We start from the raw sequence: 57,671 nt of genomic DNA on the forward strand, positions 1-57,671 counted from the left end.
CATTTTTCCGTACCGGTCCGTTTACATATTCGGGGGTTCTGGGGTTCTGGGTTCCGGCATTCGGTTATTTCACTTGGATGTCGCTCAATTACTGGTTCACCGTCCGGGCCATCCGGCGCCAGTCAGAGTCCGCGCGCCTTTCAACAACCGCGCGCCTTGCAGCCTAGTGGAGGCGCCTGGGCAGGGGCTTACGAGGCGGTTGGCGCCAGTGCGAGCGAACCCGCGTTGGGAAGCGGCACCACGAGCTTGCAGGCGACACCCTTGGGCGAAAAGGCCACCCTGGCTGTCGCGCCGAGCTGATAGGGCAGACTGCGTTCGATCAGGTCGAGCCCAAATCCTCGGCATACCGGTCTGTCGGAATCCGGCATCGCAAGTCCGCTTTCGCACCACTCGAGCGACAGGGACGGGCTCTCTTCGGTTTCGATAGACCACCGGATCGCGAGGCGCCCCGAGGGCGTGGCGAATGCGCCGTGCTTCAGCGCGTTCGTGGTCAGTTCGTGCACGCCCAGAGCCAGCGCCTGAAGCGAGCCATCTGGCAGTTCGGCTGGCGGTCCTTCGAGGATGACGCGCGGCTCGTTCGGCTCGATTCCATGCGCCGCGAGTTCCGCGAGCAATAATTCGCGGATCCCGATCGCCGACCCCCGCGAGAGAAAGCTCTGGACGCGCGACAGCGCCCCCAGCCGGCTGTTGAAGCGTTCGGAGAAGTCGTCGAGCGAAGCACTGCGTTCCAGCGTCTGTGCCGCGAGCGCCCGAACGACGCCGAGCAGGTTGCGCGTCCGGTGCTGGAGTTCGGCGATCAGCAGGTCCTGCTGGCCCTGCGCGCGCTTGAGATCGTCGATGTCGGTCGCCGCGCCGAACCAGGCGACAGCCGCGCCATCGCCGTCGAGCAGCGGCTGAATACGCATCAGAAACCAGCGGTAGACGCCATCCTTACGACGGACGCGGCATTCGTGGGATATGGGCCGTGCGCTCCGGAAAGACGCTTCGAAAGTGATCCGGACTTCTGCGGCGTCATCGGGGTGCAGTTCGCCCCACCCGCCATCCGGCAGCGTCTCCAACGGTTGACCGACAAATTCCGTCCAGTATTGATTGGACCATGTCGGGGTTCCATCCGGTTCGGCGCGCCAGAGCAGGTCGGGCACGAGATTGGCCACCGCCTCGAAATGCGCTTGGCTCGCCCGCAGCGTCTCTTCCATCCGCTTGCGCTCGGAAATGTCCTGATAATAGACGGAGAGCCCGCCATCGTCGCGCGGATAGATCCGCGCCGACACCCATCGTCCTGCTGTTTCGCTGAAATATTCCAGATTCCGTTGTTGTCGATCTTTCATCGCCTGTCGGAACCAGGCAAATTGGGGGCCGAAACGGGCTTTGTTTTTTTCCGGGACAAGGTCGCCCAGCCGCCGTCCCACCATGGCGCCGCCTAGGTTCAGAAGCGCGGCAGCGCGGGCATTGGCGTAGGTGATCCGCCACTCGGCGTCGACGGAGTAGAAGGCATCGCCAATGCTTTCGAGGACCGCGGCCCGCTCGGCCTCTGCGGCGGCCAGTGCCGCCTCGGCTTGCTTGCGCTCGGAGATATCGCGACCGACGCCATAGACCAGCTCGTCGTCGGGAAAATAGACGGTGTGCCACTCGGTCCAGAAATGGCTGCCGTCCTTGCGGAGCATCCGATGTTCTAACCGGACGTTCGTCTGGCCCGGCGCTCGCGGCACCGACAACGCCGCCGCCCCGTCGCGGTCATCCGGATGAACCAGTTCGAGAAACGGCCGGGACAACAGTTCGGCCTCGCTCCAGCCCAAGGCGCGGCTGGCCGCCGGATTGACGTGCGTGAGCACTCCGTCGCGCAAATTGGCGGCCATGAGCATATCTGGGCAGAGCGCGAAAAAACGAGCAAAATTGGGCATCTTGAATGCGCTTTTTCTCAATGGAGCGACAGCTGTTTACCAGTTGCGTTTGGCTGCCGCCACAGTGAAAGGGCCAGGCTGTTCCGCCGGATATCTGCCACTCCCTTTTCGGCGAGGGGGCAATGATCTCATCCGACACCCGCCGCCCCGCCCCAAAGGGCGCCAACATCGCGATCGGCCGCCAATGTTGCGGCGGCGGAACTTGGGCTGGGAAAAGCGGGTTCATGTCTCGCGTGGTGCCGCGACCGACTCTCGCTCGACCTAGACTAGAGCAGCCGAACCGATGGCATCGGGTCGGACTCTGCTCCAGCATCACGCCATCGAAGATCCCGAGTCTCGCACATCGTTCAGCGCGTAACGCGCGGATCGATTCCGTACAGGGCGGGCACGCCGAGATGCTCCCGCAGCGTGGCTCCTTCATATTCCCGGTGGAACAGCCCGCGATCCTGGAGGATCGGCACGACGCCGTCGACGAATGCATCGATCCCGTCGTCGTACACGTCCGGCGATATCCAGAAGCCGTCGGCCGCGCCCGCTTCGAACCACTGCTGCATGTGATCGGCGGCCTCGACGGCAGGCCCGGCAATCACCGGATGATAGTCGATCACGCCATGGGCGAGCACGTCGCGCAGCGACCATCCCTGGCGGGCGATGGTCAGCGCATGCGGCGAGCGTGGATCGCCCGGCGATGGCCGCGCTGAAGCCAGTTGCGCCGAGGACAGCGGCTCATCAAGCTGCGCGGCGTCGAGGCGGAGGCCGAGCATCTGCCCGAGATACCGGACGCGCTGCGGGAATGTGCGCCCGCTCAGCATGATCCGGCGATCGAGGCCCGCGCGGCGATCGGCCGCAATCGTGGTCATTAGGCCGGGGAAGAATTTCACCTCGTCAGGATCGCGCCCGGCTCGCTGGGCTGCGTCGCGGAGTGCCGTACGGTGCGCGCGCGCATCCTCGATCGTATATGTCGCGCCGATCACGCCGCTGGCATAGCGCCCGGCCACCTCGAGCCCATTGCCGCCGCCTCCAGCCTGGAAGATCACTGGCTGGCCCTGCTCCGATGGCGGAAGCGGCAAGGGGCCACTGGAGCCGACGTACCGGCCCTGCAGGTTGATCGGCCGGATTTTTGACGCGTCCGCGAAGCGTCCGGACGCCTGATCATGTATCCACGCGCCTTGTTCCCAGCTTCCCCACAATGCCTGCACGACCTGGACGGATTCGTGCAGCCGTTCATATTTCTCGGTACGGGGCGGCACCTGGCGGCCATAGTTGGCGGCAACGGCCGGATCGCTGGTCGGCACCGCGTTCCATCCCACCCGGCCGTGGCTCATGATATCGAGGGCCTTGAACTGGCGGGCGAGGTTGTACGGCTCGTTGAACGTCGTGGAACCGGTGGCGACCATCCCGATCCGATCGGTCTCGCGCGCGACAGCAGCGAGCGTCAACATCGGATCGATGGTGATCATCGGAGCCTCCGTTTCGACATCGCCAGTCAGCACCGGAAAGTCCGGCACGAACAGGAACTGGAACTTGCCCCGCTCGGCAGCCTGGGCATAGCGCACCTGCTCGTCGAAGCTGGTATAGGCTGTCGGCTGAACGCCCGGCATCCGCCATGCACCCGGCTGTGCGCCGTAGCCGTTTCCGAAAAGCATGCCGATAATCATCTGTCTGGTCATCGTGTGTTCGCTTCGCCGCCCCGTGATGCGACCCGGTCGGGCAGCGCAGCCACTTTATATATGGAGACCCTCTCCGTTTCGATGGCAGAATACGGAGAGCCTCTCCGCTATTCAAGGTTCAAGGTCCGCCATGCCTCGACCGTCCACCGTTCGCGAGCCGCGCAGGGATGCCCCGCAATTTCAGGCGGCCCATCTTAGAAATTGCGCACGGCCCAGCCATGCGGCATTCAACCGCAATGTTTGAACAGACCTTCAAGAACCTCGACGATATTCTCCGCAAGGAAGCCGGTTGCGCGTCCGAACTGGATTACACTGAACAGACCAGCTGGCTGCTGTTCCTGAAATATCTGGACGATCTGGAGACCGCCCGCGCCACCGAGGCGGAACTGCGTGGCCTGGCCTATACGCCGATCATCGATGCGGCGCATCGCTGGGGCCGCTGGGCCGCGCCCAAGGATGGGGCGGGCAAGCTGGATCACAATCGCACGCTGACCGGGCCGGATCTGATCGATTATGTGAACCGTGAGCTGTTCCCCTATCTGTCCGGGTTCAAGGAACGTGCGACCAGCCCGGCTACGATCGAATATAAGATCGGCGAGATTTTCGGCGAGATCACGAATAAGTTCCGCTCCGGCTACTCACTGCGCGATGCAATCGACGCGGTTGATGCGCTGTCCTTCGGCAACCAGGTGCAGAAGCACGAACTGTCCGAACTATACGAAGCCAAGATCAAGAACATGGGCAATGCCGGGCGCAATGGTGGGGAATATTACACCCCGCGCCCGCTGATCCGCGCGATGATCGCCGTGGTGAAGCCCCGCATCGGCGAGAAGATTTACGATGGCGCGGCAGGATCGTGCGGCTTTCTGTGCGAGGCCTATGACTATCTGCTTCCGCAGGCGAAGACGGTGGACGATCGCCGCACGCTTCAGGAACGCAGCTTCTATGGCAAGGAGAAGAAGTCTCTCGCCTATGTGATCGGCACGATGAACATGATCCTGCATGGGATCGATGCACCCAATATCGTGCATACCAACACGCTGGCCGAACCGGTGCTGGATATCCAGGAGAAGGACCGGTTCGACGTGGTGCTGGCGAATCCGCCGTTCGGGGGGAAGGAGCGCCCGGAAATCCAGCAGAATTTCCCGATCAAGACCGGCGAGACCGCCTATCTGTTCTTGCAACATGTCATCAAGTCGCTGCGCGCGGGTGGCGCGGCGGCGGTGGTGATCAAGAACACCTTCCTGTCTAACACCGACAACGCCAGCGTGGCGCTGCGCCGCGAACTGCTGGAAAGCTGTAACCTTCACACCGTGCTGGATATGCCCAGCGGCACCTTCCAGGGCGCGGGCGTGAAAACGGTGGTGTTGTTTTTCGAAAAGGGCGAGCCGACAAGCAAGGTCTGGTATTACCGGCTCGATCCGGGCCGCACCATGGGGAAGACGAGCGCGCTGAACGATGCCGACATGGCCGATTTCATCGAGAGGCAGGCCAGCTTCACCACCGGCCCGAACAGTTGGAGCGTGGCGGCGGAAGCCATCGATCCGACCACCTGTGACCTGACCCTGCGCAACCCCAACGCGCGCGAAGCTGAGCCGCTGCGTAGCCCGCAAGAAATTCTGGAGGAGATTGCCGCGCTGGATGCCGAGAGTGCGGAAATTTTGGCGCGGGTGAGGGAATTGCTGTGAACATATGGCCGATCAAAGAGCTCGGCAAGGTTTGCGAGTTCAAGCCATCTAAGCGCCAAGTGCGCGCGCTCCTTCCGGCCGAGACCTCCGTATCGTTCATGCCGATGAACGAACTCGGCATACACCAGATGTACCCTGAACCTGCCGACGTTCGACCACTCTCAGAGGTTGCTGGCAGCTACACGTACTTTGCCGACGGGGACGTTCTGCTAGCAAAGATCACGCCGTGCTTCGAAAACGGCAAGCTGGGAGTGGCGCGGGGTCTGAGTAATAGGATCGGCTTCGGTTCGAGTGAGTTCCACGTGCTCAGACCAGGTCCCGAAGTTCTGGCCGAGTACGTCTATTATTTTCTAGAGCGAGATGAGATTCGAGAGCGCGGCTCCAAGGCGATGACGGGTGCCGTCGGGCACAGGCGGGTTCCAGAGGAGTTTCTCGAGGGGCTGAAGATTCCTGTCCCACCCCTCGAAGAGCAGCGGCGGATTGTGGCGGTGCTGGATGAGGCCTTCGCCGCCATCGCCACCGCAACCGCCAACGCCGAAACGAACCTAGCTAATGCGCGGGATTTGTTTGCCAGCGAGCTTGAGAGTTTACTTGAAACGGGCGGCGACGATTGGACCGAACGTCCGATTGGAGAAGTCTGTAAATTTATTGGCGGTTCGCAACCACCGAAGGCTGTATTTTCGGCTGAAGCTGCTGACGACAGAATCCGCCTTATTCAAATTCGAGACTATAAATCAGATCGTTATAAGGTGTTCATTCCGAGAAAACTTGCGAAACGCTTCTGCTCACCTGATGATGTGATGATTGGCCGTTACGGCCCCCCCCTTTTCCAGATTCTAAGAGGGATTGAAGGCGCGTATAATGTAGCGCTGATGAAAGCGAGCCCGAACGCTGATCTGATTTCGAAAGATTTTTTGTATTTTTTCATGCGCAACAAGCGTCTTCTAAATTACATCATCGCTGCCTCATCTCGCGCGGCTGGCCAAATTGGTCTGACAAAAGAGACGCTTGAGCCCTATCCTATTCGCTATCCAAAATTGACCTCCCAAGCGAAAATCGTTGATCAACTGAGCGAGCTGGAAGCGCGGGCTGCTGTGCTGATGCGTGTTCAGCGCCGAAAACTTGAAGCATTGACAGCTCTCAAACAATCCCTCCTGCACCGCGCCTTCACCGACGCACTGACCGCCACTGCGCCGGAAGCCATCGCCGCATGAACGAAGCAGAAACCCGCGCCGAACTGAGCGACTCCGTACAGGCTACCGTTCGTAGCGGCCTCCCCGCGCGAGACGTGGCGCTGGTGGACGAACTCCGATCGGCAGGCGCTGAAACCAGTTGCGTGGAATTCAAACGCAATAACGATGACCCCGAAATGATTGGAAAGCTGGTTTCGGCGCTTTCCAATACGGCACGCATCGAGGACCGGCCACTGGCCCACATCATCTGGGGGGTGGATGACAGCAGCCATGAGGTGGTCGGCACCACGTTCGATTTCCGTTCAAAAAAGGTCGGCAATCAGGAGTTCGAATTCTGGCTCGCCGGGCTGGTCCGTCCGAGCCCTGCCATTTCATTCCGGTTTGTCGATCACCCCTCTGGCAGGGTCGTCCTCTGTGAGATTCCCGCCGCGAACAGCGCGCCGGTGGAATTCAAGGGAACAGCCTATGTCCGGATCGGCAGCGCGACCCCGAGGCTTTCGGATCACACCGACCGCTATCAGAAGCTGATCCATAATCTGCGGCCCTTTGTCTGGGAAAAGGGCATTGCCAGAGCCTATATCGACGCGGACCAGGTCCTGAAGCTGCTCGACTATCCCAAATATTTCTCGCTGACGGACCAGCCCCTGCCCGACGGAAAGGCGGCGATCCTTGAACGGTTGGAGGCCGACCATCTGGTCGCGAAAGATGTCGGCGGCGGCTGGAACATCACCAATCTGGGCGCAATCCTGTTTGCCAATGATATCAATCAGTTCGACGTCAGTCTCGCCAGGAAAGCGGTCCGCTTCGTCGCTTATGCCGGCAAGGGCAAGGCCGACACAGTAACCCATCGTCATGATGGCCGGAGAGGTTATGCTTCCGGTTTCGAGGGGCTTGTCGGCTTCATCAACGGGCTTTTGCCGGCGAATGAATATATCGGCGCGGCCTTGCGCGAAAAACGGCCGCTCTTCCCGGAGATCGCCATCCGCGAGTTGGTGGCCAACGCGCTGATCCACCAGGATATGACGATTTCCGGCGCGGGACCACAGGTTGAATTGTTCGCGGATCGCATCGAGATCACCAATCCTGGCCGATCGCTTCTGCCGCCGGATCGCATGATCGACTTGCCGCCAAGGTCCCGAAACGAAATGCTGGCCTCGCTGATGCGGCGCATGGGCATTTGCGAGGAACAGGGCAGCGGGCTGGACAAGGTCGTGACGAGTATTGAGGTCTATCAGCTACCGCCACTCAAGCTGCAGTCTGAAGCAGAATCAACGCAGGCCATATTGTATGGGCCGCGAAGCTTCGCCGAGATGAGCCGTTCGGAACGCGTGCAGGCCTGCTACCAGCACGCCGTGCTTAAATGGCTGCATGGCGAGAAGATGCGCAATGTGACGCTCTGCGAGCGCTTGGGGATCGACAAGCGGAACGCGGCGCAGGTGAGCCAAGTCCTCAACGCGGCGATGAAAGAGCGTTTGATCAAGGTTGCCGATCCAGAACATCCGAAGTCGGGATATTGGCCGTGGTGGGGTTGATGCCAACTCTTGATCCACTCTTGATCGAAAGGGGAATTGCAGGAGGCCTTTGGCACCAGCATGCCCGGAAATCCGGGGATTATGGGCTGCCATTGCCTGATCGGGCTCTTGATCCAGTCTTGTTTCCGCAAAATCAAAAATGAACGAAGCCGAGACCCGCGCCGAAATGATCGATCCCGCGCTGTACGCGGCGGGGTGGGGTGTGGTGGACGGCAGCCGCACGCGGCGTGAGGTGATCGCGCCGGGTCGGATCATGGGGAAGGCCAAGCGCGCCACACCGCTCAGCTGCGATTATGTGCTGGTCTATCGCAACACCCGGCTGGCGACGATCGAGGCCAAGGCGGCGACCAAAAGCTATACCGAGGGCGTGGGGCAGGCGAAGGACTATGCCGCCCGCCTGCTCACCCGCTTCGCCTTCGCCACCAACGGCAAGCAGATTTACCGGATCGACATGGAAAGCGGGGCCGAGGCGCTGGTCGATGCGTTCCCCACGCCGCAGGAATTGTGGGACGCGACCTTTGCCACCGCCAATGCTTGGCGAGATCGCTTTGCCGCCGTGCCCTATGAAATCGGCGGTGGCCGGTTCGAACCGCGATATTATCAGCACAACGCCATCGAGCGTGTACTGGAGGCGATGGCCGCGAAGAAATCCCGCATCTTGCTCACCCTCGCCACCGGCACGGGCAAGACCGCCGTGGCCTTCCAGATCGCATGGAAACTGTTTCACGCCCGCTGGAACCTGACCAACTGGAACAGCGAGGAAGCGCCCGCCCGGCACCCGCGCATCCTGTTCCTGGCCGATCGCAACATCCTGGCCGATCAGGCCTATAACAGCTTTTCCGCCTTCGATGATGGGGCGCTGGCGCGGATCAAGCCGGGCGAGATCAGGAAGAAAGGCGCGGTGCCCAAGAACGCCAGCGTGTTCTTCACCATCTTCCAGACATTCACCAGCGGCACCGATGCCAACGGCGATCCCGCTCCCTATTTCGGCGACTATCCGCCCGATTTCTTCGACTGCATCGTGATCGACGAATGCCACCGGGGCGGCGCCAAGGATGAAAGCGAATGGCGCGCGATCCTCGAATATTTCGCGCCAGCCGTGCAGATCGGCCTGACCGCCACGCCCAAGCGCAAGAACAATGTCGATACCTATGCCTATTTCGGCGAGCCAGTTTACACCTACTCGCTCAAAGAGGGAATCAACGACGGCTATCTTACCCCGTTCAAGGTGCGCCAGATCGGCACCACCATCGACGATTATGTCTTCACGCCTGATGATCAGGTGATCGAAGGCGCGGTGGAAGACGGCAAGCGCTACACCGAAAGCGATTTCAACCGCACCATCGAAATCCGCGAGCGCGAGGCATATCGGGTGCGCACCTTCATGGGCATGATCGACCAGCGCGAAAAGACCTTGGTGTTCTGCGCGACGCAGGAACATGCCGGGATCGTGCGCGACCTGATCAACCAGGTGAAGACCAGCACCAATCCGAACTATTGCGTCCGCGTGACCGCGCAGGATGGCGCGATCGGGGACCAATGGCTGCGGACCTTCCAGGATAACGACAAGACCATCCCCACGATCCTGACCACCTCGCAGAAGCTGTCGACCGGCGTCGACGCGCGGAACGTTCGCAACATCGTGCTGATGCGGCCGGTCAATTCGATGATCGAGTTCAAGCAGATCATCGGGCGCGGGACGCGACTCTTCGACGGCAAGGACTATTTCACGATCCTCGATTTCGTGAAGGCCTATGAGCATTTCAACGACCCCGAGTGGGACGGCGAGCCGATCGAGCCGCCGACACCCGGCATACCACGGCCGAAGGGCGAACCCCTCCCGCCGGACGACCCGTCGCTTCCGCCCGACGATGGCGACGAACCAAAGGCGAAGCTGCGTATCAAGCTGGCTGACGGCAAGGAGCGCACCTTTCAGCATATCAGCGCGACCACCTTCTGGAGCGTGGACGGCAAGCCGGTATCGGCGCAGCAATTTATAGAAGCGCTCTTCGGCCAGCTGCCTGAACTGTTCAGAGACGAAGACGAATTGCGCAAGATCTGGAGCCAACCCGATACGCGCAAGACGCTGATCGCCGGACTGGCCGAGCGCGGCTTTGCGGGTGAGCAACTGGAGGCCATCCGTCGCGCCACGGATTCCCAGGAGAGCGACCTGTTCGATGTGCTGGCCTATATCGCCTACCTGCGCCCGCCGCTAAAACGGGCTGAAAGAGCTGAAGCGCGGCGGGGATCGATCCTGTCACAATATAACGCCCAGCAGCACGATTTCATCGACTTCGTATTAGGGCAATATGTGCAGGTCGGGGAAAGTGAACTGGATGGCGATAAGCTGCCCGAATTGCTGCAACTGAAATATGGATCGGCGGCCGATGCGGTTCGGGTCCTAGGTAGCGTCGGTGATATTCGAGCGACCTTTCGCGGCTTCCAGCAGGGACTCTACGACAAGCCGGATTGAAGGTGCGCTAGGGGCAGCGCGTTTGGCCAGCGGTCAAACCTGTTCAGCCGTACGCCGCCGCCGTTCCCCTTCTGCCATGCTCCAGATGAGCGCTAATGCCGGCCCCCGAAAAACCCAGCCGCAACTCAGGATCGCGATATGTTCTTGACCTGTAGGACTTCGCCGGCTTGCTGGGCGCCGCCCGCCATGCCGCGCTTGTGCGCGTGCCGCGGCTCGGGCTGTTTCTCATCCTGAACAAAAGCACCGGCTGCCCATCCGAACAGGCCGCCGGACAAGAAATTTAAAAAAACGCACGAATAACCCCATGCACCCGGGAAATCGGGGTGGCGGCGGCGATATTCGAGCGATCCTCCGTGGCTCCAGCAGCGTGCTGATCATCGGTTTCTGAACGGGTTCGCGGCGATGGCCAGCCGCCCCATCTTGTTGAACCCACAATGATACACTAGCTATCTATTTCGCAAAGGTCGCGCATGGCTTTGCTCGCAGCATCCACGCCGCTTACGGAGCCGTCAGTCGCGCCGTCCGGTTCGGCGCGGCGACCGGAGGAGGGGTGATGCGTCCAAGGGAGGATATACCCGTGCCCAGCGCCGGACGGTTGGAAGACGAGAAATCCGCCGTCTCCGCTGCTGCCGGCGGCAGCGACATGCTTGCCGCGCCGGCGAGGCCGGGTTCGGCCTACTCGGAAACCCTGCTCCAGGATCTCCGCGCTGACCGTGTCGGTCCCCAGATCCTGCGCGTCGGCGAAGGCGTGCGGCTCACCGTCGGCACGATCGGCAAGCCCGTTTTTTACAGCGTGATAAGCGGCTCTCTCAGGATCGCCATGGACGGTGAAGACAGGGTTGAGCTACGGGCCGGCGAGAACGCCCTGCTTTTTTATGGCGATGGCCACAGCCTCGGCTCCGGCCCTCGGGAGCTGCGGCTGGAGCCGCCGCGCATCGGCCCTGGTGCGCAGGTGGAGCATGTGTCGGTAGGGGGCAGTCGTGAGCAATGCGTTGTGCTGCAATGCACCGTGGAGCTCATGTATCTGGGCAAGACCTCCTATGCGATCCGCGCGCTTCCGAAGCTGATTCTTCAGCGCAAGCGGCGGCGCTCCGGCGACATTTTGGACACGTCTCCTTTTCGGTACCTGCCGCGGCAAGTGCTGGAGGGCGTGGAGGGACCCGGCGGCCTCGCCTTTGCGACGGCATTCACCAATCTCCAGCTATGCCACATCTTCACCCGGGTTTCGTTGTCGCTGTGGAGCGAAGGGGAGCGCGACGCGCGCGATCCGAATATACGGCGTGTCGCCGCCGTGATCCGGGAAATCCGGGCGCACCCCGACCGGCCATGGACGGTAGCATCGATGGCGCGGCATTGCGGGCTGTCGCGGTCGGCGCTCGCGGCCGCCTTTACCGCGTCCACCGGCGAAGCGCCGATCGCCTATCTCACCCGGGAACGCATGGAGCGCGCCGCCAAGCTCCTGCTCCACAGGACGCTCAGCATGCATGAGATCGGCCAGCGCGTGGGCTACACCATAGAGAGTTCGTTCGCGCGGGCGTTCCGGCGGCATTGGGGCGTCGCGCCGCGCCGCTATGAAGGCGAGGCGATGGGCACGGGACGCGGCTGAACGCCACCGTCCCGTGCCGCACCTCAAGCGGCTTCGGTCTCCACCGCCCGGAGCAGGCCGCGGGCCTCCATGTCGTCGAGATATTTGTGAATATAGGCTTCGGTCAGATGCGGGATCGCCCGCGCCGGTGAAAGGCTGGCGATGGCGGCCACGAAGTCATCGCTCTTCAGCGGGCTCGGTGCGGCCGAATGTGGGTGGGCGAAGTGCTCCAGTATGTTCAGCGAACTGACCTGGCGCTCGGCTTCGGGAAGATTGCGGAGCTTGCTCTCGAAGCGCTGCATCCAGTCATCATGATCATCGACTCTCGCTACCGGATATCCCTTGGACGCGATCCAGTCGACGAACGAGTCCAGCGAGGCGCCGTCATCGTGGTGGTTGACCATGTTGAAGCTGTGGAAGCCCGAATAGGGCCGTGACCCGATCTGCTGCATTGCCGATGCAATGAAGTCGACGGGCATCCCATCATAATGGGCGTGGGGAGGCCTGCCCGATCCGTCTCGTTCGTAAAAGGTGGTCGGCGCGACGCCGGTCTTGACCACCGAATAGAGAAGGCGGGTCATCATGTCGGTATCGTTATATTGCCCGGCATAGATCGAGTGCGGCATGATCATGTTGGGACGGAACACGGTCACTGGGAGGCCGAACAGCGCATGCGCCTCGCGCAGGAGCACCTCGCCGGCCCATTTGCTGGCACCATAACCGAAGGCATAGCCTTCGATCACTTCGATGGGCCCCGACGCGTCGCGTACGTCCGTGGCTTCGGGAGCGGTCGTCAGCTGGGGCAGCAGGAAGGGAACGCCGACCGTCGATACGAAGTCGAACCGCTTCTGCCGCTCGGTCAGCGCCAGCCGGATGAGTTCGGCGGTGCCGACGACATTGGGTTCGAAGAGGCTCCGGTAGGACAGCCGGTGGTTCACGAACGCGGCCGGATGGACGATATGGTCCACTTCGGACGCCAGCCGGTCGAAAGTCGCCTTGTCGAGGCCAAGGCCCGGTTCGGCGAGATCCCCGCACACCGTCTCGAGATGCTCGGCGGCCAGCAGCCGGAAGCGTTCCAGCAGCCGCGGGTCGCCCTTGTCGAAGGCAGCGGCGATCCGCTGATAGGCGGCTTCGGTGTCGGCGCCACGCCCGATGCATATCACCTTGCCGCCGTGTCTTGCGGCATGCTCCAGCCATTCGAGACACAGGAACCGCCCGAGGAAGCCGTTGGCGCCCGTAACCAGGACCGTGCGTGCGAGCTCGGCGGGGGGGCGGGCCGTCGAAGCCGCGGTCAGCGTCGCTTCGTCGAGGAACTTGTAGAGCGCAAGATCGGACGCGCGGAGCTGCTTGGGATCGGTATGAACCTGGGCGAAATCGACGCCCTTGCCGCTCATCGCGCGCTCGATGTGCTCCGCCAGCCAGGCCGCGCTCGCCGCCGGATGCAGGATATTGCTCACCGGGATCGTTACGCCGAACATCTCCTCGAGCAGCAGCGAAAGGCCCACGGCGCCGAGCGAGTCACCGCCGAGGTCGCCATAGCTGCGATTTTCCTGGGGATCGAGCTCGGGCAGGCCGAGATTGGCGACGAACGCGCCAGCCACGCGCTCGACCATCGAACCGGTGCCATCCTGGCGCAGGCGCGCAAGTTCGGTCTGCTGCTGGCGATCCATCGCTTCGTACATCGCCTCCAGCCTGTCGGCATAGGTGCGCTTCAGGTTCGGCCGGAGCGGCTTGCGCGCACTCGACAGCAGCCCGTTCTCCAACGAAAATGGTTCCCTCTCGATCAGAACGTCGCGCGGTATTTCGAAGTTCTTCAGCTGCGCCTTGCGCGCGGCTTCCTTCATCTCCTGGAGAACCAGCGTGCGGAGTTCCGCGTCGGAGGGTTCATGGCCGATCTGCGCGGTCGCGAGAGCAATGTCGGGTACCACGACGGCAAGCAGATAGGACCGATAGGCACTGCCATAGAGGAAAATCTGGCTGATCAGCGCGCTGTTGCCGAGATAGGTGGTCTCGAGCGGACCGACCGCGACGAACTCCGCCTGGCTGAGCTTGATGACGTTGTTGCGGCGATCGACCCAGGCGATCTCGTCCGGTCCCCGCTGCTCCATGATGTCGCCGGTCTTCAGAAATCCGTCTTCGGAAAAGACCGCGGCGGTCGCCTCGGGCCGTTTGAAATAGCCCTGGAACATCTTCGTCGTCTTCACGTAGAGCTCGCCGCGCGGGAATGGGCGATCCGTGGTGTAATATCCCAGCTCGGGAACATCGACGAGCTTGAACTCCGTGATCATTCCTTTGGTCAGCTTGTTATGAAACGTCATGGCGGACGCGCCCGCTTCGGTGCAGCCATATCCATCGACCAGCGGGATATTGAAGCACTCGACAATGAATCTGCGCACTTCCGGTGCAGTCGGCGAGCTGCCGACCCCACCGCCACACAGCCTGTCGCCCAAGTAGTTGGCGCGCATCTGCGCCCTCACCGCGGCGTCCGCCACATCGGCAGGCTCGCCTGCGGCAATGCGACGCTGCACCTCCGACTGGTAATGCTGGTAGATGAGCTCGCATACACGCGGGATGAAGAGAATGAGCGTCGGCCGGGTGAGGCGGAAATCCTCGAACAGGGTCGACATGTCGCTCTTCACGGTGAAGTTCACGGTGCCGCCCTGCGCGAGCGTCGAATGGACCGTGTTCCGGCCCATGAAATGATTGAGCGGCGCGTAAGCGAGACATACCGAAGGAGCGAATACGGAGACGGTCTCGTTCCAGAACTGGCTGCTGATCGCGTCATGGATGATCGCGCCCTTGGGCGCTCCGGTGCTTCCGGACGTGTACATGATCATCGATACATGATCCGGGCCGGCTGTCGGCTCCGGCAGCGGCTCCCAGCGATGAGCTCGGCCATAGCCAACGGCATCTTCGAAGGTGATGAGCGCGACGCGCCCTCCGGCTTCCGCCAATCTGGCACGGGCGGCCGTCAGCGCTTCCCGCTCGTCATCGACCCGCTCGTCATAGTCGAGCAGGATCATGCTCCGGACGCTCGCCTGTTCCAGTGCGTAACCCGTCGCGAGCTCTAGATTGTCGATCGTCGCGGCGATCGTGACAGGCGCGGTATCGGAAAGGATCTCCCGCATGTCCACGGCCTGCAGATTGGCTTGCAAGGGCACCGAGACGCCCAGCGCATAATTCAGCGCGAGATCGACCGTAGCCATCTGAGCGCCGGTGAACGCGATGAAGACGACCCGTTCCCCGGGCGCGACGCGATGCTCGGGATGATGGTGCCAGAAGCTGGCGATCGCCTCCAGGCGGCTTTCCAGTTCCTTGTAGGTGATGGTCGCGAAGCTGGGCATGTAGCGGCGAACGTTCCGACCTGTGCTGTCGGACACCACCTCATGACGCCGTGTGCCCATCGCCTCGCGATCCGCATAGCCAGTCACGACTCTCCGGATGAGCTCGCGATAGGAAATGCCAGGTTCCTTTATCGATCGCGTTACCGCCTCGTCAGGCACCCGCGCCGCGATCTCGGGATCGTTCTTCACCAGCTGGCGTAGCCGTTCCGCTCCCGCTTCCATGAAGGGCTGCTGGTCGAATCCTTTAGTCATCTCTTGATCCTAACTGCGATCGACTTGCTTCATGGCGTGACGATCTTGTTCGCGATGATTCTTGTCTACAGGTAGGATCATATCTTCTGGGAGTGGGCAGGCCCAGCCTCGGCGGCATCATCTTTGCGACAATCCGTCTTCGACACTAGGCTGAAACTCCGGCCCGATGTCTGGGAGCGGGAGCCGCCGCGATGCCGAAGCGACGCGGCGGCTCCAGCATACTCACTGGCCGAAGGCGACCGTTGCACGGAGCATGATTTCGCGCCCGCGGCTGACATGGGCACCGGTATCGCCGAGCACTCCGCCGGTCGGCGCTGCCCCAGGTGTGGAACCGGTGAATGGCAGATCGGTGGCACGCACGAAGTAGTATTTGTCGGTAAGGTTGCGGCCGATCAAAGCGAGTTCGAAGCGATCGTCGCTGGTCGAAACCCGCACCGATGCATCGAACAGCTCGTAACCCTTCTGGCGAGCGCCTGGCGAACTGATTGAATCGCCGAAGTAACCGTCCGAATGGCTCCCGTTGCCGCTAAGCCCAAGCTTGAGCGTGTTGGAAAGCGGAGTCTCGAAGTTGAAGCCGAGGTTGCCGGTCCACTTAGGTGCGCGGACCAGTTCGGTGCCGCTCAGATCCTGCAGCAGGGCAATCTGTCCGGTGACCCGGTTCAGCTGATTGAAGCAGGTGAGGGAGGATTGGCCACGATAGCAGCTCGCCTGATAGTCGGTATATTTTCCATCATTATAGTTGACCGCACCATTGATGGTGAGACCGGCAACAGGCGTCCGATAATTGAAGTCCGCCTCGACACCGCGGGTCCGTACCGAGCCCGCATTGCGGAGTTCCTGTTGCGTGCCCTGGACCGTCACCGACACCTGAAGGCCGCTCGTCTTATAGTTGTAGGCCGCGAGGTTGAGCCGCAGGGTGTTGTCGAACAGCGCGGTCTTGAGGCCTGCTTCGAAGCCACGGATCAGCTGCTGGTCATAGGATGGATTCTGCAGCGTCGTGTAGCGACCATTGGCGTCTGGAGTCGAGCTGACCAGGACCGGTGCGACCGAGTTGTATCCGCCGGACAGGAAGCCTTCCTTGTACGATCCGTACAGGGTGAAGCGCGACGTCGGACGGAACGAGATGGTGAACTCGGGTGACAGATTATTGAAGTTGATGTCCCGATCGACCCCGTTGATCTGGCGCAGCGTGCGGGGGTCGAGCGCGGTGGCGGTCGAGAACACCGGCAGTTTCTTGCGTTCGTAAGAATAGCGCCCACCGCCCGACAGTTCCAACGTCGGCAGCAGCAGGATCTGCGCCTGCGCATAGATGGACATGGCGGTTCCGTTCTGGACCAACCGATAATTGTTCACGAAGGTCGGGGTAAATGCATTGCGGTAGGTGACGGAGCCATTTTCACCATGCGTGTCCTGGTATAGGCCGCCAAGCAGAAAGTTGACCGGGCCGTCGAAGCTGGTGCTCAGCCGCATCTCCTCGGTAATCTCGCGGAGATCGAGGAAGTTATAGGCGGGAAGCAGCTGCTTCGGCAGAGCGCCCGTTTCAAGATAGTTGGAGGTAAAGTTGCCGAGATTACGCAGCCGAAGCTTGTACAGGCCCGTGATGGACGTGAGCTTGAATGCGTCGCTGATCTTATAGTTGAGTTCCAGCCCGCCGAGTTGCTGCGTCTGGTGCAATCTGGTTTGCCCATTGCCGAAACGCGGATCGGCCGCCGCAAAATTAGGCCCCACATCGCCGGTCTGGACGTGGTCGTCGGCGGTACAATCCTCGAGCGGCCCGTTGCCCTGCGAGACACCCCTCGGGCAATTCACGACCTGCACGTTGGCGGTCGAGCCGTTGGAGCGGACGTCCGCATAGGTGTATTTAAGCTTGGCGTCGAACGCGTCGCTGGGTTCCCACTTCAGCGTGCCGCGCGCGGCATATTCCCGTTGATCCGGAGAGCGCTTATTGTGTCCGAAGATACCCGCGCCCGTCTGGGGAGCCGTGTTCTTTGCCCAGCCCTGCATGGTGTCGTAGAAGCCAGCCACGCGCAGCCCGAGCGTTTCGGTCAGCGGCGTGGAGACATAGCCTTCGGTCCGCCACTCGCGCGCGTTGATCTCATAGCCGGAAGACAGCTTCGCCTCGAGCTGTGCCGTGGGATCACCCGTGCGGACAGAGATGATTCCTGCCGGGCTGTTCTTGCCGAAGAACAGTGCCTGCGGGCCCTTCAGGACCTCGACCTGCGCGATGTCGATCTCACTAAGGCGGCGGATCGAGGCGCGCGCCACCTGGACGCCATCGATGCTGAACGAAACCGCCTGGTCGCCCAAGGGGTTGGAGTCTGCCCCGGCCAGGCCGCGAATGGCGATGATGCCACCCTGCACGGTGCCGCCGCCTTCGCCGACGAGCAGTGAGGGGACCGCGCGGGCAAGTGCATCGAAATTGCTGATCCCGCGCCGCGAAATCTCCTCTCTGCCCAATGCGCTGATCGTCACAGGCGTCGCGATCGAAGATTCGTTGCGGAGGCGGGCGGTGACGATGATGTCGCCCATTTCATCCGACGCTGCTCTTGCTGATGACGCCGGAGCCGTCATTGGCTCGCCGGTCGCTTGCGCCATCACCGGCGATTGGCCGATCAATATGGTGGCGCTGGCGCAAAGAAGCCTGATCCGTGTCGATTTCTTCATTTCACTCTCCCAAGGTACGTTTTTATATTTGGATACGCGCCTGGGATCTGTTCGAACTCTCGAACGATCCATAGGTCTACACAGGATTCACTTGATCAATGTCAAAGCCGCCGCTGTGGCGACAGTCGAGCATGCTAAGGGCGAGCGGTAACGCACAATCATCCACATCACCCCCCAAGGTCTTTTGACCCTACACTTGTCTCCGCCGGTCTACCGGAGAGATCATTATGATATCGGATCGTATAGTAAGCTGGTGCACCGTCTAGATGGCGGGATGTTTTGGCGGCAGCCGATCGTCCACAACATGATGCCGATCGTCTTATCTTGCCTGTAGCATATGTGGGGCGATGAACGAGGAGCAGTACGCCCACGTAATAAGGTGCCGGCGCCGATGCCGAAGGGCAGTCCATAGTCTCCGGTGCGGTCGAAGAGGAAGCCCGCCAAGGGGCGGGGCAGAATCTGGCGAGGATCAGCGCGCTGACGGGCGGAACACCGATAAGAACACCGGCATGTCAACGAAGCCGAGCGTGCGCCCCCGTCCGGTCGCGAACCACCTCGCGACCGGTGTGGATGAGGGTATGACACTCGGCAACGCCACGCCTGACCCGATCACCAGCGCATAAATGCGCTCAGGATCGTGAGCAGAGCGAACCCGATCGCGTTCAGAGCTTCGTGTCGATTGGAGGTCGGATCAGGATCTCCTGGAAATTGATTTCGATGGGCTGTTCCAGCACATAGCGGATCACCTTGGCGATGTGCTGCGGGTCACCCATCACCTTTGCAAAGCTCTGCGCGTCATTTGCGATGCCGAGGCGCTCGAAACTACTCGTCACTGCTGCCAACTGCTCGGGGTCGAAGCCTCGCGCTAGCTGGGTCGCAAACCCGCCCGGAATGATGGTCGTGACCCTGATGTCGTCCCGTTCGGTTTCCCGCCGCAGGCTGGCGCCGATCGACTCCACCATCTTCTTGGTCGCGCCATACACGCCCGGTTCTTCCCAACGCCCGGCAATCGAGCCCACGTTCAGAATATGTCCGGGTTGGCCATGCGCACGCATCGCTTCGACCGCCGCCTTGGAGCCCTCGAGCGTTGCCATCACATTGACGTCGAGCATGGCCTGCCAACGGTCCACGGTTCCCTGCATGATCGGCTCAGGGTGCATGAGCCCGGCATTGTTCACGAGCGCGAAGAGGTGCGGGTGCTGCGCGGCGACATCGGCAACCAGTTTGCTCAGCCCGCCCCGACTGCGCAGGTCGAGCGGGACGCTGGTCGCGGCGGGGCCGCCGGCATCCGCGATCATCTGGGCGGTTATGGCGAGTTCGTCGGCGGACCGGCCGACCAGCCAGAGATCTGCGCCGGCGCGGGCAAGCTCGATCGCGACTGAGCGGCCGATTCCGCTCGACGCACCAGTAACGATTGCGGCCTTTCCCTTTAAGGACGTCATGGCTGCTTCATCTCCTTTAGCTGTTTTCTTCTGGGAGAGGCTTCACCCGTCCCTGCGGCTCGACCATGCGAATCTGCGCCGCCGGTCGCAACCCGGCGGATGGCCGCACCGCCCGGATTGGACAGGCGGCACCGTTTGCTGGACGATCTGACAGGCAGGCACCGAGTCCGTAATGCTCCTCAGCCAGCCGCTGTTCGCTCGCGACGGCCATACGCTTTGGTCGCCGCGCTAACGCCGGCAGGGAAGGGCGCTACGCCGCGACGAAGGTGAACATACCATAGCGCATCGCGCCTGTACGATAGGCCAGGATGAGGCGCGGCAGGCTCAGCGCGAAAAGGCGGTTCCGTGCCCGCAGCACCCGAGTGCGCGTGGCCGGATCGGTCATCATCGCGCGGAGCAGGCGCTGCAGGCATATCGTCCAGGTCCTGGCCACCTGTGCGCTCAGATCCTGATCTTCATCGCAGGTGAAGCCGGCTTGTGCGGCGAGATCGAGATAGTGCGACCGGCTGCCCATCGACGGCAGCCGCCCCTCCAGGCAGATCGGCTCGAGAAGGTGCCGGACATGCCAGCGCTTGGGGGCCTCGGCGGAAAGCCATGCGCAGACGACCAGCCGTCCGCCCGGCCGCAGGACCCGGTGGGCTTCGCTGAAGAAGGTCGCCTTGTCCGCCATATGTTCGGTGCTTTCGATCGCATAGGCCGCATCGAAGCAACCGGACGCCAAACCGTTATTCAGCCAATCGCGGCAATGGAGCGTGACGTTGCGCGTCGGTGGGGCGTGCGCGGCCTGCTCCGCGGACAGCGTGAAGCCGGTTACATGGAGACCTTGTCCTGCCAGCCGCCGCGCGGTCGCCCCATAGCCGCAACCGATGTCGACGACATGCCCGCCCGGCCTGCAGGCGAGGCGGTCGGCCACCGCGTCGCTCATTGCCTCGACGGCGGCGGTCGTTGTCTCCCGTCCGGATCGCCAAAGCCCATGATGAACATGCTCGCCCCACAACGCCCGGTAAATCGGATCGAGTTCGTCATAATGATCGGCAACCGCGGCTTCGGCGAAGGGGCGCCGCGGCAGGATCAGAACCATGTCGGCTCGCCGCCGCTTGGATGCACGCCTTGCACCCCGCCGTCACCGCACACGTTCGACGCAGAGCCGGAACGGAAAGCGCCGTACGATACTGACCTGATCGAGGGAGATGCCCGCATCGGCAAGGATCGACCGCCACTCCGCGGGACGAAAGGACCGCGCTATCGACAGAGTGCCGTCCTCCCGGACGATCCGGTGGACCCGCATCAGGCGGGCGAGCAGCGGGAAGCCGGCATGTGAAAAGCGATGACGATGCAGATCGCTGATCAGCCAGCCGCGCGCCGAATGCTTCTCCATGTGCCGGATGAACTCGCGCAGCTGGTCGTCGGTCATGTGGTGCGTGACCTGGCTGCTGACGATGAAGTCGAATGGTCCGGGCACATCGTGATAATCGCCGGTCAGATACTGGATATCCAGGGCGGTTTGGTCGGCGGCGCGGGCGATTGCCGCGCTACGCGGGTTGAGGTCGATACCGACGAGCGAAGCGCCGATGCCGCGCTTGCGCGCCCAGCGACCTACATCGCGCAGCATGTCGCCGGCTCCGAAGCCGACGTCCAGCAGGCGGAAGCTGCCAAGTCCCGCCGTTGCGCGAGCGAGATAGCGCAGAGTGGGCTGTGCGGTGAAGGTCAGCCGGTTTACGCGGGCAAGATCGCGCAGCACGGTGGCATAGGTTGCCGGGTCGAGATCGTCGGCATCCATCTGCTCTTCGGCGCGGCTGCGGATGGCGAGACTGTCCGTCTTCCTTCTCCTTGAGGCCCGCTGTGCCAGTGCTGCCTTATAGCACTTCTTTGGCGGTGCTTCGAGCAGGAAGCCGGGTACGCTGCGGCGCCTCGTCACATTTTCCGATGCATGAGAATACCGACCGTCAGAAGGAAGGTGACGCCGCCGCGATGACCTCTTCGCCTGCCGGAGCGGTCGTCGTCGCCAGCTGGTGGGCGCGATCAATCGCTGCGAGCACCGTGTCGGGCTCCGCATAATGGACCATATGGCCCGCTCCCTTCACCGTGATCAGCTCGCTGCCCGGCACGGCATCGTGCAGCGCAGCTGAATGGCGATCGAAATTGGCAATCTTGTCGCCATCTCCTGCCAGGATGACGGTCGGAAGGCCGAGTTCTCCATATCGCTCGCTGATGCTCAAGGCACCGGGCACCATCAGTGCGGCGTCCGCTGCGGCCGCGCGTATCTGTGAAGGACGCAGCGCCAGACCCAGTGGCCAATGGGCCATTACATCGGGGACCTCGCGCGGAGAGAATACCGCCTTGAACAGCGTCGGCGCCAGCGCCCGGCCCGCCAGAGGTGACAGTGTATAGCGCAACACATCGCCCGCCACCGGAAGCGCCGGAGGACCGAACAAAAGCACATCGGCGCGCGGGGTCGCAAAATAATAGCCCGAGAGCAGGACAAGGGCAGAGACTGCACCCGGATGAGCCAGCGCCATCGCCACCGCCACCATCGTGCCCCAGCTATGGCCTAGCAGTATGGGCTGGCTTGCACCGAGCATCCCGATCGCCTTGTGGAGCAGATCGGCCTGTGCCTCGGCGCTCCACACTTTCGACCGCGGCCGCTCGCTATAGCCGAACCCCGGCCGATCGAAGGCGATGACACGGTAGTTCTGCGCTGCCGCGTCGAAGATCCCGCTGAGCAGGAAGTCCTGCACCGTGGCGCCATTGCCGTGCAGCAGGACGAGCGGCGGGCCGGAACCGGCTTCGATATAGTGAAGGCGAACATCGTCGACCGTGACGAAAGAGCCGATCGCCGGCGTCTCCCGTTCCGCCCTGCGCGCCCGCCCGCTACTATATAGCGCCGCTGCCGACAGCGCCGCGGCCCCTGTCGCCAGACCGATCCACAGCGCGCGCGAGGTGCTGGGAGACGCCGTTCCATCGTTGCTGCTCATCGCGTCCAAACGTTGTGCGGCGCGGCGGGTTTCACAACGAGCATGAGGTCCGGCGCGCGGATCGCTCGGTTCACCTTTGCGCGCTTCCCGTTGAACGACGGCCCGCTATCGAAATGAGGCTGGCTTCAGCTTACGGGCGTGCTGCTGGCGTTGTTGATCACTGTCGACACGCCGGTGACGATCTGTGCTTCTGCGAAGGGCTTCTGGATGAACAAGCTTCCGGGTACACCGTGGGAGTGCCATTCGACGCCGCTGTCGGCGCTGATATACACCACACCGATGTTCGGGCTCAGTTCGCGCGCATGCCGCGCGATGTCCCAGCCCGAGATCGCCCCCCCCAACCGAATGTCGGTCACGATCGCGTCCGGCTGGGCGTCGCTTTCCAATGCGTTCATCGCACCGGGGCCGTTTCCTGCCAGCAGGACTGTAAAGCCGGCATCGACCAGTGCGTCCTCGATGACCGCCTGGATGATGTTCTCGTCTTCGACAACCAGGATGACCGGCCGTTCCATTCGCGGATCCCCCCAACCCATTGCGGATAAATACTCAATAAGCAGAAGATATGTCGCTGTATACTGTGGGTTTTCGATACGCCACGAGGCGCGGCGGTGATCGCGCCCAGGTCTGGACCCGGTCTTTTGGTCTGACAGAAAGCGGCTCGACCAGCGCAGTCGTACGGCCAGCGTCACGGCCGGACGAGGCGGCCAGGCCGCCGTGACTGCCGGAACCGTCACGATCGCCAAGCGTATCACTCGCCGTAGCGGCTTGAAATCAGCGCTGGCCGTTTCCTTGTTTAGGAGGAGAGTGGCCGGATCGCTCGCGCGATCCGCTTCGTGCCACCCAGAGAGGACCCGCGAATGACCGGTCGATCACGCAACTGGATGTGGGCGGACGCCGTCGACTTGATCGATCGCGTCCAGCGCCTCCACCAGCAATCCTTCGCGCCGGTGCGATCGGCAGGCGGTGCGCCCGGTTGGGAGCCGCCCGCCGACATGCTCGAAACCGATACACAGGTGCTGGTGCTGGTTGCATTGCCCGGCGTCGATGTCGAACAGACCGAGGCAGTGATCGAGGATGGAATCCTGATCGTGCGCGGCTCGCGCATCCTCCCCTCCGAACTCCGCACCGCGAAGATTCATCGCCTCGAACTTCCGCAGGGGCGCTTCGAACGCAGGCTCCCACTGCCCTCCGGCCGCTATGAGGCCGTGCGCCGCTCCAGCGTCCATGGCTGCCTGCTGGTGACGTTGCACAAGGCAGATGGGGGAGGCCGCAGATGACCGATGCCCTGACAGGAACGGCCCCCGACCAGACGGGCAGGGAAGCTGTCGAAAACCGGCCGGTGATGCCGGATCTGCCGGCCGACGCCATGATCATCTTGCCGGTCCGCAACTTCGTGATGTTCCCCGATGTGGTGATGCCGCTGACTATCGGGCGCCCCGCCTCGATCAATGGCGCGCAGGCGGCGGTGCGCGAGAGCCGGCCGGTCGGCGTCCTCACCCAGCGCGATGCAGAGCTGCAGGATCCGACCGCTCTCGACATGCACCGCATGGGCACGGTCGCGAACGTGCTGCGCTACATCACCGGCCCGGATGAAACCAATCACCTCATCGTCCAGGGCGAGTCTCGCTTTCGCGTTATCGAGTTCCTGCACGGCTGGCCGTTCCTGGTCGCACGGATCGAGCGGATCGAGGAGCCTCCGACCAAAGGCGCGGAGATAGAGGCCCGGTTCATTAACCTGCGCAACCAGGCGCTGGAAACCGTGCAGCTTCTCCCCCAGGCGCCGCAAGGTCTGCGCGACGCCATCCAGAACATCGCGTCGGCGGCGTCGCTCGCCGACATGACGGCGGCCTATCTCGATATATCGACCGACGAAAAGCAGGAGATCCTGGAGACGGTCGCCCTCGACAGGCGGCTCGATCGCGTCCTGGCGTTGCTGGCGCAGCGTCTGGAAGTACTCCGTCTGTCCGCTGAGATCGGCCGCGGCGTCCAAGAGAAGCTCGGCAGTCGCCAGCGCGAGCATCTGCTGCGCGAGCAGATGGCCGAGATCCAGCGCCAGCTCGGCGAGGACGAAGGCAATTCCGCCGAGATCGCCGAACTCCGCGACGCCATCGCCAAGGCTGGCATGCCGGAGGATATCGAGAAGCAGGCGACGAAGGAGCTGCGCCGGCTCGAACGAATGCCCGACGGCGCGGCCGAACATGGCATCGTTCGCACCTATCTCGACTGGTTGACCGAGCTGCCCTGGGCGACGCCCGATCCGAAGCCGATCGACATCGTCCAGGCGCGAGAGCAGCTTGATGCCGATCATTACGGGCTCGACAAGATCAAGCGCCGGATCGTCGAATATCTCGCGGTGCGCAAGCTGGCGCCGCAGGGCAAGGCGCCGATCCTGTGTTTCGTCGGCCCCCCGGGCGTGGGCAAGACCTCGCTCGGCCAGTCGATCGCCAAGGCGATGGGGCGCGAGTTCATCCGCGTGAGTCTGGGAGGCGTGCATGACGAGGCGGAGATTCGCGGCCACCGCCGCACCTATATCGGTGCGTTGCCCGGCAACATCATCCAGGCGATCCGCAAGGCGGGTACGCGCGACTGCGTGATGATGCTCGACGAAATCGACAAGCTCGGCCGCGGCATCCAGGGCGATCCTTCCTCGGCGATGCTCGAAGTGCTCGATCCCGAACAGAATAACAGTTTCCGGGACAATTACCTCGCCGTTCCGTTCGACCTAAGCCGGGTCGTCTTCATCGCTACCGCGAACATGCTCGATACCATCCCCGGCCCACTGCGCGATCGCATGGAGATCATCTCGCTCGCCGGCTACACCCAGGAGGAGAAGCTCCACATTGCCGAGCGGTATCTCGTGCGGCGCCAACTCGAGGCGAACGGCGTGACCGACGGGCAGGTCGAGATCGACGGGAATGCGCTGAGCACCATCATCCGCTACTATACCCGTGAGGCGGGGGTTCGAAATCTGGAGCGCGAGATCGGCAAGGTGATCCGCCATGCCGCAGTGGAGATCGCCGAAGGCAGCGCGAGCCATGTCGCGTTAGGCGAGGCCGACGTGACCGAAATACTCGGCGGGCATATGTTCGAGAATGAGGTCGCGCAGCGGACCAGCGTGCCGGGCGTGTCCACCGGGCTGGCCTGGACGCCGGTAGGCGGCGACATCCTGTTCATCGAGGCGAGCCGCATGCCGGGTTCGGGGCGGCTAATCCTGACGGGGCAGCTCGGCGACGTGATGAAGGAAAGCGCGCAAGCCGCGCTCAGCCTGGTCAAGAGCCGGGCCGACGAGCTGGGCATAGATGCCGCATCGTTCGAGAAGAGCGACGTTCATGTCCATGTTCCCGCCGGCGCCACGCCGAAGGATGGTCCGAGCGCCGGCGTTGCGATGTTCATGGCGCTGACCTCGCTGCTGACCGGCAAGACGGTGCGCAGCGATACGGCGATGACTGGCGAGATATCGCTGCGCGGGCTGGTGCTGCCGGTCGGCGGCATAAAGGAGAAGGTCGTCGCTGCGGCGGGCGCAGGCATTACCCGGGTCATGCTGCCGGCGCGCAACCGCCGGGACTATGACGACATCCCGCAAAATGCCCGTGAGAAGCTGGAGTTCATCTGGCTCGAGAAGGTCGAGGATGCGCTGGCCCAGGGGCTTGATCCCTGATCGCCCACTATGGTCGCGATGAGCCTTGTCCGGTCAGTGTCCGCCGCCGCCGGCCGGAACCTTTGCCTTGGGCCGCGGCGCCATCCAGACCCAGACCGCGATCATCCAACACGTCAGCCCGGCTATCAGGAACACCTTGACCGTCGCGAGGGTCAGCGCCTCCTTGCTCACCAGCTGCGCCAGCGTCATCCGTATCTGTTCGGGGGAGAAGCCTGCGGCCGCGAGCGCGGCTGTGGTCGTATCGGCGTTGATCTTGCCTGCCAGTTCGCTTCCAGCCACGCTGGCTTGATCATCCCAATAGGTCATCGTCAGAGACGTCGCCGCCGCCAGCGCTATGGTCCGCATGAAGTTCTGTAGTCCTGCGGCCGATGCCACTTCATTTGGCGCCACCGAAGCCAGCGTCACCGTCATGACCGTCACCATGAAGAAGGGCAGGGCCATACCCAGGACGATCTGCGGCGACGCCAATGTCCAAAAATCCGATCCGCTGGTCCAGTTGGTCCTGAGCAGTGTGGCAAAACCGATCCAGACCAGAGCGCATGACAGGATGATCCGCGGGTCGAACTTATTCGCGGCTATGGGAGCAAGGCGTACGACGAACATCCCTGTCATGGCGGTAAGCGCAGTCGCCAAACCGGCCCGGGTGGCAGTGTAGCCGAGCGATAGTTGCATCCATTGCGGTATCACGACGATACCTGCGAAATAGGTGCTGAAACCCATCGCGAGCGTCAGCGAACCCACCGTAAACCCGCGGTGTCGGAACATCCGGATGTCGACGATCGGGTGTTCTTCGGTCAGCTCCCAGATGACGAACGCCAGGAAACCAATAACCGCGACAACCCCTAGGGCGATCACCGTCGTGTCGGCGAACCAGTCATGCTCGCGTCCGATATCGAGCATGATCTGCAATGCGCCGATCCAGACGATCAACAGCGCCAGTCCGACTACATCGATCCGCCGTTTGGCGGTTGGCGTCTCCAGCGGCCGCAGGAGCTTGTAGGCGGTGATCGCGCAAAATAGCACGACCGGCACGTTGATGAAGAATATCCAGTGCCAGCTCAGATTGTCGCTGATCATGCCGCCCAAGATCGGGCCCAGAGCCGGCCCGACGAAGGAGGTCATCGCCCAGAGGCCGGTCGCCTGGGCGCGCTTTTCAGGCGGATAAAGTCGGATCAGCAGCGTCTGCGTGAGCGCCATTAGCGGACCACCACATAATCCCTGCCCGATCCGGCACACCACGAGCATACCCAGCGTCACGGACATGCCGCAAAGGACCGAAAAGATGCCGAACCCAATGACACCGAGCACGAACGTTCGCACCGCACCGAAACGTCCGGCAAGCCAGCCGGTCAACGGTACGCTGATTGCTTCCGCGACGGCATAGGAGGTGATGACCCATGTGCCCTGGCTTGGCGATATGCCCAGATTGCCGGCAATGTGCGGCACCGAGACGTTCGCGACGGTCAGGTCCAGGATGACCATCAGATTGGCGGATGCCAAGGCGATGGTCGCGAGGAGCCTGCGCCGCCCGCTAATCAGGTTATATGTTTCCGCCTCGGCCATGGATGCTCAGTTGCCGGAGACGTCGACTTCGGCTTCCATCGACAGTCCGACCCGCAATGGGTGCGCGGCGAGTTCCTTGGGATCGAGCTGGATCCGTACCGGTACGCGCTGGACGACCTTGATCCAGTTGCCCGTCGCGTTCTGTGCCGGGATCAGAGCGAAGGCGGAGCCGGTGCCGCCCGAGAAACCGACGACGCGACCATGATATTCGACATCGCCGCCATAGATGTCGGCCGTCAGGGTTGCCGGCTGGCCTGCCTTGACGCGGCGCAGCTGCCGCTCCTTGAAGTTCGCTTCGACATAGACCTTCGACAGCGGTACGATCGTCATGATCGAGCTCCCCTGCGCGACGCGCTGGCCTACCTGGACCTGCCGGCGGGCGACGATCCCATCGATTGGTGCGCGGATGACGGCGCGGTCGAGATCCAGCTTCGCCGCCTCGAGCTTCGCCTTTGCGGCGAGAACCATCGGATCGGTTTCGATCGTCGAGCCGGACACCAGGGCCTGGTTGGCGGCGAGCTCGCCCGATGCGGCGCCGCGGCTCGATTGCGCCTGGGCGATGCCCGCGCGGGCAACATCGAGATTGGCTCTTGCGGCAGCAAACGCCTTGCGCGCGCTGCTCAGTTCTTCCCCCGACACCGCGCCTGACGGCTGGAGTTCGAGTCGCCGGTCGAGATCGATGCGCGCCTTGTCGTAATCCGCCCGCGCGGTAGCGAGCTTGGCCTCGGCGCTGGCAATATCGGCGCGGCGCGCTTCAACTTGTGCGGAGAGGGACGAACTGGTGGCCGAGGCCTGGCGAAACATGCGCCTGGCCCGCGCCAACTCGGCCTCCGCCTGCGCATAGGCGATCCGGCTGTTGCTGTCGTCCAGGCGCACCAATATGTCGCCGCGCCGCACCGGCTGGGTGTCGCTGACCGCAACCGAAAGAACCTGCGCTGAGAGCAGCGGCGTCACCTGGGCCACTTCGGCATTCACATAGGCGTTGTCGGTGCTGACATGGTTGCGGCCGATCAGCAGGTACCAAAGCGCAAAGAGCAAGGCCGCCGCGGCGATGGCCAGCGCGAGCCGCTTGAGCCAGGTTTTGCGCGCTTGCAGTCGAGCCGCCCCGGCAGCGTCTTCATGCTGCTGCGCCGTGACATCCGAAGGCTTGGTTACGGGATCGGCATCAGCCATTGGGCGTGTCCTTGGCAAGATGTGCGGTAGTGGTCGTGAAGCCCCCGCCCAGCGCGCGGACCAGCATTATGTCGAGCGCAAATGCGCGGGCGCCGAGATTGGCGACGGAACGGCGCGCCTGCAATACCTTCTCTTCGGCGGTCAGCACATCGAGGTACGCGGAGAGGCCGCCTTGGTAGCGTTTGCGGGCGATCAAATAGGCTTCCTCGGAGTCGGCGAGCGCCTGGCGCGACTGCGCGAGGCGGTCGGCCAGCGCATGCTGGCTGGTCACGGCGTCGGCGACTTCGCGATAAGCGCCGATAACGGTCTTGTCGTAATCCGCGACCGCCTCGTCATAGCGTGCGCGAGCGTCGCGATAGCGGCCGCTCAAGGCGCCGCCCTGGAAGATCGGGAGGCTCACGGCGGGCCCTGCATTGCCGAAGAGCGATCCGCCTTTGGTAAGATTTTCCAGGCCGATCGATTGCACGCCAATGAGCGCGCCCAGGCTGATCGCCGGATAGAAATCGGCGCGCGCCACCTTGATCCGGCTCGCCGCAGCCTCGGTTCGCGCCCGCGCCGCCGCAATGTCCGGTCGCCGGCCGATCAGATCGGTGGTGACTTGTGGGGGCAGTCCGGGTTGGTGAAGGCTGGCGAGCGAGGGGCGGGCTATCGTCAGCCCACGGTCCGGGCCGGCGCCGACGAGGGCCGCGAGCTGATTGCGGCCCAGCGCGATCATCTCATCGATCTCGGCCAGATCGGCCCGCGCCTGCGGAACGCTCGCATCCGCCTGCTTGAGCTCCGCCCTGGTATCGAGCCCGATCCGGACCCGATCGGAAACCAGCCTCTGGGTCGCTAGGCGCAGATCGATCGCGGCTAGCTGCACGTCGCGTTCGGCGTAGAGCCGCGCGAGATCCGCATAGGCCGCCGCAATGCCCGTGGTGAGCATCAGTTGGGCCTGGTTCTGTTCGACCCGGGCAGCTTCCGCATCGGAGGTTGCTGCGGCTAGAGCAGCGCGGTTGCGGCCCCAAAGATCCAGGTCGAACGAAAAATTCAGAGCCGCCTGTCCGGTGTCCTTCCAGCCGCGCGGCACGAAGCTGGGCGGAATGCCGCGATGGTAACTCTGTTTTTCCACGCCGACCGTGCCCTGCGCATCGAGCGCTGGGAGCAGAGAGGCTCCGGCTGCCTGTGCCAAACCCTCGGCGCGGCGGAACCGCGCGGCGGCGGCGGCGGCATCGGGGGACCCTCGGAGGCCCTCATCGATGAGTTGGGCAAGCTGAACGTCGCCATAGCTTGTCCACCAGTCATCGCCTGGCCAGTCAGCGGAAGCAGGAGCCGCCAAGCTCCGCTCGGCGGCCACGGTCGCCGTCGAGCGGATTTGAGGGCTGGCCCCCAGATTTGGCGTTGCCGCGCATGCCGTAAGGGAAGCCGCCATCACGGCGGCAACGGTTAGGCCGGACATCGAGAACCGAATCGAATGCATATAAAAACCGTACTGCCTGGTATTATTTCGGGATGTGACCTCAAGTTGGTTACTTGTCAATCGCGATCTGTACCATATAGTACGGTAATGAGCATGGGATGCGAAAAGCGGATTGTGGGACGGAGGGAGGCCCGGCGGATCGACCGCCGGGAAACCATCCTTGCGGTTTCGCGGGCATCCTTCCTCGAGAACGGATATGCTTCGACGACGATGTCCGGCATCGCCGCAGCCCTGGGCGGGTCCAAGGCTACGCTGTGGAGCTATTTCCCCTCGAAGGAGGCGCTGTTCGAAGCGGTGCTCGACAGCGCCACATCGGCATTTCGCCTTGAGGTTTCGACCCTGCTCCATCCGTGCGGCGACCCTGAGCGGACGCTCCGAACCTTCTGCAAAAGCTATCTCGACAAGGTCACCATGCCAGACGCGATCGCGCTGCACAGGCTGGTGCATGCCGAAGCGGGCCGCTTTCCGGAGATGGGCGCAATATTCTACGAACGTGTGCCGCAGACCATTCAGGCTCTGCTCGCCGGCTTTGTCGAGTCGGCGATGGAGCGCGGCCTGCTCCGCCGTGATGATGCGAAGCGGGCTGCGAAGGTCCTGACGAGTCTGTCTCTTTCGGGATGTCACCAGCAGTTGCTGCTCGGTCGCCTGGAGGCGCCAACGCCCGAGCTTATCGCTGCCGACGCCGATGCGGCGATGGAGATATTCCTGCGTGCCTATGCGCCCTGAACGAAAAAGGGCGACCCGAAGGCCGCCCTTTGTATTTCCGCGAAGCGGGACCGATCAGCGCGAATAGAATTCGACGACCAGGTTCGGTTCCATCTTCACTGCATAAGGCACTTCGTCCAGCGTCGGCACGCGGACATAGCTGACCTTCGAACCGCCGTCGGCGGCGATGTATTCGGGGATGTCGCGCTCCGACAGGCCCTGTGCTTCGAGCACCAGCGCCATTTCCTGCGCCTTCGAACCCAGCGAGATTTCGTCGCCCGGCTTCACCAGACGCGACGCGATGTTGCACTTCACGCCATTGACGCGAATGTGGCCGTGGCTGACCAGCTGGCGCGCGGCGAAGATCGTCGGCGCGAACTTCGCGCGATAGACGACCGCGTCGAGGCGGCGCTCGAGCAGGCCGATCAGGTTTTGCGAGGTGTCGCCCTTCATGCGAGACGCTTCGGTGTAGTTCTTCTTGAACTGCTTCTCGGTAACGTCGCCGTAATAGCCCTTGAGCTTCTGCTTGGCCTTCAGCTGGATGCCGTAGTCCGACATCTTGCCCTTGCGGCGCTGGCCGTGCTGGCCGGGACCATATTCACGCTTGTTCACCGGGCTCTTGGGGCGACCCCAGATGTTTTCGCCCATGCGACGGTCGAGCTTGTACTTGGCGCTGGTGCGCTTCGACATGATATTTCCTTCAATCGCTACAACGTTGCCGCGCCCTGCCGGGCAAGTCGCGGTTCATTCCCGGTATTTCGCTCTGCTTGGTCGTTGCCAACGGCAGGGCCACCACTTCACCGGGGTGTGGGGCCGATTGCGAAGGCGGGCCTATGGCGGCGAAGAGGCGGATAGTCAAGCCCGTAAGGCTGGGCTAAGGGGCCCGCCATGACCGAGAAAACTCCCGTTCCCGCCGCCGAATGTACCGACATGGGCCAGGTCCGTGCTGCGATCGATGGGCTCGACACGCTGATCGTCAGCCTGCTGGCCGAGCGGATGCGCTATATCGAGGCCGCCGCGCAGATCAAGCCGAACCGCGATGCGGTGCGGGACGAGGTGCGCAAGGCCGAAGTCATCGCGCATGCGGTCAAGGTCGCCGACGATCGCGGCTTTCCGCCGAAGCTCGCCTACAGGCTCTACGATCTGCTGGTCGAGGGATCGATCGCGCACGAATTCGAAATATTTGACGCCCGCGGATCCTGAGTGCGGCTCAGGCCACGTCCTTGGTGGTGACTGTGGCATCGGACTTCGCGGGCAGCGCTCCCGGTGACTGCGTGCCGAGCAGATCGGGCTGGTTCTCCGGCGCGATGCCGTAGCTGGGCGGCCAGGCTTTAGGTGGAACATGATAGGTGCCGAAGATGCGGTCGTAGATCGGCAGCGTCGACGCATAATTGTGATTGGGATGATCGCTCCGCGAATGATGCCAGTGATGGAAGCGCGGCGACGACAGGATATGCTCGATCCATCCGAGCCGGACGTTCAGGTTCGCATGGATGAAAAACCCCCAGAAGGTTCCTGCGAGCAGCACGATGATGGGGATCATGCTGCCCGACCCCGAACCGGGAATACCGAAACCCACAATGTTGACGAGCGTCAGCCCGAACATGCGGGTGAAGATGATGTCGATCGGGTGGGCGCGGGTGTTGACCAGCCAGTCCATCCGGACCGGCTCATGATGGATGGCGTGGTAGCGCCACAGCCAGGGTACCTGGTGCATGATCCGATGGCCCCAGTAGAAGCCGAATTCGCCGACGATGAGGGCGAACAGGATCTGGAGCCCGATCGGCAATCCGATAACCCAGAGCGTATAGGCGGCGGGCAGCAGGTGCCGCATGACCGCCGCGAACATCGCCAACGGGAGCGACAGGATGAAGATCGGGACCAGTCCCGACAGGAAGAAAAAGCCGACATCGGTCAGCATCTGGGGCCGAAGACTCGACTGACGATTGACCGCGAACGCTCTTTCGAGCGGAACGAACAGCGCCGTCAGCAGGCACAGCCACGCGCTCAGGCTGAGCATCACCTTCACCAGGGCTGGAAGACCATCGAGCAGTGCCATTGTCCAGCTTTCTCTACGCCTTGGGATCCCCGCGAACGAGCAGGCAGTCGAATTCGATTCCGGCCAGCTTTCGATCATGACTGACGACGAAGAAGCCCGCTGGCGTGAACCCCAACTGCTCTAGCTCGCTCAGCGTATCACGGTAATTCTGGACGCCCTTGTAGATCGCGTGGATCGGCAGTTCCATCTGGAGCGCCTGGACCCGATGCAGGATGCCCGTCGCGCCGCGGACGACCTGAACGTCGAAGCCCTGCGTGTCGCTTTTTAGGAAGATGTTGCGGCCTTCGACGCCCGAGAGCGCCCGGTCGAGCCGTTTTACCGGCACAAGGTGCCGCGCCTTGATCTGGTTCTGCTCGTCGAACTGATGGAAGGCGCCGTTATCGGGTTCCAGAAAGGAGGAGAACTGACTCCCCTCCATGACGTTGAAGGTCAGTTCACCGTCCTCGCTGCCGAGGCCGCAATGCTGAACGGTCCACCGTTCATCGGCCCGGGCGGCATCATCCAATATGATTGCGAGTTCCGGCTGGGGCTCAAAAGAGACGATGTCACCGTCAAATCCCGCTTCAAACCGCAGGAATTGACGATACTGGCCGATATTAGCACCAACATCGACGATCAGATCGATGGCATGTGCTTCGATTACCTGTCGCGTCAGTGTCGCGAGCGCGAGATTGGGCTGGCGCCACTGCGCGGTTACACTGTAGCCTAGCTTCGCCAGGAAGTCGTTTGCAAGAGACGAGATGCCCTTCATGCTTTTACCTTCGATTGCCTGTCATACGAGCCCACCGCGCTGGCGACCTTCCGGAGCCGGGATGCCGGACATCCCACATCATGCCGCCCGTCAGGGTCTGCATCAATGTTGTTCGGCGACCAGGGCATGAAAAACGCACCTGCGGGTCGAAGCGAATAGGGGACGAATGTCGATCGAGTTTTCCGTCATTGTCCCCGCTTTCAACCGTGAGGATCTTGTCGATGAAACGCTGGCCACAATATTTGCCCAGGTGCATCCGCCCTCGGAGGTCATCCTGGTCGATGACGGGTCGACCGACGCAACCGTAGAAAAGGCCGCGGCCTGGCCGGGCTGCAAAGTCATAATCGTGCCGAATGCGGGCGCCGCCAATGCTCGACATGTCGGGGTCCTGGCATCCAGCCGCGCGTGGCTGGCCTTTTGCGACAGCGATGATCTTTGGCAGCCTGATCATCTCGAAGCGATCGCCGCGGCCGTGCAATTGCGCCCGGATGTAGCCTTCGTCTTCACCAACTTTGTCTATTTCACCGAAAAGCAGCGGAAGGCGACGACCAAGTTCGATGAAGCCCCGGCGGGATATTGGCATCGCTTCTCGAAGCCGGGAGCCGATGTCCTCGTTGCCGAAGCGCCGATTTTCGATCAAATATTGCAGTTTCAGCCGATCTTTCCGAGCTGCACCGCGATGACGAGGGACTTCTACGATACTGTCGGAGGCTATGATCCCTCTTTCGGCCGGCTGCCGAGCGAGGACCTCGAATTCACCCTGCGTTGCGTCATCAAAGCGCCCGTGGCTGCGTTCGCTCGTCCAACCGTGGCCATTCGCCGACATGACGGCAACCACTCGGCCGATCATATAAAACAGTTGTCGGGCGAAGTGGAGATTCTGGCCCACAGCAAATCCGCCCATCGCATTGGCGAAGCCGAACGACAGGCGCTCGGCATTGCGATCGCGGAACGCGCGTCTCAAGCCATCGATGGGGCGTTTGCCAAGAAGCGGTGGCTCCTTTTGCGGCGGCTCGTACGCCATCTCCCCTGGGATCGGTATTCGATCCGCCGATCGGTCAAGATCGCGATTGGCCTGGTCGCCGGAATGGCAGGGCGCCAGACGCAAGGGCACCGCTGAACGGCTTTCGGCACCTTTGACGGCTGTGCTCAACATCCGTGGCGGCTGATAACCCGGTTTCATCCTGCTATGGTGGATGCGATTATTCTGTCCACGGCGCTTTGAGTAAACGACTCTTCCCACACGCCTCGGGCTGCTTTTGCCAGAGAGCGGCCCAGAGCGGGGTCTTCCAAAAGTTGATGACAGGCGCGAATGAACCCGGCTGCGTCGTCGAACTCGATGTAATGCGTTCCATCTTTGATGCCCAGGCCACGCACGCCAACCGGCGTCGATAGGACGGGACGACCCACGGACATGGCCTCGATGGTTTTTATCGAGGTTCCGCCTCCATAACGTATCGGAATCACGCATGCGTTGGATGCCGAATAATATGGCGTGAGATCAGGCACGTTAAGATGGAAGGAAATGCCCGGCATATGCCGGATATTTTCTATATCGTGGTCGGATCCGCGCCCTACGATGGTCAGTGTGATATTCTCTGCAAATTCTTTGCGCAATGGTTCCCATATTTCAGAAATAAACCACGTTACCCCGTCCATGTTGGGATGATAATATAATGAGCCAACAAAAAGGAGGTCGATTTTATTCCGATATTTCGGCGCCGGCAGGGGCTTATCCTGTGTAATATTTGGCAGGATGGCCGCTATATGATTAGGGTTTCTGCCGTTTATTTTCTTTATGTCCTCATGCGAACAAACGAAGACACCAGAAGATGAAGAAATTACCTTGGCTTCTATAAATTTAGAAAAAAATAGCTCTATGGTTCTGGCAACCAGGGTCTGAACACCGTCCGAGAATTTTTTAAGTTTGATGTTACGATAAACGAAATCTGAATTTATGTCGTCTACGTCTACATAGATCCGGTAATTTTTGATATCTTTCAATAGAGATGAAACCAGAAAATTAGCACATAAAACTCTATTCGCGAATATTATCTCATAGTTTCGAGAAATTATTCGATCTCTCAAGATTTGTTTGTCAGCACTGTCTAGCCACGCGACATGTTCCGAAAATCCAAAAACGGTCCTCACAATGTTTTTGTCAAATATAGGAACCGATAATCTCTTATTATTTCTTTCCATTCCGATGGAGCCAAGCCAAATATCATCTGCAGTACATTGATCATTTTCTCGGCATAAGATTAGTGTATCAACAACGCCTATCTTTTCTAACGCCTCTAAATGAGAGGCGCAGCGTTGTTCCGCTCCCGAACCATTTTTGTTCGGTCTTGTCATTGAGACATACAGAATGCGTTTTGTCATAGGCAGTCCGTTGGAGCGGACGCAGTTCTTTGGGTGGGCGAGCAAATTTGTCCCAGTGGTCGCCCTGAAACTGGCGATCGAAAGAGCCTAGGCGGCTGTCGGCCGTCGAGGCCGGAAAGTAGAAGCGCTGGTTCCCCAGCGAAAGCCAGTGACGACGCCGTGAAAGGCGCGTCGAAAATCACCGGGCCGTCATATATGCCGGTGATCAGACAATTTGGGCGCAAAGGGGGCGTCGGGAAGAGAAGGCATGCCGCCGACGCATGACGCCGCCGATCAACCCGAAGCCGATCAGGACTGTGGCCCAGGTCGAAGGCTCCGGAACCCCCGAGATCGACCTCTCAAGGTTCAGGCCGTCGATCAGCGCGAAGGGCGGCTGTCCGAGCGGCGCGCCATAAGCCAGCAACGAGAGAGTCTGGGTTGAACTGGTTGCGACGAACGAGGTTGTCTCCAACTGCCAGGGGACGAATCCGTGACTTGTATTTGAAACGGTTGACGTCGTGAAAAGCCGACCGCTCGTGAAACTGGCGCGGCCATCCGCCGATGGAGAGAAGTTGAAGCTGCAGGTGCCGAAGCAGATTGTCCAGCCTTCGTTGGTGTCGCCGTTGAAACCCTGTTGCTGAGCCGCTGCCCAGTAGAAGGTCAGCGCGTAACGGGCGCCTGGAGTCAGACCTGTCAGCGTCTGGGAGATCGGGGCATTGCGATAGGCGCCGTCCGCCGCAATAAAATTGCCGCCAGTCGGGCTCGTGGTCAGTCCGTTGGCCGAACCGTTGCTTGGACCCCACAGGCTAAATTGAGCCGGGATGCTCCCGTCATCCGGATCGGGGAAGGGCGTGGTCGCCCCGACCGTATCCGCATCACCCGGCCGCATCACGAAATTGTAGCCAGCCGTGTTCCAACCCGTAACGACCTGCGGAGTGCCGTCAAAGGGTTCGTTGCTGCCGTCAGGATTGGTATCGGTGCCGAAAATCGACGATCGGTCCTCACTGATCATCTCGAAGTCGCCGTTGACGAGCAGATTCGCCGCCTGCAACGGTCCCCCGACGGCACAGACAAACAGCGCCACCAGCACGGTGAGCAGTCTATTACGCATGATACCCCAACCCCGATCACAGAACGCGTGGATGTTGGGTACACTGTTTTGGAGTGAAGTGCAAGATTCCGCTGAAATCTGCGATTTACAAGTAGTTTACAATGGTGATGAGCACGCATCAACCATGTAAACCCAGTGATCTAGGCGATATATTGGCCGCGACGCAGCATTTCAGCGTCGGCGCGGCTTGTCGATCGTACTGAGAACTCCGCGCAATGTCCGTATTTCCTGAGCGTTCCACGCCGGCTTGGTCAGCAGGCTGCGCAGTGTCCGCCTCGTGGTGGGCGCGCGGTCCGGGGGAAAGTAGTAGCCGGAGGCGTCGAGCATCCGCTCAAGATGGTCGATCAGGCCATCGAGTTCTTCTTGCGGTGCAGGGGGATCGAGGTCCACCGTAGGAGGCGATGACAATTCCATGCCCTTGGACCATTCATAGGCGACGAGGATCACCGCCTGGGCGAGGTTCAGGCTTCCGAACTCCGGATTGATCGGCACGGTGACGATCGTCCGGGCGGTTGCGACGTCGTCGGTTTCCAGGCCAGACCGCTCGGGCCCGAACAGGATCGCCGAACGGCCGTTCTCCGCATGGATCGCAACGGCCGCCGCCTCGGGCGTGACGACCGGCTTGGTAACGCCGCGCTTGCGGACTGTCGTCGCATAGACATGCACGCAATCGGCGGTCGCCTCGGCAACGCTATCATATACCTGCGCCCGCTCGAGCACGATGTCCGCGCCCGATGCGGCGGGGCCCGCGTCCGGATTGGGCCAGCCGTCACGCGGGCTCACCAGCCTCAACTCAGTCAGCCCGAAATTCAGCATCGCGCGCGCGGCCTTGCCGATATTCTCGCCGAGCTGGGGGCGGACGAGCACGATGATGGGGTGGCGGGCGTCTATTTGCCGCCGCCGAAGTTCTTCCCGCTCATCCTGAGGAGAGGCTGAGCGTGGCGAAGTCTCGTCTCGAAGGATCCTCGACTTCTTGGCGAGCCGCGTAAGGGCAGACCAATTACCATCGATCAGCGCCTGCTTCTTGAGGCGCGACCAGCCCTTGATCTGCCTTTCCACCGCGAAAGCCTGATCGCTTTCCGGAAACTCCTCGGACCAGACCAAACTGACCGGGCGGCGGTTCTGCGTATAACCGGCGATGGCGCCGGACTGATGCTGAGCGACCTCGGTCAGCAGATCATCGGAGTGACCTACGTAGAAGCTGTCATCGGCGCAGCGGAGCATATAGGCCCAGAAACTCACTTCAAGGGTCCTTCGATACGGGCCTTCGCCAAGCTCAGCCCCTACTCAGGACGAGCGGGCCGACGAATATGGGAGGGAAGCTGGAATGCTCATTCTCGCCCAGCCTCACTCACAGCCCCCGCGAAATCTTCGAAATCCTTGGCTTCGCGGAAATCCTTATACACGCTGGCGAAGCGGATATAGGCGACGCTGTCGAGCGCCTTGAGGCCGTCCATCACCATCTCGCCGACGGCGCTGGCGGGGATCTCATTGTCGCCCATGGTTTCGATCTGGCGCTGGATCGCGGTCGCCAGCCGCTCGATCCGAACGGGATCGACCGGGCGCTTGCGGCAGGCGATCTGGATCGAGCGTTCGAGCTTCGAGCGATCGAACGGCTCGCGCCGGTTCTCGCTTTTCACCACCGTCATCTCGCGCAGCTGGATGCGCTCGAAGGTGGTGAAGCGCGCGCCGCACCCCTCGCACTGCCGCCGCCGCCGGATCGCCGCCCCATCATCGGTGGGGCGGCTGTCCTTCACCTGGCTGTCGTCGTGGGCGCAGAATGGGCAGCGCAATTATAGCTCCGGATAGATCGGGAAGCGATCGCACAGCGCCTCGACCCGCGCCTTGACATCGGCCTCTGTCCGGGCGTTGCCCTCGGCACCGTTCTTGGCGAGGCCGTCGAGCACATCGGCGATCATGTCGGCAATGTCGCGGAACTCTGCCGGGCCGAAGCCGCGCGTGGTGCCCGCGGGCGAGCCGACGCGGATGCCGCTGGTCTTGACCGGCGGAAGCGGATCGTTGGGCACGCCATTCTTGTTGCAGGTGATGCTCGCGCGCTCGAGCGCTTCGTCGGCGTCGCGGCCGGTGACGCCGATCGGGCGTAGATCAACCAGCGCAAGATGGGTGTCGGTGCCGCCCGAGACGAGATCGGCGCCGCGTTCCTTGAGACGTGCGGCAAGCACCTTGGCGTTCTCGACGACGGCGGCGGCATAGGATTTGAAGTCGGGCTGCAGTGCCTCGCCAAATGCGACCGCCTTGGCGGCGACGACGTGCATCAGCGGGCCGCCCTGGAGGCCGGGGAACACCGCCGAATTGATCTTCTTTGCGATCGCCTCGTCGTTGGTCATGATCATGCCGCCGCGCGGGCCGCGCAGCGTCTTGTGCGTCGTGGTGGTGACGACATGGGCATGGCCGAACGGGGTGGGGTGGACTCCGCCCGCCACCAGGCCTGCGAAATGGGCCATGTCGACCATGAACAGCGCTCCGACCTCGTCGGCGATGGCGCGGAAGCGGGCAAAGTCGATGTGGCGCGGATAGGCCGAGCCGCCGGTGATGATCAGCGTCGGCTTGTGCTCTCGGGCCAGCGCCCCGACCTGGTCGAAGTCGATGCGGTGATCATCGGGCCGCACGCCATATTGCACGGCGTTATACCATTTGCCCGACATCGCCGCCTTGGCGCCATGAGTCAGGTGGCCGCCGGCGTCGAGGCTGAGCCCCATGATCGTGTCGCCGGGCTTCGTCAGCGCGAGCATCACCGCGCCGTTGGCCTGGGCGCCCGAATGCGGCTGGACGTTGGCAAAACCGCAATCGAACAGCTGCTTGGCGCGGTCGATCGCCAACTGCTCGACCACGTCCGACGGGTGGCAGCCCTGATAATAGCGCTTGCCCGGATAGCCCTCGGCATATTTGTTGGTGAACACCGAGCCCTGCGCCTCAAGCACCGCCTTGGAAACGATGTTCTCCGATGCGATCAGTTCGATCTGCTTCTTCTCGCGCGTGATTTCCTGCTGGAGGCCGCCGAACACTGCGGGGTCCGCCTGCGCGAGGCCGCGCGTGAAGAAGCCATCGGGCTGGACGTCCGAAAGGGTGGCGGCGGGATGGCTGCTCATGCGGGTTCCTTGTGGAAGCGGGGGTGAGTGAGTTTGTCGACGCGGCGGGCGTGGCGATCGCCCCCAAAGGGCGTGGACAGGAAGGCGGAGGCACAGGCCTTGGCCTGCTCGATGCCGATCAGCCGGGCGCCGAGCGCGATGACATTGGCGTCGTTATGCTCGCGTGCGAGCCTGGCCGACAGCACTTCGGACACCAGCGCACAGCGCGCCGCCGGATGGCGGTTCACCGCGATCGAGATGCCGATGCCGGAACCGCACAGGGCAATGCCCTTGGTCGCTTCGCCCAAGGCGATCGCCTCGGCGAGCCGGTAGCCATAATCGGGATAGTCGACCGATGCCGTGCTGTCGGGGCCGAGATCGCGAACCTCATGGCCTTCTTCGCGAAGCCACAGGACGAGCGCGGCCTTCAAGTCGAACGCGGCATGATCGGATGCGATGGCGACGATTTCTGCCATATATCCTGTCCAGTGCTGACGAGTCGGGTGCTGGCCGGTCTCTAGGGATGATAGCCCGTTATCGCAATGCCGGCCTCCATCATAATAGGCGCCGTCATCTTTGCTGTTGACCTCGCCTGCGATGATCTCTTGAAGCGGCGGCAGTCGCGCATGGGAGCTGACCCGATGAATATCCGCACTTCTGCCTGTCTTGGCGCCAGCCTGGCCGCGGTCCTCCTGCTGGCCGCGTGCGCCAAGGGCGAGGATGCCCATCCGATCGACAATGTGACGGTCGCCGATAACATGGCCGCCGACGAGATGATCGACGACGTCGATCCGACCGTCAACAGCGCCGCCCCTGCGCTGCCGACCGACGCCTGGATCGGCAAGTGGATCGGTGTCGAGGGGCTGATGCTCGATATCCAGCCGGCCGGCGAGCGCGGCCATTATATGCTGAGCGTGACCCTGCTCGACGGCACCAACAGCTATGACGGCACCGCCGATGGCGACATGATCCGCTTCATCCGCAACGGCCGGACCGAGAGCATCCGGGCTGCGACTGGCGACGAGACGAGGCTGAAATGGCTGGCGGGCAAGCAGAATTGCCTCATGATCCAACAGGGCGAGGGCTTCTGCCGCGACGATGCGGTAACGCCGCCACCCGCTCGGCCCTGAAGAGCTCAGCCTTGAAATGGCCGGTTTTGGGCGGTAGGGCGCGGCGATGACCAAGCCCGCTCCCCTGATGTCCGCCAAGGAGTTTGCCGATCGCGCGCGTCTGATCGTGGAGACGATGCAGGGCCATGCGGCGCACCGCGCGATCGATCTGCTGACGAACGATGTGCTTCGCGGCCTCGGCTATGGCGAGGGCATCGAGATTTTCGAGGCGATGGTGGGGCATTGGCACAATGCCGAGGCTGTCTATCCGCACGGCGGGCGTTGCCCCGATTGCGAACGCGAAGCCGAGGCCCGCGCAGCCGCCTGAGCGCTACCGGCCTTTGCAATTCGACAGGGCCTTTTCGATTTGAAAGCAAGCGCCGGGAAGCGTCCCGGCTTCGTGGATGCCAGATGATCGCACAGGCAATATGTGCGAAAGGTATCGGTGATGACGTTGATGATCGATGATCCGCGGTGGGAAGCGGTGCTGGCGCGGGACGCGCAGGCAGATGACTTCGTGTATTCGGTGGCGACGACGGGCGTCTATTGCCGCCCGGCCTGTGGCGCGCGAACGCCCAACCGGCGCAATGTCGCCTTCCATGCCGATGCGGCTGCGGCCGAGGCTGCGGGGTTCCGGCCCTGCAAGCGCTGCCGGCCCAACGAGGCGCCGCTTGCCGAACGCCAGGCAGCTTTGGTCGCAGCCGCATGCCGGCGCATCGAACAGGCCGAGGAGGCGTTGTCGCTCGACGAACTCGCCGATGGGGCAGGACTCAGCCCGCATCACTTCCACCGCCTATTCCGCAGCATCACCGGTCTGACGCCGAAAGGCTATGCCGATGCCGAACGAGCCCGAAGGGTCCGCACGGCGTTGGGGAGCGGGACCCAGGTGACCGAGGCGCTCTACGAGGCGGGGTTCGGATCGAGCGGGCGATTCTACGCTGCCGCCGATGCCGCGCTGGGCATGCTTCCTGCGGCCTATCGCAAGGGCGGGGCGGCCGCCGAGATCCGCTATGGCATCGGCGCGTCTTCGCTCGGGCGGGTGCTTGCGGCGGAAAGCGAGCGGGGGATTTGCGCGATCCTGATCGGTGACGATGACGACGCGTTGGTCGAGGATCTCGGACGGCGTTTCGCCAATGCCCGGATGATCGCCGCCGATACCGCCTTCCAGGAAAAGGTCGCACATGTAGTGGCGATGGTCGAGGAACCGGCACAGGGGCTCGCGCTGCCGCTCGACATTCGCGGGACCGCTTTCCAGCGCCGCGTGTGGCAGGCGCTCCAGGCGATTCCGGCCGGCGAAACCCGCAGCTATGCCGAGCTTGCCAAGGCAGTCGGCGATCCCGCTGCGGCGCGCGCCGTTGCCGGCGCTTGCGCGGCCAACCATCTGGCCGTGGTGGTGCCGTGCCACCGGGTGGTGCGTGGCGACGGCTCGATCTCAGGCTATCGCTGGGGCGTAGAGCGCAAGCGGGCACTGCTGGCGCGCGAGGCGCGGGGGTAAGGCTTCCCCGGCTGCGGCATGACAATAAACCGCGATTGTCCGGATGGCGTTCCTGCCGGCTGCCCGATATGCCCGCCAGATGAACGCCACCGCTCCATCGCCGGGCCTGCCGCTGCGCCATTTGCTGCTGGCACTCGCGGTAGTCGCGGTTTGGGGCACCAACTTCGTGGTGATCCGGATCGTGCTCGACGATCTGCCGCCCTTGCTGTTCGCAACCTTGCGTTTCTGCTTCGCGCTGCTGCCCGCGGCACTGTTCATTCGCCGGCCGGCGGTTTCGTGGAAGGCGCTGGCCGCCTATGGCGTACTGATCGGCTTCGGCCAGTTCGGGCTGCTCTATATCGCGATGCATGGCTATATCTCGCCGGGCCTCGCCTCGCTGGTGGTGCAGAGCCAGGTGTTCTTCACGATCGGGCTCGCGATGGTCTTCACCGGGGAAAAGGTGCGGCCCTTCCAGATCCTTGCGCTGGTGATGGCGACGATCGGCATTGCGATCATCGTCGAGCATGGCGACAGCAACGCCACGCCGCTGGGGCTCGGCCTGGTGCTGGTCGCTGCAATGAGCTGGGCCGGGGGCAATCATGTCGCCAAGGCTAGTGGCGCCACCGACATGCTGGCTTTCGTCGTCTGGGCGAGCCTGTTCTCGATCCCGCCGCTGTTAATCGGTTCGCTGCTGATGGAGGGCTGGCCCGCTATCAGCGCAGCGATCGCGCATGCCGGACCCGCAGCCTGGGCAGCGGTGCTGTGGCAGTCGATCGGCAACACCCTGTTCGGCTACGCCGCCTGGGGGTGGTTGCTATCGCGCCACCCCGCCGCGACGATCACGCCGACGGCTATGCTGGTCCCGGTATTCGGCATGGGCGCCTCGGCGCTGCTGCTCGGCGAGCCGCTGCCTTCATGGAAGCTAGCAGCGGCGGCGCTGGTGATCGGCGGATTGGCAATCAACGTCCTCTGGCCGCTCGCGGCGAAGCTGCCCGGATATCCCTGGCGGTGTGGGGCGACGAGCTAACCGATAGTGCATCCTTGACTCCTCCCTTGTCGAAGGGAGTATAAGAACAAAACAAGAACTATGGATGAGTCGCCGGTCTTATTGGCCGCCCTGAGATCGCGCATCTGTGCGCTCGAGGGGCCGAGGCCTCCGGAAGCCACGCTGTTTGCGCTTGGGGCCGGGTCGCTCGACGCGCAATTGGGGGGCGGATTGCCGTGCGGCAAGCTGCACGAGCTGTTTGCTGCCGAATCGGACGATCGCGCGGCCCTGGCCGGGGTCGCGCTGATGCTGGCAATGCGGCTGGGGGAAGGGCCCTTGCTCTGGCTGCGGCAGGATGGCGCGGTGCGGGCCGGTGGCGCGCTCTATGGGCCGGGGCTTGCCAATCTCGGCTTCGATCCGTCGCGGCTGATCGAGATCGTCGCGCCGGACGAGGCGGCGCTGCTGCGCACCGCGGGTGATGCGGTGCGCTGCGCCGACGTCGCGGCGGTGCTGATCGAGCCATGGAAGGCGGCGCGCGGCTTTGACCTGACGGTGAGCCGGCGGCTTTCGGTCGCGGCCGAGAAATCGGGTGTGACCGTGCTGCTGCTACGCGCCGAGGCGGAGCCGGTACCGAGCGCCGCCTATAGCCGCTGGCGGGTGCGATCACTGGCGTCGGCGGCGCTTGATGCCGGCGCGCCCGGCCATCCGGCGATCGAAATCGAATTGCTGCGGCATCGCGGGGGGCTGGCCGGGGTGCGCGCCTGTCTGGAGTGGAATCGTGACGAGCATGTCTTCCGGGAAGCGACGCTATCTGGCGCTGTGCTTTCCCTTCCTGCCGGCCGACCGGCTGGCGCGGGCGATCCGGACGGAGTCGGTCCAGAGCGGATTTCCGCCTGACGCGCCGTTCGCGCTGGTCGAGAAGCACAAGGGCGCGATGCGCCTGGCCGCGGTTAACCGCGCGGCGCTGGCGCTCGGGCTGGCGCCCGGCCTCAGCCTGGCCGATGCGCGGGCGCGTATGCCCGATCTCGGAGTGGCCGATCTCGACACACGCGCCGATGCCGACTGGCTGGAGCGGATCGCCGACGGTTGTGACCGCTACACGCCTATGGTGGCGCTCGATCCGCCCGACGGGCTGATCCTCGACATCAGCGGCTGCGCGCATCTGTTCGGCGGCGAGGCGGTGTTGCGCGAGGACCTGGTGGCGCGGCTGCAGCGGCTCGGCATGCTTGTCCGCAGCGCGCTCGCCGATACGCCCGATGCGGCGCATGCGCTGGCGCATTATCCTGCCGAGGCGACGGCCATGCTGCCCGTCGAAGCCCTCGGCCTTGAAGCCGGGGAGGCGATGGCGCTGCGCCGCGCTGGGCTCAAGTGCCTCGCCGATCTCAGCGCGCGGCCGTCGCAGCTGCTGTCGTCGCGCTTTGGGGAAGAGGCCGCCGATCGGCTCGACCGGATCGCGGGCGGGCGCGACATCCGCATCACTTCGCGGCGACCGCAAGCCGCGCTCGTCCTCGAACGGCGTTTCGCCGAGCCGATCGGTCATGTCGATCCCGCACTTGCCGCGATCGAAGCTCTGGCGCAGCAGGCCGCGCGGCGGATGGAGGGGGCGCATCGCGGCGGCCGGCGCTTCGAGGCCCAGTTGTTTCGCACCGACGGGCTGGTGCGCAGCCTGCGGATCGAAACCGGATTGCCGGTGCGCGACGTGCCGCTGCTGATGCGGCTGTTCAACGAGCGGCTGGAGACACTGTCCGATCCGGTCGATCCCGGCTTCGGCTTTGATCTGGTGCGGTTGTCGGTGCCGCTGTTCGAGCCGCTGGCCCCGCTCCAGCTGCCACTCGAAGGCGGCGCGCTGGCCGAGGGCGAACTCGCCCAGTTGCTCGACCGGCTGTCGACCCGGCTCGGGCGCAATCGGGTGCGGCGGTTCGCGCCGCGCGACAGTCATATCCCCGAGCAGGCAGTGCTTGCCTTTCCCGCGGTCGGAGAGGCGCCGCCCGGCGGCTGGCCATCGCCCGAACCCGGCGAGCCGCCCATGCGCCCGACACACCTCTTCGATCCGCCTCAGCCGATCGAGGTCCTCGCCTCGGTGCCCGATGGTCCGCCGCGCCAGTTCCGCTGGCGGCAGCGGATGCACGATATCGTGCTGGCGGAGGGGCCCGAGCGGATCGGCGCGCTGTGGTGGCGCCGCGCCGACAATGCCGGGATGGCGCGCGACTATTACCGGGTCGAGGACAGGCAGGGCCGCCGCTTCTGGCTGTTCCGTCACGGCCTCTACGGCCGCGAGGCCAGAACCCCGGCCTGGTATATCCACGGCCTGTTCGCATGACCGATGCTCCCGTTTTCGCGGAAATGGTCGCGGCGACCAGCTTCTCCTTCCTGCGCGGCGCATCGGCGGCCGAGGACATGGTCGCCGCATCGATCGCGGCGGGCCATGCCGGCATCGGCATCGCCGATCGCAACACAGTGGCCGGCGTGGTGCGCGCGTGGAAGGCGCTACGCGATGCCCGCGCGAAGCTGGTAGCGGATGGCGAGCCCGATATCGACTTCAAGCTGGTGTCGGGCGCGCGGCTGGTCTTCGCCGACGGGACCCCCGACATCGTCGCCTATCCCGCGACCCGGCGCGGCTGGGGACGGCTGACCCTGCTCCTCACCACCGGCAACCGGCGGGCGATCAAGGGCGATTGCGTCCTCACTCTGAGCGACCTGCTCGATCATCTCGAGGATCTGCTGCTGATCGTGATGCCGGCGGGGGAGGGGCTGAAGGTCGGCGACGTCGGTGCGAGGCTGCATCCGCACTGGCATGGGCCGCTGGTTCCAGAGTCATTCCTTTCCCCTCTTCCGTCATCCCAGCGAAGGCTGGGATCCATGTCTCGAGCGGCAGGATGTGGGGTTGAGAGTCCACGACCCAAGCTCTCGTTGGTGAAGACAGACATGGATTCCAGCCTTCAGCCTTTGGCTGAAGTTTATCCTGAGCGCCTGCCTTGCAGGCCGTCGAAGGGCTGGGGCGACGGTCTGGGAAAGACGTTATCGATCCTCAAGCAGGCCGCTCCTGAACGCGTCTGGCTGGGGCTCGCCACATCCTATTCCGGTCCCGATCGCCGCCGCATCACACGGCACGCCAAGCTCGCGCGCGAGATCGGCATCCCGCTGATCGCCACCAACGATGCCTTGTACGCCACTGCCGAGCAACGCCCGCTCCACGATGTTGTCACCTGCATCCGCCTCGGCCTCAGGCTCGATGAGGCGGGGACAAGGCTCGCCGCCAATGGCGAGCGCCACATCAAGTCCGCCGCCGAGATGGCGCGGCTGTTCAGGGACTATCCGGAGGCGCTTGCCGAAAGCCTGCGGCTGATCGAGCGGGTGGATTTCGATCTCGGGCAGCTCAAATATGAATATCCGCATGAGCCCGTTCCGTCCGGTTGGACGCCGCAGGCCTGGCTAGAGCATCTCGTCGCCGAAGGGGTGCGCGAACGCTATGGCGAGGATCCGGCGCCCGAGGTCGCCGAGCTGGTGGAAACCGAACTCAAGCTCGTCCGCCAAGCCAAATATGCCTATTATTTCCTGACAGTCCACGATGTCGTGAAGTTCGCGCGGAGCAAGGGCATCCTCTGCCAGGGGCGGGGATCGGCCGCCAATTCGGTGATCTGCTATGTGCTCGGCATCACCTCGGTCGACCCGGTCAAGCACAAGCTGCTGTTCTCGCGCTTCATCTCGGAGGACCGCAACGAGCCGCCCGACATCGACGTCGATTTCGAGCATGAGCGGCGCGAGGAGGTGATGCAGCATATCTATGCGCGCTATGGCCGCCATCGCGCCGGCATAGCCTCCACCGTGATCCACTACCGGCCGCGCAGCGCGGTGCGCGAGATCGGCAAGGTGCTGGGGCTGAGCGAGGATGTCACGACGAAGCTGACCTCGACGATCTGGGGCAGCTTCTCCTCGAAGATGGAGGAGAGGCGTTTTCACGAGACCGGCTTCGACATCGGCAATGTCGAGATCGCGCGGCTCAACATGCTGGTCGAGCAGCTGCTGACCTTCCCGCGCCATCTGTCGCAGCATGTCGGCGGCTTCGTGCTGACCGAGGATCGGCTCGATGAGACCGTGCCGATCCACAACGCCGCGATGGACGAGCGCACCTTCATCGAATGGGACAAGGACGATATCGACGCGCTCGGGTTGATGAAGGTCGATGTGCTGGCGCTCGGCATGCTCACCTGCATCCGCAAGGCGTTCGATCTGATCGAGACGCATATCGGCACGAAATACGAGCTCTATACGGTCCCGGAAGACCAGCAGGATGTCTATGACATGCTGTGCAAAGGCGACAGCATCGGCGTCTTCCAGGTCGAGAGTCGCGCCCAGATCAACATGCTGCCGCGGCTGCGTCCTCGCAATCTCTACGATCTGGCGGTGCAGGTGGCGATCGTGCGGCCGGGGCCGATCCAGGGCGGCATGGTCCACCCCTATCTCAAGCGGCGCAAGGAACAGCGCGAGGGGCGGCTGAACATCGACTATCCAAAGCCCGCACGGGGGTTGGGCGATCCCAATGAGCTGGAGGAGGTGCTCGGCAAGACGCTGGGCGTGCCGCTGTTCCAGGAACAGGCGATGAAGCTGGCGATCGTCGCGGCGAGGTTCACCGATGGCGAAGCGAACCAGCTTCGCCGTGCGATGGCGACGTTCCGCAATGTCGGTACCATGCCGCAATTCAAGACCAAGATGATCGAGGGCATGGCATCCCGCGGCTATCCCCGCGACTTCGCCGAGCGCTGCTTCGCGCAGATCGAGGGCTTTGGCAGCTATGGCTTTCCCGAAAGCCATGCCCAGTCCTTCGCGCTGCTGGTCTACGCCTCCTCCTACATCAAGTGCCGCTATCCGGCGGTGTTCGCCTGCGCACTGCTCAACTCGCAGCCGATGGGCTTCTACGCTCCCGCGCAGATCATCCGCGACGCCCGCGAACATGGCGTCGAGGTGCGCGCGATCGACATAAATGCGAGCAACTGGGACAACAGCCTCGAACCGGCGCGAGACAGCGGCCTGGCGCTCAGGATCGGCCTGCGCCAGATCGACGGGTTCCGTCAGGCCTGGGCCGAGGCGATCGGCAAGGTCCGCGCCAGTGGACGCTTCGATAGCATCGAACAGCTTGCCCGGCGCGCATCGCTGCCACTCCGAGCACTCCGCCTGCTTGCCGATGCCGATGCTTTCCGCTCGATCGGGTTCGACCGCCGCGCTGCTCTGTGGGAGGCGCGGCGGACTCCCGAGGGCGAACTGCCGCTATTCGCCGCCGCCAAGGCCCGAGAACTGGGCGAGGAGCCCGATGCCATGCTGCCGGCCATGCCGATGTCCGAGCATGTCGCCGCCGATTACCAGCTGACCCGGCTGTCGCTCAAAGGCCATCCGATGGAGTTCTTGCGCGAGGGCTTCCGGCGCGAAGGGGTGCTGAGCTGCCGTGAAGCAAGCGAGGCGCGCAACGGGCGGCAGGCGCGAGTCGCCGGTGTCGTCCTGGTCCGCCAGCGACCGGGGGAGGGCAAGGCGATCTTCATCACGCTGGAAGACGAGACGGGGATCACCAACGTTCTGCTCTGGGCGCGGCTGTTCGAAATCCAGCGCCATGCGGTGATGGCGTCGCGGCTGATGGTAGTCGAGGGCGAGATCCAGCGCAGCCCCGAGGGCGTTGTCCACCTGATGGCGTCCCGCGTCCATGATCGCACTGCCGAGCTCAGCCGGCTGTCCGAGGACCATAGCCCCACGATCGCGCTGGCGCGCGCCGACGAGTTCGAGCACCCGCAGGCGCCGCGCAGCCACGTCGAGCGCGGCAGCCACCCGCGCGACGTACGCATCGTGCCGAGGTCACGCGATTTTCATTAGGCGGAGCTCGCGGCTCTATTTGCTCTCGAACACGTCCCTAGGCCGCAGTTCGGCGCGCAGGCCCTCCGGGCTTTGCAGCCAGCGCAGCGACGCCCGGTCATCGTCGAGCGTGGCGCGCCAGAACGCGACGGTCGCGGCGATCACGGTTTCGCGGATATATGGCGTAGGCTCGCCATTGAGCATCGTGTGGATGACCTGGCCGGCAAACATCTCGTGGGTGCCGCCCTGCAAGACCAGCAGATATTTTTCGCCGGCTGGCATGAGTCGGAACGGTTCCTGGCGCTGTCGTGCGGTGATCGGCGTGACAAAGGGAATCGCGTCCTCGGTACCTGTGATCGACAGGAAGGGGATGTGAACCGTCGAGAAAGCCACCTCGGGAGAGCCGCTGAGCGGCGGCGAAGGGCTCAGCGCCACGGCGGCGCGGACTCTCGGATCGCCGAGAGGTGGCTCGATGGCGAACGGAAAGCGCTGCCCGGCAATCGCCTGGACCGTCTGCGCACCGAAGCTGTGGCCGGCCACGCCGATTCGCCTGAGATCGATGCGGTCGAGATCGCACCGGTCCTGCGCCTTCCGTCGGCCGAGCTCGCTGATCACGAACTGGATGTCGCGCACCCGTGAAATCAGCTGCTCGCCGTTGAGCGCCGACCGGAAGCCGGGCTTGCCGAAGATCGCGTTGTCCGTGCCGCGATGCTGGATGTTGATCACCGCGAAGCCGGCTTCGGCCCAGCCATGCGCCCAGATCGCTCCGGCATCGAGCGACCCGCCGAGACCATGGCTGAACAGGATCACCCCGACCTTGCCGCTACCGCCAGGCATGCGGATCCGCACCGGCACCGGACGGCTCCGCACCGCATCGAGCCAGACGCCTTCGCACAAGGTGATCGGTAACGCGGCATGTCCAACGCCCGGCCCGAGCAACGAAGCGAGCAGGGCAATGGTAAAGCCTATCAGCCGCATATCGGCGGCTATGTGGCCGATTCCATCGAGCGAGGCCATAACGCAAATGAAAGAGGCCCGCCGCTTGCGCGAGGCCGAGGCAGGCTTCCCGATGATAGCCTAACCGGCTAACGCTTCCGAGAAACTCCGGAGGACCGACATGAAAACCCGCGCCGCCGTCGCGTTCGCGCCCAAGACACCGCTCGAGATCGTCGAGCTCGACCTGGAAGGTCCGAAGGCCGGCGAGGTCCTGGTCGAGATCATGGCGACCGGCATCTGCCACACCGACGCCTACACGCTCGACGGCTTCGATAGCGAGGGCATCTTCCCGTCGATCCTGGGACATGAGGGTGCGGGCGTCGTGCGCGAGGTCGGCGCCGGCGTCACTTCGGTGAAGCCCGGCGACCATGTGATTCCGCTCTACACACCCGAATGCCGGCAGTGCAAAAGCTGCCTGTCGGGCAAGACCAACCTGTGCACCGCGATCCGGGCGACCCAGGGGCAGGGGCTGATGCCCGATGGAACGAGCCGGTTCAGCTACAAGGGGCAGCCGATCTTCCATTATATGGGCTGCTCGACCTTCTCGAATTTCACCGTGCTGCCCGAGATCGCGGTCGCGAAGATCCGGGAGGACGCGCCGTTCGACAAGAGCTGCTACATTGGTTGCGGGGTGACGACGGGCGTGGGCGCGGTGGTCAACACCGCCAAGGTGACGCCGGGCTCGAACGTCATCGTATTCGGCCTCGGCGGAATCGGCCTCAACGTGCTGCAGGGCGCCAGGATGGTGGGCGCCGACAAGATCGTCGGCGTCGACATCAATCCCGCCCGCGAGGAATGGGGCCGCCGGTTCGGGATGACCCACTTCGTCAATCCGAGCGATGTGCAAGGCGACATCGTCCAGCACCTCGTGGCACTGACCGATGGCGGCGCCGACTACACTTTCGACTGCACCGGGAATACGACGGTGATGCGCCAGGCGCTCGAGGCCTGTCATCGCGGCTGGGGCGTTTCGACGGTCATCGGCGTGGCCGAGGCCGGCAAAGAGATCAGCACGCGGCCTTTCCAACTCGTGACAGGGCGCGTGTGGAAGGGCAGCGCCTTCGGCGGAGCGCGAGGACGCACCGATGTGCCGAAGATTGTCGACTGGTACATGAACGGCAAGATCGAGATCGATCCGATGATCACCCATGTCCTTAGCCTCGAGGAGATCAACAAGGGCTTCGACCTGATGCACGCCGGCGAGAGCATCCGCTCGGTCGTCGTTTACTGAGCGTCGCGGCATGAGCATCGAGACCGTCAGCATCGCCCGCGCTTTCGGCGGCGTGCAGGGCGTATACAAGCACGCGAGCGCCGCGACCGGCACCGACATGACATTCTCGGTCTATCTGCCAGCGCAAGCCGCGAGCCGGAAGCTGCCGGTCGTCTGGTATCTGTCGGGGCTGACCTGCACCCATGCCAACGTTACCGAGAAGGGCGAATATCGCCGCGCCTGCGCTGAACTCGGTCTGATCTTCGTTGCGCCGGACACTTCACCACGCGGCAAGGATGTGCCCGCCGATCCGGCCGGCGCTTATGATTTCGGGCTGGGCGCCGGCTTCTACGTCGACGCGGCGGTCGAGCCCTTCGCCCAGCATTACAGGATGTGGAGCTACGTCACCGAGGAGCTTCCCGCCCTGGTCGCCCAGCATTTCCCCGCCGACATGGAACGGCAGTCGATCATGGGCCATTCTATGGGCGGCCATGGCGCGCTGACCATCGGGCTCACCTTCCCCGCCCGCTACCGCGCCATCTCCGCCTTCGCGCCGATCGTCGCGCCGAGCCGGGTGGCGTGGGGCCAGAAGGCGCTCGGCGGCTATCTTGGGCTCGATCCCGCGATGTGGCGCAAGCATGACGCGGTCGCGCTGATCGAGGATGGCGCGCGCGTCGCGGATCTGCTCGTCGACCAGGGCGACGCCGACAGCTTCCTGGCCGAGCAGCTGCGGCCCGAGCTGCTGTCGACCGCCTGCGCAGCCGCCGGGATCGACCTGATCCTGCGGCTGCAGCCCGGCTACGACCACAGCTATTATTTCATCTCGACCTTCATGGAGGATCACCTGCGCTGGCACGCGCAGCGGCTGGGGTGAACGAGCCGCACCTGGAACATGCCGGCTGCTCAGTTTCCAACGGCTGCGCGGAGGCGCCTCTTCCTCCTCCCTCTAGTCGACGGCGAACGAGCGGGCCACGCCGCTCCCTGCGAGGCGGGCGCGATCGCAGGCTTGGCAAGCCTCTTTCAGCACCGCCTCCAATTGGGAATCTTTTTGAGGAACGAGAGAATATCCGACGCTGAGCGTGAGCCGGATTCCGTCGCCCGATGCGGCAAAAGGATGGGAAAGCGCCTGGTGGATTTCGGACGCAAGCACCTCCGCCTGGCGCGGGCTATCCAAAGCGGCCTGCACGACAGTAAAGCGGATGCCGCCGAGCCGCGCCGCGAAGTCATTGTTCGATAGGAGCCGCTCCAGGCGCTCGGCCGCCTCTTTCAGCAGAGCGTCGCCCGCCAGATATCCATAGCGGCTGTTGATATCCTCGAACCCATCAAGATGGAGGACGTGCACCGCGACGGATAGCCCAGGCCTATGTATCGACGACACTTCCTCGAAATGCCGCGCCAGTGCCACCTGATTTGCCAGACCGGTCCGCTCGTCCCGGGCGCTCACCGTGTCAAAAAGCTTTTCGAGCGAAATGCGTCTGGCCGTCGCTCCATAGCGGCGCAGCATCGCCGCTATGCCGCCGCCCATGTACAACAGCGTCAGCGCGCCGACACTCCACAATTTCAGATCTTCGATGGTGAAGGTCGTGAGGATGGTCGGGAGGACGCTCAGAAGCACGGCAGGCAAGCTGATCCATGGTCGCAACACGGCACCCGCCGCTACGCTGGCACCGTGGCCGAAGACCATTCCGACCACCAGCAGCCGGAGGTCGGCGCTGCCCAGCGCAAAAGCCCGCGCCATGAAAGCTCCGAACGCGGCGGCGAACGCCATATAGGACCAGGCGAAGCGCCGTTCGATCTGACCTGCTCGACGGGCGCTAAGCGGCCCATCATGGCAATGCCGATAGGCCAGCAATACCGCGGCGCGCACGAACGCAGCCGTCACACACGTCGTCCACAGGACCAGGAGGATGGTGTCGCGACTTTCCACAATGGCTGCGGCGCCGACAATCGCGAAGGCAAAGCCGGAGATGAGCGTCAGCAAAAGCGTCGAGAGCAGGCCGCGAACGAGCTCGACATAGATGGCGTCGGTCATGCGTGCATCCGCACCATTGATCATCGCTGTTGATCCGTCTGAAAGGTCTCTCGGATTTTCCCAATGGCGAACGGGTTGTCGTTTAAGGAAATTACCATAAGCGCGATGGCTTAGGCGCAGTCGTGCGGAATCGCACGGATGCCGCGGACCCGCGGGAGCTACTCAATGCGGGACAGGCCAGGTTCTGTTGGGAGCGGCTAAACACTCCGATATGGATGAGACTCCTGTAGCAGGACCATCGTTCTCTCCGCCAAGGCCCATAAACGTGGCATGTCGGCTCGACTGAGACCTTGATGCTCTGGGGCTGACAATGTTCTGAGGGCGATCTGCCTCCTCTTTACGGAGCTGACGATCTGCTTAGCGACGAAACGCTTATTTTTCGGGGGAAGTTCGTGGCGCTTGAAGTTCGAGATATAACGATGCTCCGCTCAAGCGGTGTCGCGGACGTCGCGATTTCAGGCGACGAAAGCAAGCTGTATGTCGCCACTCGCACCGGCATGATCGCCAGTTACGATCTTAACACCTTGCAGCCGCTGTCAAGCTGGCAGGTGGGTACCCGCCTCGGCGGCCTCAGCGTTTCGGAAGACGGAACTTATCTTCTCGCAACCGAGCGATCGCCTGCGAGCGGCCAATCCATCATCTACAAAGTCTCCACCGCAACCGGCGCTGCGCAGACGACGAACATCGCGGGTGGCGCATTTTACGATGTCGAAATCGTGGACGCGCATAACGCGCTGGTCACGGGCGGGCAGCCCCTTGTCCAGCGGTTCGATCTCGACACCGGCGCGTTCAGTTCCGTCCTCAATTCCGTCTACTATTCGAACAACAGTGTGATGGCGGAGGACGGCCCGTTCACCCTGTTGGCCGAACCGGGGATCTCAAATGGCCCACTCCTCGTCTATGACGATCGGGCGGGAAAGATCGTCGCCCAGGGGGATGATTATCAGTCGCCGGCGAATGGTTTCAATTTCGGCAGTCAGGCAGTCAATGCCAAGACAGGCATGATTGCACAGTTCATCTACTATGGAAGCATCAATCTCTATACGATAAATGCCAGTACATCGCACATTGTTTACACAGCGAACTTCGATGTTGGTGGTAGAGTTGATGGTCTCACCTTCGATCCCAGCGGCAGAAATCTATTCGTGTACCAAATCGATGTTGGACAGGTGGTCAAATACGACGTTGCGGCCAGGACTGAAGTTTCCCGATACGATGTCGGAACGTCTGAGTGGCACAACGGTATCGGCTATGGCAGCCAGCTTAAACTCTACGGTGACGGGCGGTATTTGGCGATTTCCGACACGTCGGATCTCGGGCGTTTGCAGATCATGGATCTGGCGATCAAGGGAACGGCCGGTGCTGACGCGCTGACAGGGACCGCAGGGGACGATATCTTCGTCGTGAACGCCACCGGCGACACGGTGACCGAGAGCGCGAGTGGCGGCATCGACCGGATCGATACGACCCTCGCCTCCTATGTGCTCGGTGCCAATCTCGAAAATCTGACGCTGACCGGCAGCAGCGCAGTCAGCGGCACCGGTAATGCGCTCGACAACGTTCTGAAGGGTAATGCCCTCGCCAATTCAATCCGCGGACTCGACGGTGGAGATGCAATTCACGGCGGCGCAGGTGATGACATGCTGGACGGCGGCGACGGCAGCGATACGCTCGACGGCGGGGCTGGCGCAGATGTGATGACGGGCGGTTCCGGCAATGATGCCTTCTTCGTGGATGCTGTCGGTGACTCGGTGGTTGAGACGATAGACGGAGGCATCGACAGCATCGAAACGACGCTTCCATCCTATACGCTCGGGGATGCCATCGAAAATCTGGTGCTAACCGGAAGCGCCGCCATCAACGGTACGGGCAATGGTTTGGCCAACAGCTTGACCGGAAATGGTATCGCCAATTCGCTCCGCGGGTTGGACGGTGCAGACGTCCTGAATGGCGGCGCCGGCAACGATTCGCTCGATGGCGGTCTCGGCAACGACACGCTCGATGGCGGAGCCGGCGCAGACATCATGACGGGTGGTTCCGGACAAGACAGCTTCATCGTTAACGATTCTGCTGACGCTGTGCTGGAAGGCGTCGGTGGGGGCAACGACCAGGTCACTGCAAGCCTGTCGTGGACGCTCGGCGCTGGCCAGGAGGTCGAACTTATCACGGCGGCCGCGGGAATCACGATGGATCTGACCGGCAATGAATATGCCAACAGTCTCACCGGCAATGATCGCGCCAATATACTGCGTGGGCTCGATGGTTCGGACGTGCTGATCGCCGCCGGCGGCAATGACACCCTCGATGGGGGCGCCGGCCAGGATATAATGACCGGCGGTACAGGCGACGACAACTATGTCATCGACAATGCTGGTGACAGCGTGGTCGAAACAGCAGGCGGCGGCAGCGACCGGGTCTTGACCAGCGTGTCCTGGACGCTTGCCGTCGGCCAGGAGATCGAAGCGGTGACGGCGACCGGGTCGGCGCTGGACCTGACGGGCAATGAGTTTGGCAACAGTCTGACGGGCAACGAGCGCGCGAATATATTGCGCGGCCTTGATGGCGCCGACGTGCTGGATGGTGGAACCGGCGACGATACGCTCGAGGGGGGTGTGGGCAATGACCGGCTGACGGGCGGCGACGACCATGATGTCATCTATGGCGGGGATGGCGCGGATATTTTGTACGGCGGAAACGGAAACGACCATCTGTATGGACAATCCGCCATCGGCGGCAGCGACGGAGCCGATCAAATCATAGCCGGTGACGGGTCGGACTACCTCCAGGGAAATGCGGGCAGCGATGTTCTGGACGGCGGCAACGGCTCCGATCGAATCAATGGTGGCGCTGACGATGACACGATCATCGGTGGCACCGGTAACGACACGATCAACGGCAACCGCGGAGCCGATGTCATCTCAGGCGGGGATGGCAATGACTTTGTCCGGGGTGGCCAGGAAGGAGACCGCATCGACGGCGGGACTGGCGACGATGTTCTTCTCGGCGATCTCGGTGCGGATAGCCTGCAGGGCGGGCTTGGCAGCGATGTGCTGACCGGTGGTGCGGAAGCAGACATATTCTACTTCGGGAGCGGTGAAGCCTCGTTCGCGACCACCGGGGGCGCGGCGTACTTGACCGATGTCATTACCGATTTTGCCAATGGTATCGATCATATCAGGCTGAGTTTTGGAACACCCCTGGCGGTGCTTGGCGGATCGGCCTTTGTCAATTTCATCTCGGCCGCTGTTGCAGCGGATTCGATGCTCGGAACACAGGGAAGCAGTAGTGTCGTGGTGTTTCGTGTCGGTGGCGACGCCTTTCTTTTCTATGATCTGGGGCCCGACTCTTCTCTTCAAGCCATCAAGTTGGTCGGCCTCGC

At 63.0% G+C, this 57,671-nt stretch carries 45 protein-coding genes (2 of these 45 cut by a window edge); 22 read left to right on the forward strand and 23 right to left on the reverse strand.

Features of this window, described 5'->3' with window-relative positions; all coding sequences use genetic code 11:
• On the forward strand, positions 1-167 hold the end of the coding sequence (locus tag AAC645_RS20370) for a hypothetical protein (protein ID WP_422785783.1). The gene continues 559 nt to the left of window position 1, outside the view; the window shows 167 of its 726 coding nt (coding positions 560-726); its start codon lies beyond the left edge, outside the window; the stop codon is at positions 165-167.
• 21 nt (positions 168-188) lie between these two features.
• Here the strand turns inward: AAC645_RS20370 and AAC645_RS02075 are convergent, their stop codons facing one another.
• Together AAC645_RS02075 and AAC645_RS02080 are read right to left on the reverse strand one after the other, a co-directional pair.
• On the reverse strand, positions 189-1,901 hold the full coding sequence (locus AAC645_RS02075) for a PAS domain S-box protein (RefSeq protein ID WP_340313462.1): 1,713 nt from the start codon (positions 1,899-1,901) through the stop codon (positions 189-191).
• A 347-nt stretch (positions 1,902-2,248) separates the two neighbouring features.
• Positions 2,249-3,571: an NtaA/DmoA family FMN-dependent monooxygenase gene (locus tag AAC645_RS02080; RefSeq protein WP_340313464.1), complete on the reverse strand. Its 1,323-nt coding sequence runs from the start codon at positions 3,569-3,571 to the stop codon at positions 2,249-2,251.
• Between the two features lie 236 nt (positions 3,572-3,807).
• Here AAC645_RS02080 and AAC645_RS02085 point away from each other — a divergent pair, with 236 nt between their 5' ends.
• From AAC645_RS02085 to AAC645_RS02105, 5 genes are all read left to right on the forward strand, one after another.
• Positions 3,808-5,259, forward strand: coding sequence for a class I SAM-dependent DNA methyltransferase (locus tag AAC645_RS02085; RefSeq protein WP_340313466.1), 1,452 nt, complete (start codon positions 3,808-3,810; stop codon positions 5,257-5,259).
• Positions 5,256-6,473, forward strand: a complete 1,218-nt coding sequence (locus AAC645_RS02090) for a restriction endonuclease subunit S (protein WP_340313468.1) — start codon at positions 5,256-5,258, stop codon at positions 6,471-6,473. Before AAC645_RS02085 ends, AAC645_RS02090 begins: the two co-directional genes overlap by 4 nt.
• On the forward strand, positions 6,470-7,984 hold the full coding sequence (locus AAC645_RS02095) for an ATP-binding protein (RefSeq protein ID WP_340313470.1): 1,515 nt from the start codon (positions 6,470-6,472) through the stop codon (positions 7,982-7,984). Before AAC645_RS02090 ends, AAC645_RS02095 begins: the two co-directional genes overlap by 4 nt.
• Before the next feature lie 139 nt (positions 7,985-8,123).
• Positions 8,124-10,457 (forward strand): EcoAI/FtnUII family type I restriction enzme subunit R, encoded by a 2,334-nt coding sequence (hsdR, locus tag AAC645_RS02100; RefSeq protein WP_340313472.1) that lies wholly within the window; start codon positions 8,124-8,126, stop codon positions 10,455-10,457.
• Between the two features lie 577 nt (positions 10,458-11,034).
• Positions 11,035-12,063 carry an AraC family transcriptional regulator gene (locus tag AAC645_RS02105; RefSeq protein ID WP_340313474.1) on the forward strand — a complete coding sequence of 343 codons (1,029 nt, stop codon included), beginning with the start codon at positions 11,035-11,037 and terminating at the stop codon, positions 12,061-12,063.
• Positions 12,064-12,086: 23 nt separating this feature from the next.
• Here the strand turns inward: AAC645_RS02105 and car are convergent, their stop codons facing one another.
• Positions 12,087-15,638, reverse strand: a complete 3,552-nt coding sequence (gene car, locus AAC645_RS02110) for a carboxylic acid reductase (protein WP_340313476.1) — start codon at positions 15,636-15,638, stop codon at positions 12,087-12,089.
• Between the two features lie 222 nt (positions 15,639-15,860).
• Entirely contained in the window at positions 15,861-18,167 is a 2,307-nt protein-coding gene (locus AAC645_RS02115; RefSeq protein WP_340313478.1) for a TonB-dependent receptor, read from the reverse strand.
• On the opposite strand from AAC645_RS02115, the gene AAC645_RS02120 reads away from it, so the two are divergent.
• Positions 18,154-18,453 carry a hypothetical protein gene (locus AAC645_RS02120; RefSeq protein WP_340313480.1) on the forward strand — a complete coding sequence of 100 codons (300 nt, stop codon included), beginning with the start codon at positions 18,154-18,156 and terminating at the stop codon, positions 18,451-18,453. The genes AAC645_RS02115 and AAC645_RS02120 overlap by 14 nt on opposite strands.
• 511 nt (positions 18,454-18,964) lie before the next feature.
• Here the strand turns inward: AAC645_RS02120 and AAC645_RS02125 are convergent.
• The 5 genes from AAC645_RS02125 to AAC645_RS02145 form a co-directional block, all read right to left on the reverse strand.
• On the reverse strand, positions 18,965-19,744 hold the full coding sequence (locus tag AAC645_RS02125) for an SDR family oxidoreductase (RefSeq protein ID WP_340313482.1): 780 nt from the start codon (positions 19,742-19,744) through the stop codon (positions 18,965-18,967).
• A gap of 250 nt (positions 19,745-19,994) precedes the next feature.
• Positions 19,995-20,825, reverse strand: a complete 831-nt coding sequence (locus AAC645_RS02130) for a class I SAM-dependent methyltransferase (RefSeq protein ID WP_340313484.1) — start codon at positions 20,823-20,825, stop codon at positions 19,995-19,997.
• Positions 20,826-20,867: 42 nt separating this feature from the next.
• Positions 20,868-21,524 (reverse strand): methyltransferase domain-containing protein, encoded by a 657-nt coding sequence (locus AAC645_RS02135; RefSeq protein WP_340313686.1) that lies wholly within the window; start codon positions 21,522-21,524, stop codon positions 20,868-20,870.
• A gap of 166 nt (positions 21,525-21,690) precedes the next feature.
• Positions 21,691-22,719 carry an alpha/beta fold hydrolase gene (locus AAC645_RS02140; RefSeq protein WP_340313486.1) on the reverse strand — a complete coding sequence of 343 codons (1,029 nt, stop codon included), beginning with the start codon at positions 22,717-22,719 and terminating at the stop codon, positions 21,691-21,693.
• A 125-nt stretch (positions 22,720-22,844) separates the two neighbouring features.
• A complete protein-coding gene (locus tag AAC645_RS02145; RefSeq protein ID WP_340313487.1) occupies positions 22,845-23,231 on the reverse strand; it encodes a response regulator in 387 nt (128 codons plus the stop codon).
• Between the two features lie 345 nt (positions 23,232-23,576).
• Between AAC645_RS02145 and AAC645_RS02150 the strand changes: the two genes are divergently transcribed.
• A complete protein-coding gene (locus tag AAC645_RS02150; protein ID WP_340313488.1) occupies positions 23,577-23,996 on the forward strand; it encodes an Hsp20/alpha crystallin family protein in 420 nt (139 codons plus the stop codon).
• Positions 23,993-26,377, forward strand: a complete 2,385-nt coding sequence (gene lon, locus AAC645_RS02155; RefSeq protein WP_340313490.1) for an endopeptidase La — start codon at positions 23,993-23,995, stop codon at positions 26,375-26,377. The genes AAC645_RS02150 and lon overlap by 4 nt, the downstream gene beginning before the upstream one ends.
• Positions 26,378-26,410: 33 nt before the next feature.
• On the opposite strand, the gene AAC645_RS02160 is transcribed toward lon, so the two are convergent.
• From AAC645_RS02160 to AAC645_RS02170, 3 genes are read right to left on the reverse strand one after another with little or no spacing between them, the layout of a single operon-like run.
• Positions 26,411-27,940, reverse strand: coding sequence for a DHA2 family efflux MFS transporter permease subunit (locus AAC645_RS02160; protein WP_340313492.1), 1,530 nt, complete (start codon positions 27,938-27,940; stop codon positions 26,411-26,413).
• Between the two features lie 6 nt (positions 27,941-27,946).
• Positions 27,947-29,113, reverse strand: coding sequence for an HlyD family secretion protein (locus tag AAC645_RS02165; RefSeq protein ID WP_340313494.1), 1,167 nt, complete (start codon positions 29,111-29,113; stop codon positions 27,947-27,949).
• The gene (locus AAC645_RS02170; RefSeq protein WP_340313496.1) at positions 29,106-30,572 is read right to left on the reverse strand and encodes an efflux transporter outer membrane subunit; all 1,467 of its coding nucleotides are present in this window, start codon (positions 30,570-30,572) and stop codon (positions 29,106-29,108) included. The genes AAC645_RS02165 and AAC645_RS02170 overlap by 8 nt, the downstream gene beginning before the upstream one ends.
• A gap of 93 nt (positions 30,573-30,665) precedes the next feature.
• Here AAC645_RS02170 and AAC645_RS02175 point away from each other — a divergent pair, with 93 nt between their 5' ends.
• A complete protein-coding gene (locus AAC645_RS02175; protein ID WP_340313687.1) occupies positions 30,666-31,298 on the forward strand; it encodes a TetR/AcrR family transcriptional regulator in 633 nt (210 codons plus the stop codon).
• A gap of 54 nt (positions 31,299-31,352) precedes the next feature.
• Here the strand turns inward: AAC645_RS02175 and rpsD are convergent, their stop codons facing one another.
• The gene (gene rpsD / locus AAC645_RS02180) at positions 31,353-31,967 is read right to left on the reverse strand and encodes a 30S ribosomal protein S4 (RefSeq protein WP_340313497.1); all 615 of its coding nucleotides are present in this window, start codon (positions 31,965-31,967) and stop codon (positions 31,353-31,355) included.
• 198 nt (positions 31,968-32,165) lie between these two features.
• On the opposite strand from rpsD, the gene AAC645_RS02185 reads away from it, so the two are divergent.
• Positions 32,166-32,480: a chorismate mutase gene (locus AAC645_RS02185; RefSeq protein ID WP_340313498.1), complete on the forward strand. Its 315-nt coding sequence runs from the start codon at positions 32,166-32,168 to the stop codon at positions 32,478-32,480.
• 7 nt (positions 32,481-32,487) lie between these two features.
• Here AAC645_RS02185 and AAC645_RS02190 read toward each other — a convergent pair whose 3' ends face one another.
• Positions 32,488-33,336: a sterol desaturase family protein gene (locus tag AAC645_RS02190; RefSeq protein ID WP_340313500.1), complete on the reverse strand. Its 849-nt coding sequence runs from the start codon at positions 33,334-33,336 to the stop codon at positions 32,488-32,490.
• 13 nt (positions 33,337-33,349) lie between these two features.
• A complete protein-coding gene (locus AAC645_RS02195) occupies positions 33,350-34,087 on the reverse strand; it encodes an FkbM family methyltransferase (protein ID WP_340313501.1) in 738 nt (245 codons plus the stop codon).
• Positions 34,088-34,253: 166 nt separating this feature from the next.
• On the opposite strand from AAC645_RS02195, the gene AAC645_RS20375 reads away from it, so the two are divergent.
• Positions 34,254-35,207, forward strand: a complete 954-nt coding sequence (locus tag AAC645_RS20375) for a glycosyltransferase family 2 protein (protein WP_422785784.1) — start codon at positions 34,254-34,256, stop codon at positions 35,205-35,207.
• Positions 35,208-35,266: 59 nt separating this feature from the next.
• Here the strand turns inward: AAC645_RS20375 and AAC645_RS02205 are convergent, their stop codons facing one another.
• The 6 genes from AAC645_RS02205 to rpiB form a co-directional block, all read right to left on the reverse strand.
• A complete protein-coding gene (locus tag AAC645_RS02205; protein WP_340313503.1) occupies positions 35,267-36,469 on the reverse strand; it encodes a glycosyltransferase in 1,203 nt (400 codons plus the stop codon).
• Between the two features lie 205 nt (positions 36,470-36,674).
• The gene (locus tag AAC645_RS02210) at positions 36,675-37,559 is read right to left on the reverse strand and encodes a PEPxxWA-CTERM sorting domain-containing protein (protein ID WP_340313504.1); all 885 of its coding nucleotides are present in this window, start codon (positions 37,557-37,559) and stop codon (positions 36,675-36,677) included.
• Positions 37,560-37,730: 171 nt separating this feature from the next.
• Positions 37,731-38,801 carry a TrmJ/YjtD family RNA methyltransferase gene (locus tag AAC645_RS02215; protein WP_340313505.1) on the reverse strand — a complete coding sequence of 357 codons (1,071 nt, stop codon included), beginning with the start codon at positions 38,799-38,801 and terminating at the stop codon, positions 37,731-37,733.
• Positions 38,802-38,890: 89 nt separating this feature from the next.
• On the reverse strand, positions 38,891-39,352 hold the full coding sequence (gene nrdR / locus AAC645_RS02220) for a transcriptional regulator NrdR (protein ID WP_340313506.1): 462 nt from the start codon (positions 39,350-39,352) through the stop codon (positions 38,891-38,893).
• Entirely contained in the window at positions 39,353-40,669 is a 1,317-nt protein-coding gene (gene glyA / locus AAC645_RS02225; protein ID WP_340313507.1) for a serine hydroxymethyltransferase, read from the reverse strand.
• Entirely contained in the window at positions 40,666-41,124 is a 459-nt protein-coding gene (gene rpiB / locus AAC645_RS02230; protein ID WP_340313508.1) for a ribose 5-phosphate isomerase B, read from the reverse strand. Before rpiB ends, glyA begins: the two co-directional genes overlap by 4 nt.
• Positions 41,125-41,289: 165 nt before the next feature.
• On the opposite strand from rpiB, the gene AAC645_RS02235 reads away from it, so the two are divergent.
• From AAC645_RS02235 to AAC645_RS02265, 7 genes are all read left to right on the forward strand, one after another.
• Positions 41,290-41,778, forward strand: a complete 489-nt coding sequence (locus AAC645_RS02235) for a hypothetical protein (RefSeq protein ID WP_340313509.1) — start codon at positions 41,290-41,292, stop codon at positions 41,776-41,778.
• A gap of 46 nt (positions 41,779-41,824) precedes the next feature.
• Positions 41,825-42,085 carry a hypothetical protein gene (locus tag AAC645_RS02240; RefSeq protein ID WP_340313510.1) on the forward strand — a complete coding sequence of 87 codons (261 nt, stop codon included), beginning with the start codon at positions 41,825-41,827 and terminating at the stop codon, positions 42,083-42,085.
• 120 nt (positions 42,086-42,205) lie between these two features.
• Positions 42,206-43,252, forward strand: coding sequence for a bifunctional DNA-binding transcriptional regulator/O6-methylguanine-DNA methyltransferase Ada (gene ada, locus AAC645_RS02245; RefSeq protein WP_340313512.1), 1,047 nt, complete (start codon positions 42,206-42,208; stop codon positions 43,250-43,252).
• A 43-nt stretch (positions 43,253-43,295) separates the two neighbouring features.
• Complete coding sequence (locus AAC645_RS02250) at positions 43,296-44,258, forward strand: EamA family transporter (RefSeq protein ID WP_340313513.1); 963 nt, start codon at positions 43,296-43,298, stop codon at positions 44,256-44,258.
• A 60-nt stretch (positions 44,259-44,318) separates the two neighbouring features.
• Complete coding sequence (locus AAC645_RS02255; protein ID WP_340313514.1) at positions 44,319-45,113, forward strand: ImuA family protein; 795 nt, start codon at positions 44,319-44,321, stop codon at positions 45,111-45,113.
• The gene (locus AAC645_RS02260; RefSeq protein WP_340313515.1) at positions 45,004-46,536 is read left to right on the forward strand and encodes a Y-family DNA polymerase; all 1,533 of its coding nucleotides are present in this window, start codon (positions 45,004-45,006) and stop codon (positions 46,534-46,536) included. Before AAC645_RS02255 ends, AAC645_RS02260 begins: the two co-directional genes overlap by 110 nt.
• Positions 46,533-50,075 (forward strand): error-prone DNA polymerase, encoded by a 3,543-nt coding sequence (locus AAC645_RS02265; protein WP_340313516.1) that lies wholly within the window; start codon positions 46,533-46,535, stop codon positions 50,073-50,075. The genes AAC645_RS02260 and AAC645_RS02265 overlap by 4 nt, the downstream gene beginning before the upstream one ends.
• A gap of 15 nt (positions 50,076-50,090) precedes the next feature.
• On the opposite strand, the gene AAC645_RS02270 is transcribed toward AAC645_RS02265, so the two are convergent.
• Positions 50,091-51,071 (reverse strand): alpha/beta hydrolase family protein, encoded by a 981-nt coding sequence (locus AAC645_RS02270; RefSeq protein ID WP_340313517.1) that lies wholly within the window; start codon positions 51,069-51,071, stop codon positions 50,091-50,093.
• Positions 51,072-51,171: 100 nt separating this feature from the next.
• Between AAC645_RS02270 and AAC645_RS02275 the strand changes: the two genes are divergently transcribed.
• Together AAC645_RS02275 and fghA are read left to right on the forward strand one after the other, a co-directional pair.
• The gene (locus AAC645_RS02275; RefSeq protein ID WP_340313518.1) at positions 51,172-52,281 is read left to right on the forward strand and encodes an S-(hydroxymethyl)glutathione dehydrogenase/class III alcohol dehydrogenase; all 1,110 of its coding nucleotides are present in this window, start codon (positions 51,172-51,174) and stop codon (positions 52,279-52,281) included.
• A 10-nt stretch (positions 52,282-52,291) separates the two neighbouring features.
• A complete protein-coding gene (fghA, locus tag AAC645_RS02280; protein ID WP_340313519.1) occupies positions 52,292-53,134 on the forward strand; it encodes an S-formylglutathione hydrolase in 843 nt (280 codons plus the stop codon).
• Positions 53,135-53,206: 72 nt separating this feature from the next.
• On the opposite strand, the gene AAC645_RS02285 is transcribed toward fghA, so the two are convergent.
• A complete protein-coding gene (locus tag AAC645_RS02285; protein WP_340313520.1) occupies positions 53,207-54,292 on the reverse strand; it encodes a GGDEF domain-containing protein in 1,086 nt (361 codons plus the stop codon).
• 392 nt (positions 54,293-54,684) lie between these two features.
• On the opposite strand from AAC645_RS02285, the gene AAC645_RS02290 reads away from it, so the two are divergent.
• On the forward strand, positions 54,685-57,671 hold the 5' portion of the coding sequence (locus AAC645_RS02290; RefSeq protein WP_340313522.1) for a calcium-binding protein. Its footprint extends 37 nt past the window's final position; 2,987 of the gene's 3,024 nt are visible here — the first part of the coding sequence; the start codon lies at positions 54,685-54,687; the stop codon falls past the right edge of the window.

It is taken from the genome of Rhizorhabdus argentea (genome assembly GCF_037861105.1).
Lineage (GTDB): Bacteria > Pseudomonadota > Alphaproteobacteria > Sphingomonadales > Sphingomonadaceae > Rhizorhabdus > Rhizorhabdus argentea.

Coding starts and splice junctions, on each gene's coding strand:
- AAC645_RS20375 (WP_422785784.1), top strand. CDS start 34,254: ATGTCGATCGAGTTTTCCGTCATTGTCCCCGCTTTCAACCGTGAGGAT.
- hsdR (WP_340313472.1), top strand. CDS start 8,124: ATGAACGAAGCCGAGACCCGCGCCGAAATGATCGATCCCGCGCTGTAC.
- AAC645_RS02265 (WP_340313516.1), top strand. CDS start 46,533: ATGACCGATGCTCCCGTTTTCGCGGAAATGGTCGCGGCGACCAGCTTC.
- AAC645_RS02080 (WP_340313464.1), bottom strand. CDS start 3,571: ATGACCAGACAGATGATTATCGGCATGCTTTTCGGAAACGGCTACGGC.
- AAC645_RS02145 (WP_340313487.1), bottom strand. CDS start 23,231: ATGGAACGGCCGGTCATCCTGGTTGTCGAAGACGAGAACATCATCCAG.
- AAC645_RS02165 (WP_340313494.1), bottom strand. CDS start 29,113: ATGGCTGATGCCGATCCCGTAACCAAGCCTTCGGATGTCACGGCGCAG.
- AAC645_RS02255 (WP_340313514.1), top strand. CDS start 44,319: ATGGATGAGTCGCCGGTCTTATTGGCCGCCCTGAGATCGCGCATCTGT.
- AAC645_RS02275 (WP_340313518.1), top strand. CDS start 51,172: ATGAAAACCCGCGCCGCCGTCGCGTTCGCGCCCAAGACACCGCTCGAG.
- AAC645_RS02150 (WP_340313488.1), top strand. CDS start 23,577: ATGACCGGTCGATCACGCAACTGGATGTGGGCGGACGCCGTCGACTTG.
- AAC645_RS02190 (WP_340313500.1), bottom strand. CDS start 33,336: ATGGCACTGCTCGATGGTCTTCCAGCCCTGGTGAAGGTGATGCTCAGC.
- AAC645_RS02250 (WP_340313513.1), top strand. CDS start 43,296: ATGGCGTTCCTGCCGGCTGCCCGATATGCCCGCCAGATGAACGCCACC.
- AAC645_RS02125 (WP_340313482.1), bottom strand. CDS start 19,744: ATGACGTCCTTAAAGGGAAAGGCCGCAATCGTTACTGGTGCGTCGAGC.
- AAC645_RS02120 (WP_340313480.1), top strand. CDS start 18,154: ATGATGTCGCCCATTTCATCCGACGCTGCTCTTGCTGATGACGCCGGA.
- AAC645_RS02135 (WP_340313686.1), bottom strand. CDS start 21,524: ATGGATGCCGACGATCTCGACCCGGCAACCTATGCCACCGTGCTGCGC.
- AAC645_RS02235 (WP_340313509.1), top strand. CDS start 41,290: ATGAATATCCGCACTTCTGCCTGTCTTGGCGCCAGCCTGGCCGCGGTC.
- AAC645_RS02130 (WP_340313484.1), bottom strand. CDS start 20,825: ATGGTTCTGATCCTGCCGCGGCGCCCCTTCGCCGAAGCCGCGGTTGCC.
- AAC645_RS02160 (WP_340313492.1), bottom strand. CDS start 27,940: ATGGCCGAGGCGGAAACATATAACCTGATTAGCGGGCGGCGCAGGCTC.
- rpiB (WP_340313508.1), bottom strand. CDS start 41,124: ATGGCAGAAATCGTCGCCATCGCATCCGATCATGCCGCGTTCGACTTG.
- AAC645_RS02185 (WP_340313498.1), top strand. CDS start 32,166: ATGACCGAGAAAACTCCCGTTCCCGCCGCCGAATGTACCGACATGGGC.
- lon (WP_340313490.1), top strand. CDS start 23,993: ATGACCGATGCCCTGACAGGAACGGCCCCCGACCAGACGGGCAGGGAA.
- AAC645_RS02170 (WP_340313496.1), bottom strand. CDS start 30,572: ATGCATTCGATTCGGTTCTCGATGTCCGGCCTAACCGTTGCCGCCGTG.
- AAC645_RS02075 (WP_340313462.1), bottom strand. CDS start 1,901: ATGCCCAATTTTGCTCGTTTTTTCGCGCTCTGCCCAGATATGCTCATG.
- AAC645_RS02195 (WP_340313501.1), bottom strand. CDS start 34,087: ATGAAGGGCATCTCGTCTCTTGCAAACGACTTCCTGGCGAAGCTAGGC.
- rpsD (WP_340313497.1), bottom strand. CDS start 31,967: ATGTCGAAGCGCACCAGCGCCAAGTACAAGCTCGACCGTCGCATGGGC.
- AAC645_RS02085 (WP_340313466.1), top strand. CDS start 3,808: ATGTTTGAACAGACCTTCAAGAACCTCGACGATATTCTCCGCAAGGAA.
- car (WP_340313476.1), bottom strand. CDS start 15,638: ATGACTAAAGGATTCGACCAGCAGCCCTTCATGGAAGCGGGAGCGGAA.
- AAC645_RS02140 (WP_340313486.1), bottom strand. CDS start 22,719: ATGAGCAGCAACGATGGAACGGCGTCTCCCAGCACCTCGCGCGCGCTG.
- fghA (WP_340313519.1), top strand. CDS start 52,292: ATGAGCATCGAGACCGTCAGCATCGCCCGCGCTTTCGGCGGCGTGCAG.
- ada (WP_340313512.1), top strand. CDS start 42,206: ATGACGTTGATGATCGATGATCCGCGGTGGGAAGCGGTGCTGGCGCGG.
- AAC645_RS02285 (WP_340313520.1), bottom strand. CDS start 54,292: ATGACCGACGCCATCTATGTCGAGCTCGTTCGCGGCCTGCTCTCGACG.
- AAC645_RS02210 (WP_340313504.1), bottom strand. CDS start 37,559: ATGCGTAATAGACTGCTCACCGTGCTGGTGGCGCTGTTTGTCTGTGCC.
- AAC645_RS02095 (WP_340313470.1), top strand. CDS start 6,470: ATGAACGAAGCAGAAACCCGCGCCGAACTGAGCGACTCCGTACAGGCT.
- AAC645_RS02175 (WP_340313687.1), top strand. CDS start 30,666: ATGGGATGCGAAAAGCGGATTGTGGGACGGAGGGAGGCCCGGCGGATC.
- AAC645_RS02270 (WP_340313517.1), bottom strand. CDS start 51,071: ATGGCCTCGCTCGATGGAATCGGCCACATAGCCGCCGATATGCGGCTG.
- AAC645_RS02115 (WP_340313478.1), bottom strand. CDS start 18,167: ATGGGCGACATCATCGTCACCGCCCGCCTCCGCAACGAATCTTCGATC.
- glyA (WP_340313507.1), bottom strand. CDS start 40,669: ATGAGCAGCCATCCCGCCGCCACCCTTTCGGACGTCCAGCCCGATGGC.
- AAC645_RS02205 (WP_340313503.1), bottom strand. CDS start 36,469: ATGACAAAACGCATTCTGTATGTCTCAATGACAAGACCGAACAAAAAT.
- AAC645_RS02260 (WP_340313515.1), top strand. CDS start 45,004: ATGTCTTCCGGGAAGCGACGCTATCTGGCGCTGTGCTTTCCCTTCCTG.
- AAC645_RS02240 (WP_340313510.1), top strand. CDS start 41,825: ATGACCAAGCCCGCTCCCCTGATGTCCGCCAAGGAGTTTGCCGATCGC.